The sequence below is a fragment of the Halovibrio salipaludis genome (assembly GCF_002286965.1).
Taxonomy (GTDB): Bacteria; Pseudomonadota; Gammaproteobacteria; order Pseudomonadales; family Oleiphilaceae; genus Halospina; species Halospina salipaludis.
This window is the reverse complement of the sequence record NZ_NSKD01000010.1, coordinates 1-56,867: the sequence shown is the minus strand read 5'-3', so window position 1 is coordinate 56,867 and position 56,867 is coordinate 1. Positions and strand designations below refer to the sequence as shown.

Genomic DNA, 56,867 nt, shown 5'->3' with positions numbered 1-56,867 from the left:
CCGTTGCAGTTCGGCCCCAACGAGGATCTCGACAGTTACCCGCGCACTCTCACCGAGGACCAGGAAAAGCTGGAATCCAGGGGCAATGATCTGGTGTTCGCCCCCAGTGTGCGCGAGGTCTACCCCAACGGCATCGAATACCATACCCACCTTACCGTGCCGGTGATCACCGAGCTGCACTGCGGTGCCAGCCGCCCCGGGCACTTCACCGGCGTCGCGACGGTGGTCACGCTGCTGTTCAACATGGTCCAGCCGGATCTGGCGGTGTTCGGTGAGAAGGACTTCCAGCAACTGGCGGTCATCCGCAAGCTCGCGCGCGATCTGTTCCTGCCCATCGGGATTATGGGCGTGCCCACCTACCGTGAATCGGACGGGCTGGCCATGAGTTCGCGCAACACCTATCTGAGCGAACGCGACCGTGAACGGGCAGTGCGCCTTTACCAGATGCTGTGCTGGGCGCGGGACGCCATCCAGGAGGGCCGCCGCGATTACAGCACCCTCTCGGATGAGGCCATCCGACAGCTCGACAGCGAAGGCTTTCATCCGGACTACTTCAACATCGTCAACACCGACACCCTGGAGCCGGCCAACCACGACGACACCCGGATCACCATTCTCGCTGCCGCCTGGCTGGGGCAGACTCGGCTGATCGACAACCTCAGCCTGACCCTCGATAACAACTGAATCGCTCAGGGAGACGAGCCAGTGACCGAGCAGCAATCCCTGCCACCACTCATGGAAACGCCCGAGTGGTCCGCGCTGATGAATCACCGGGCACAGCTGGAAGGCCTGCCGCTGCGGGAACTCTTCCAGCAGGACGCTCAGCGCTACCCACGCATGACGCTCGAGGCCGCCGGCCTCACCCTGGATTACTCCCGCAACCGCGTAACCGACCAGACCCTCGGTCTGCTGGCCGACCTGGCCCGGGGTCGTGGTCTGCCGGAACGGGTCGACGCGCTGTTCCGTGGCGAACAGCTCAACACCACGGAGAACCGGCCCGCCCTTCACACCGCACTGCGTCAACCACAGGACCAGCCGGTCAAGGTGGACGGAGAGAACATCATGCCCGCCATCCAGGCGACCTTGGAGCGCATGGAGATCTTCACCAACACCGTCCGCGGAGGCGAGTGGCGAGGCATGAACGGCGACACCATCACGGACGTGGTCAGCATCGGCATCGGCGGCTCCTATCTGGGTCCGCTGACGGCAACAGAAGCCCTGACGCCCTTCCAGTCCGAACATCCACGCTGCCACTACGTGGCCAATGTGGACGGCAGCGACATCCGGGAGGCCCTGGCCGGACTCAATCCCGCGACCACCCTGTTCCTGGTCCAGTCCAAATCCTTCACCACCCAGGAAACCCTGGCCAACGCCCGCGTGGCACGCCAATGGTTCCTGCACGGCGGCGGCACCGAAACCACCGTCCAGCATCATTTCGCCGCCGTTACCGCCAATGCGGACCGTGCCCGGGATTTCGGCATCGCCGGGGACAGCATCTTTCCCATGTGGGACTGGGTCGGCGGACGCTATTCCCTGTGGTCGGCGATTGGCCTGCCGGTGGCCCTGGCCGTGGGCATGCCGCGGTTCCGGGAGCTGCTGGCCGGCGCCCATGCCATGGACCAGCACTTCCAGCAGGCGCCCCCGGAACAGAACATGCCCATGCTCATGGGACTGATGGGGCTGTGGTATATGCACGGCTTCGGCGCGGAATCCCAGGCCGTTATCCCCTACGACCACTACCTGCGCCACCTTCCGGAGCACCTCCAGCAGCTGGACATGGAGAGCAACGGCAAGAGCGTATGCCTGGACGGCAGCCCGGTCAGCCACCACACCGGCCCCGTCATCTGGGGTGGCCCCGGGGTCAACGGCCAGCACGCCTACCACCAGCTGCTCCACCAGGGCACGCGGCTGGTACCGGTGGATTTCATCCTGCCACTGACCAGCCACAACCCCGCGGATGGCCATCACGCCATGCTGGCGGCCAACTGCCTGGCCCAGGCCCGGGCCCTCATGCTCGGGCGCACGGAACAGGAAGTGCGCGCGGCGATGATCGCGGAAGGCATGGCGGAAGACGAGGCCCAGCGCCTGGCACCCCACCGGGCCATCCCCGGCAACCGCCCCAGTAACCTGCTCACCATGGAGCGGCTGGAACCGGCCACGCTGGGCGCACTGATTGCGCTGTACGAACACCGGACCTTTGTCCAGGCAGCCATCTGGCGCATCAATCCGTTTGATCAGTGGGGGGTTGAACTGGGGAAGGAAATCGGTGGGCAGATCCTGCCCGCCCTGAACGGTGAGCCGGATACCGACATGGCCTTCGACAGCGCCACTGCCGGCCAGATTGCCCGTTTCCGGGCGGCACAGGGCAGCGGTTCAGGTTCGCGGTGAGATCCGCCGGCCCTGCCAGTGGAACTCGATGGGCCAGAGGCGCTGGTCACGCTCGTACGACTGCCACAGGTCCGCGTAGCGCTCCCCGCTGACCGGATGCCGCTCATCCGGCGCAATCTCGGCCAGGGGCTGGAGCACAAAGGCGTTACTCAGGATTTCGGAGCGGGGCAGTTCCACACCATCAATGGTCCCCACCAGATCCCCATAGGTAAGCACGTCCAGATCCAGGGTCCGGGAGCTGAAGCGGGGCCGGTTGCGCTCCCGGCCATTGTCATCCTCGACCTGCTTGAGCCATTCCGCCAGCGGCCCCACGGGTTCGTCGGTGTTCAGGGCAACCACGAGGTTCAGGAAGTTCTCACCCTCAAAGCCCACCGCCTCGCTCTCATAGACAGAAGAGATGGCCAGCTCGCCGAAGCGGGCTGAAAGGGCATCCAGCGCGGCGCGGACGTTCACCACGGTGTTCTGGTTGGAGCCGATACTGATGTAGACCCGATTCATTCACCTTCTCCCCGTTCCACCACCACGCCCACGGCCTCAGCCCCGGGAACGGCACCGGGCTTGCGCAGCACAATACGCCGATAGCCGACGCCGAAATCATCCGCCAGCATGGCCGCGAGCCGCTCCGCCGCCGTTTCAAGCAGGCGGAACCGCCCTTCCCTGAGGCACTGCGCCACGGCCTCGGACACCGCCGCGTAGTCCAGTGCCAGTGTCAGGTCGTCCCCGGCAGCCGGCGCGCGATTATCCCAGCGGAGGTCCAGATCCACAAGCAGACGCTGGGTCACCGCCCGCTCCCAGTCCAGGACGCCGATAACAGCCTCAACGGCCAGCCGTTCAATGAAAACGCTATCCATTCCAACTCCCGGGTTGATCCATTATCCTGAAGGCCCGATTACGGTTCAGGGCCTTCGATGGAACTGCTGTTCGCACTCTTGCTCTGTGCACTGGGCTACCTCAGTGGCTCGATCCTGTTCGCGCCCCTGGTCTGCCAGCTGCTCAATGCACCGCCGCCCCACCTCTATGGCTCCCGAAACCCCGGTGCCACCAATGTGTACCGGATTGCCGGCCCCGGGCCGGCCGGGCTCACGCTGCTGGGCGACGCCCTCAAGGGCTGGGCGCCGGTTACCCTGGCCCAGTATCTGGATGTCAGCCCCGCCACCCAGGCGGCGGTTGCCCTGGCCGCTATAGCCGGGCACATGCTGCCGGCGTTTTCGCGCTTCCGGGGCGGCAAGGGCGTTGCCACCACCCTCGGCACAGGGCTGGCGCTGGCCGCCGGCACCATTCTCACCATGGCGCTCATCTGGCTGCTTGTTTTCCGGCAGTGGCGCATCGCCTCCCTGGCGTCCATCGTCGCCGCCGGCAGCGGTCCGGTTTTCGCGTTCCTGCTCAACCCACCCCATACCGGGGTCTTCTTGGTCATTGCCCTGGTGCTGTTCGTCCGCCACCGCGACAACCTTGTCCGGCTGGCACAGGGCAGTGAAAGCCACCTCTGAGCATCACACGGTCTGGCGCAGGCCCTCGAGGCGGACTTCCTCCAGCCCGGGCAATTCGGTCAGGGGCCAACGCGGCACGGCCAGCATCTCGGTGCCATCCCGCTGCCCAGCAACCAATCGCTCATGGCCGGCATAGGCGATCATCGCGCCGTTGTCCGTGCAGAAATCCAGGCGCGGGAAGAACAGTTCCGCCTGATGGCTTCCCTCAAGCGCCGTCAGCCGCTCCCGCAGCGCCCGGTTGGCACCGACACCGCCTGCCACCACCAGACGCCGCACTCCGGTCTGCTCCATGGCCCGACGACACTTGATCGCGAGCGTATCCACCACGGCCTGCTCAAAAGCCAGGGCCACGTCCGCGCGCAGGGTCTCGTCCGCACCCTCAGGGCCCGCTTCGTCACGCAGCGTATTGCGGGTGTAGGTCTTGAGGCCACTGAAGCTGAAATCCAGCCCCGGCTTGCTGGTCATCGGCCGCGGAAAACGGAAACGCCCCGGGGTTCCGGAAAGCGCCATCTTCGCCACCGCCGGCCCACCGGGATAGCCCAGGCCCAGCATGCGTGCCGCCTTGTCGAAGGCCTCCCCGGCCGCGTCATCCACGGACTCACCCAGCAGCTCATAGCGCCCGAGTGCTTCAACCTTCACCAGCTGGGTATGCCCGCCGGACACCAGCAGGGCTATAAAGGGGAACGCCGGCGCCCGCTCCTCCAGCATGGGGGCCAGCAGGTGCCCCTCCATGTGATGGACGCCGAGCACCGGCACATCCAGCCCGCGCGCCAGTCCGTGGGCAAAGGTACTGCCCACCAGCAGCGCGCCGATCAACCCGGGGCCGGCGGTGTAGGCAATGGCGTCGATGTCCTCCCGGCCACAGCCGGCCTCATCGAGGACGCGCTCACACAGAGGCAGCAGCCGGCGGATGTGATCGCGGGACGCCAGTTCCGGCACCACGCCACCGTAGGCGGCATGCGCCGCCACCTGGCTGTGCAGGGCATGGGCCAACAGACCGTCATTGCTGTCGTAGAGGGCAATGCCGGTTTCGTCGCAGGAGGTTTCTATACCGAGTACGCGCATGATCACCGCTTCCTGAAGAACGCGCACAGTGTACCAGAGCGGAAAGCCACGCCCTCTCTTTACAGCACCGGATCGAATGCGTAGACTTGCGGATCCTGAAAAGGCAGTGCCTTTAGAGCATCAATCTGACAACGGATTTTAAGGTAGGTGATTTCGCATGCCCGCTGTGAAAGTGAGAGATAACGAACCGTTTGACGTGGCCCTTCGCCGCTTCAAGCGCTCCTGTGAAAAAGCGGGGGTTCTTTCGGAAGTGCGTCGTCGTGAGCACTATGAGAAGCCCACCGAGGTGCGCAAGCGCAAGCGAGCCGCGGCGGTGAAGCGTCATCTCAAGAAACTGCAGCGTGAACAGAAGCGCTTCGAGCGCTATTACTGATCACCCGGACGCCCGCCTCGAGCGGGCGTTCCTGCTTTGGGGACCGGAACCATGGCCGGCATGATCCCCCAGACCTTCATTGAGACCCTGCGCGACCGGGTCGATCTGGCCGAGATCATTGGCCAGCGCATCCCCCTGAAGAAATCCGGCGGCAACTACAAAGCCTGCTGCCCTTTCCACGACGAACGTACGCCATCCTTCAATGTCCGCCCGGACAGGGGTTTCTACCACTGTTTCGGCTGTGGCGCCCACGGCGATGCCATTGCGTTCCTGCAGGAATACGAGAACCAGAGCTTCACCGAAGCCGTCGAGGCGCTGGCCGCCCACCTGGGTCTCGAAGTGCCCTACGACCAGGCGACCCGCGAAACCATGAAGCGCAGCCAGAGTCTGACCGGCGCCCTTGAGGAAGCCACCCGCTTCTACCGCGACTCCCTACGGAATCACCCCTGGAGCAGCCTGGCACGGGATTACCTGGCCAACCGCGGCGTCAGCGAGGACATGATCGAGCGCTTCGCCCTCGGGTTCGCACCGCCGGAAGGGGACGCCCTGGCCAAACGGGTGAATGGTGAAACCCGCAGCGCCCTGCTCACGGTCAAGGCCCTGAACGAGCGCAACGGCCAGGTCCGGGATCTCTTCCGCAACCGGCTGATGTTCCCCATCCGCAACACCCGGGGCCGCACCATCGCCTTTGGCGGGCGCACCCTGGGCGATGACAAGGCCAAGTACATCAACTCCCCGGAATCCGAGGTCTACCACAAGAGCCGTGAGATCTACGGGCTCTACGAGGCCCGCCAGGCCTCGCGCCAGCTGGATTCACTGCTGGTGGTGGAAGGCTACATGGACGTCATCGCTCTGGCGCAGATGGGCATCGGCAATGCGGTGGCGGCCTCAGGCACAGCCACCAACGAAGAGAGCCTCCAGACCCTGTTGCGCGCCTCGCACCACCTGATCTTCTGCTTTGACGGGGACACTGCCGGCTATCGCGCCGCGGACAGGGCCATGGAGAACCTCTTGGCCATGCTCGAAGATGGCATGCACATCCAGTTCCTGATGCTGCCGGAAGGCGAGGATCCGGATTCACTGGTGCGCACCGAGGGCGGTGAGGCATTCAGCCGGCGCATGGAGGCGGCCACGCCGCTGTCCCGCATGCTGTTCGAGCGCCAGGGTGAAGGCCTGGACCTCAGTCTGGCCGAGCACCGGGGGGAGCTGCGCAGCCGCGTGGAACCCATGCTTCGTCGCATGCCCCGTTCCGCCATCCGGGATGCACTCTGGGAAGAACTCCAGCGCCTGACCCGCCGCTCACCCGGTGGCCGGGGCGACAGGCGCGGCAACAGTGCCGACCAGCCCCACCATGTACAGCAACAACACGCCGGCCAGCCGGCCATGGCGCTGGACCGGGATACCCTGCTGGCCCTGGCGCTCTATTACGAGCCACCGCTGGCCTCCGAGGTGACAGCCGTACCGCAGGCGGCCAGCCATTACCCTTCCGCCCATGCATTCGCGCAATGGATCCTCGAGAGCGGGATTGAGTCGCGCAGTACCCTGCTGGCGGAAATGGCTTTCTCCGCGCCGGCCCGGGAGCGCTTCGCGGGGCTGTTCAACCGTATCGAGCACTTCCCGGAACACGAACCACTGCTTGCGGATGCGCGGCATATGCTCGGCCGTGCACGTTCCCGACAGCAGGCCCGGCAGGCGAGCGAGATCCTGGCCGGGCGCAAGCCCAGCGAGCTTACCGAAGAAGAACGCCAGGAGCTCCAGCGCCTGCGTGAGAACCGCCTGCGGGATACACACTGAAACGAAGCATTGAAATCCGGCGGTGTCGTCCCCAGATTAAGCGGGCAGCTGGTGGCCGAAGTGACAGCCGATAGCGGAATCCACTGACTGGCAGAACGGATGAGTCGTGGCTATAATGCTCGATTCATCTTGCCCCAGACAATACCGAGCCCAAAGGGTGACTATGTCAGCCAACTCCCAGAAATCGCGACTCAAGGATCTCATTGCTCGTGGCAAGGAGCAGGGATACCTGACCTACGCCGAAGTCAATGACCACCTGCCGGAGGATATCGCTGATCCGGATCAGGTGGAAGACATCATCCAGATGATCAATGACATGGGCATCCAGGTGACCGAAGAAGCCCCGGACGCCGATGACCTTCTGATCACGGATGGTGATTCCTCCGCGGACGAAGCCGCGGCCGCCGAAGCCGCCGCCGCCCTGGCCGCCGTGGAGAGCGATGCCGGGCGTACCACCGACCCGGTTCGCATGTACATGCGCGAGATGGGCTCCGTTGAACTGCTCACCCGCGAGGGCGAGATCGTCATCGCCAAGCGCATCGAGGAAGGCATCCGCGATGTGATGGCCGCGGTCGCCCACTTCCCGGGCACCGTTGCCGCAGTGATCAACAACTACGACAACATCGTCGAGAACGAAGGCCGCATCAGCGACCTGGTCTCCGGCTACCTCGATCCCGAAGGCGAGGAACCCGAATTCCCGGCAGCCGCCAGCGCGCCTTCCACGTCCGAAACGGCGGAAGGCGCGGACGGTGATTCCGAGGAAGACGAAGAGGACGAGGCCGAGGAAAGCTCCGACGGCGGCCCGGATCCGGAGGAAACCCGCCAGCGTTTCGACATGCTGCGGGACCGTCTGAACACCGCCATGGACGCCGTGACCAAACACGGCCGATCCAGCCAGGAAGCCCAGAAGGCACTGGAAGAGCTCGGCAAGGTTTTCGCGCCCTTCAAGCTGAGCAATCGCCATTTTGACGAGATGGTCAACGTCGTACGCTCCACCAACGACATGGTGCGCCAGCACGAACGCAGCGTTATGGCCATCTGCGTGCAGGAATGCGGCATGCCGCGCCGTGAGTTCATCAAACAGTTCCCAGGCAATGAGACCAACCTCAACTGGGCCGAGGAACTGGGCAGCAGCGATCGCAAGTACGCCAAGGCCATTGGTGAGCGCGCCAACGACATCGTGCGCCTGCAGAAGAAGATCGCCAACGTCGAGGAAGGCGTGGGCCTGGATGTCAGCGACATCAAGGAGATCAACCGCCGCGTTTCCATCGGCGAGGCCAAGGCCCGCCGTGCCAAGAAGGAAATGGTGGAGGCCAACCTGCGCCTGGTGATCTCGATTGCGAAGAAGTACACCAACCGCGGCCTGCAGTTCCTGGACCTGATTCAGGAAGGCAACATCGGCCTGATGAAGGCGGTGGACAAGTTCGAGTACCGGCGTGGCTACAAGTTCTCGACCTACGCCACCTGGTGGATCCGCCAGGCGATCACCCGCTCCATCGCGGACCAGGCGCGGACCATCCGCATCCCGGTCCACATGATCGAGACCATCAACAAGCTCAACCGGGTTTCCCGCCAGATGCTGCAGGAAATGGGCCGCGAGCCGACCCCGGAAGAGCTTGGCGAGCGCATGGACATGCCCGAGGACAAGATCCGCAAGGTGCTCAAGATCGCCAAGGAACCGATCTCCATGGAGACGCCCATCGGCGACGACGAGGACTCGCACCTGGGCGACTTCATCGAGGACATCCTGGCACTCTCTCCGGTGGACTCGGCCACGGCCGAAGGCCTGAGCGAAGCCACGAAGGGCGTACTCTCCGGGCTGACCGCGCGCGAGGCCAAGGTGCTGCGCATGCGCTTCGGTATCGAGATGAACACCGACCACACTCTCGAGGAAGTCGGCAAGCAGTTCGATGTGACCCGCGAGCGCATCCGCCAGATCGAAGCCAAGGCGCTGCGCAAGCTTCGCCACCCCTCCCGCTCCGATCACCTGCGCAGCTTCATAGACGAAGGCTGACCCGGGTGGCGGGCGCCAGCCGCTCCGGCTAGAATGGCGCCCGCACCTTCCCTTTCCGGGCCTGTAGCTCAGTTGGTCAGAGCAGAGAACTCATAATTCTTTGGTCGCTGGTTCGAGTCCAGCCAGGCCCACCACCCTCCCTTCCACTAAAATCTACCCAGATCCATAAACCGTAAAAAATACAGACATTTACACCACTTCCGAGACGCCCATAGACATCGATAGACCCCAGTGGACACGCAATAACTTGGGGGTATAATTGGGGGTATAACGCCAAAGACCCGAACCCCTTATACCCCCAACTGGTAAAAACTGTGACAACACGGGCACTTAACAAGCTAAACGACACAGCCATCAAGAAAGCGACGTTTGAGCGCCTCGGCGGAACCAAAAAACTGTCCGACGGTGGTGGCATGTATTTGCATGTCCAACGTCATGGGCGCTACTGGCGGCTAAAGTACCGTTTTGACCAAAAGGAACGCACGCTAGCTCTGGGCGTATATCCCGATGTGTCACTCAAGCAGGCTCGAGCTAGACGGGATGAGGCCCGCCAACTACTGGCAGAAGGCATAGACCCCCAAGTTCATCGCGCGAAATTGAAACAGGAACGGGAGGCACGCAATGCCAACACCTTCGAGGCGGTTGCGCGGGACTGGTTTGAAACCATCCATAAGCCCAGAAAAGAAGCCACATACACCAAGAAGAACTGGAACAGGCTTCGTAATCACGTATTCCCATTGCTCGCGAAACGCCCTATCGCCGAGATCCAACCCCCCGAAGTCCTGGAAGTTCTCCGGCGCATTGAGAGAAAAGGGTACACAGACAACGCCCACCGCGTTAAAGGACTGATCAGTAACGTCTTTCGCTACGCTGTGAGCGAAGGACGGGCCAACTCCGATGTCACCAGGGACCTCAGAGGGGTTCTCGCCTCAGCTAAGCCCGAACACTTTGCAGCTTTAGCAACCCCTGATGAGGTAATACCGTTGCTCAAGGCAATGGAGGGCTACCGGGGCCAACCAACTACTTGGGCGGCACTTCAACTTTCAGCCCTACTTTTCACGCGACCAGGCGAGTTAAGGACAATGCGCTGGTCGGATGTGGATCTCACACGAGCCCAATGGATAGCCCCCAAAACAAAAAACAACACATCACTCATGGTTCCCCTTGCGAATCAGGCTATATCGCTCCTCGAGGAGCTACTACCACTGACAGGGCGCTTTGAGTTCGTGTTCACAGGGAGTGGTAGACCGAATCGACCGATGTCCGAGAACACGGTCAACCTGGCCCTAAAAACGCTGGGATTCGAGGGACAGATGACGGCCCATGGATTTCGCGCAATGGCGCGGACGATGCTGGTAGAGCGCCTCGGGTACCCCGAAAATATTGTTGAAATGCAGCTCGACCACAAAGTCCCCGATGTGCACGGTCGAGCGTACAACCGTGCTCAATGGATCGAAGAGCGGCAGGAAATGATGCAGCGGTGGGCGGATTACCTGGACGAACTTAAGCAAACCTGAAAACGACCAACCGGCGCTTGGTCCCCGGACTTGCCGGCGTTTCTCAGGATTCGATAAAGCCACTATCGGAATCCTCATGCACCCTCTTGGTGCCGCTCACCCAGTGAATTATGTGTTGAGCCTGCCTCCGATGTAATCCGATGACGTGCCACCGTGGAATCTCACGTACCGGCAATATCGAGAGGGCTAGGCTTGTGGCCACCACTGTATCCATGAAAGCTTTCAAAAAGATATGTTATACCGTACTTTATAAAGCAGATCCAATAACTGGGCCATGCTCGGTAATGACGCACTATCCGGAGAAATAAAAGCAATGAAAGCCACGAAAGACCAACTGTGCGCTTCCTGCTCAGGGCTTTGTGTTTGCTACTGCCTGCGGACGCCCCTGCTGGTGAGCTCGGCTCGCTTTAGCGTCGGGATAGCTGTATAGCATCGAAAAGGCCCAAACTAGCGGTTGGCAAGCCCCCGATACAGTAGACACCTGAGAGCGTTACACTAACGCAAAGCCAGCAGGTGTTGAGAATGAGCGGGCAGCGCTATTCCGAAGAGTTCAAGATTGAAGCGGTCAAACAGGTGACCGAACGGGGCCACAAGGTCTCCGATGTGTGCCGGCGGTTGGGAGTGACCTCCGGCAGCCTCTACAAGTGGATCAAGCACTACGGTGATACCGACAGCCAACACCAACAGATCAGTGATCAGCAGGCCGAGCTGCGGCGCATGAAAGCGGAACTGCGCCGGGTTACTGAAGAGCGGGACATCCTAAAAAAGGCCGCAGCGTTCTTTGCCAAGGAGTCCGAGTAAAGTATCGCTTCATCAGGGCTCACCAGCAGCAGTTCCCTGTCCGGGCCATGTGCCGGGTTCTCAACGTCCATTTCAGCGGTTTCTATGCGTGGCTGCATAACCCGGAAAGCCCCCGCACCAAAGCGAATCAGCGGTTGCTGGGACTCATCAAGCAGTCCTGGCTGGAGAGCGGCTGTGTCTACGGTTATCGCAACATCACCCTGGATTTGAAAGACCTGGGGGAGCAATGCAGCAAGAACCGGGTGTACCGCTTGATGCGCCGCGAAGGAATCCGGGCGCAACGGGGCTACAAGCGCCACAGGGGGTATTACGGCGGCAAGCCGGCCCACGTGGCGCCCAACCACCTCAACCGGGATTTTCAGGCCAGCAGCCCGAATGAGCGGTGGGTCAGCGACATCACCTACATCCGCACCCATGAGGGCTATCTGTACCTGGCCACGGTGGTGGATCTGTTTTCCCGCCAGGTTGTGGGGTGGTCCATGAAACAGCGAATGTCCACGGATCTGATCATGGACGCGCTGCTGATGGCCTCATGGCGGCGGCGCCCTAAACAGACCGTTCTGATCCATTCCGATCAGGGGGCCCAATACACCAGTCGGGAATGGCAGCACTTTTTGAAAGAGCACAATCTGGCGCCGAGCATGAGCAGGCGCGGCAACTGTCACGACAATGCAGTGGCCGAAAGCTTCTTCTCACTACTGAAGAGTGAGCGGATCAAGCGCCGGATCTACAAAGACCGGGAAACGGCCCGGCGCGACATCTTCGATTACATCGAGATGTTCTATAACCCCATCAGGCGACACGGCACCAACGGCGGTCTGTCTCCGATGGAGTTTGAAAAGCAGTACTTTGAGGGGTATCCGGATTAAGTGGTAGATGGAGCCCCTTGCGGACCTTCTCCAAGGCCTCGTTGGCCATTCGCGCGATGTGGAACTTATCGACCACAATGCGAGCCTGCGGCAGTACCGCCTGGACAGCACGGCGGTAGGGTTTCCACATATCCGTGCTGACGATCTCGACCTGGTGGCGCTCGGTCATGCTCATGAGGCGCCTAGTCACCGCGTCCTGCTGGCGATCGGGCAGCAGGTCCAGTAGGGTGCGCTCCTCCAGGTTGGTCAAGATGCAGCGGTAGCGGCCGTTCAGGTACAGCTCGTCGATCTCCAGGCAGTGGGGGGGCTCGAAGCGATGCAAGGCTGCTAGGAATTTAGCCTTCTTCTTGAAGATCTCGCGGGCAGCCCTCTCGTCGAGGTCCGTGGTATCAGCCACGTAGGCGTAGGGGTGATCGAAGGCTTCCTTCTCGACATGGTTGTAAAGCCTCCGCGTCATGCGGTGATCGTCTAAAATTTGTGGAAGAACTGGCCGGAATCTCCCTCCACACGCCCGACACATGTAGCGGCGACGGACCACCCAGAGGGTGACCCGCTTTCCGTAGATGGGTAGGGCGCGATAGGCCACATCGCGTTTGCCGAACCTGACAAACTCACTCTCAACGGGGCATTCCTCGCAAGCTAGAGGCTCAGGAGCTCTTCGACCTGGTAGTGGAGATCATGCTCTTCCATTTTGGTGCCCAGGACTTGGTACTCAGCAAGCTGAAGGATGTTGTCGGGCAAGCTGGTCATGCAAACTTTCCTTGTCGACGTCGTCCATAGATGATCACGACTCTTTGACCGCGTTGTTTTCTATGAACTGGCTGAGTTACTCCCTTGGGTCTTCTGCTCCTCTGAGCCCTCCATGCAATGAGGCAATCAACGGGCAGGTGACATTGCCCTGCTGGGCGTGGCACCGACTGACCATTTCACTCAGCACCTTCTCAATCCGCTGAAGCCTGTCAATCTTCCCACGAACGTCCTGCAGCTTGTGTTCGGCCAGCGCACTGGCTTCCCGGCAATGGGCGCCGTCTTCCAGCTGCAGCAGGTCGCTGACCTCGTCAAGGCTGAAGCCCAGATGTTGCGCTGTTTTCACGAACGTCAGCCGTTCTATGTCAGCGGATCCATAACGCCGAATGCCACCGGGAGGACGTTCCGGTTCCCGTACCAGACCCCGTCGCTGGTAATAGCGGATGGTCTCGACATGGATATTGGTCGCTTTCGCCAGCTCGCCGATGGTCAATACGTTCGCCTTATCCGGCATGGGTCTTGACTCCGTAGTTGACTACGGGAGTAACGTTAGCTCAACAGAACTCGATAATGAAAGAGGCAAGCACTATGTCATCGAAGAAATCGGGGAGTGGTCCCCTGGCCGCCGGGGGAATAGCGGCAATTCTGGCATCGGCCTGCTGTCTCGGGCCCCTCGTTCTGATCATGTTGGGCGTTTCCGGCGCTTGGATCGGGAATTTGACTGCCCTGGAACCCTACCGCCCCATTTTCATCGGTATTGCGCTGGTGGCCATGTTTTTCGCCTGGCGCCGGATTTTCCGGGCCCGGGAAGCATGCGAGCCGGATGAGGTGTGTGCCGTACCCAGAGTCCGAATGGCCTATAAGGCGATATTCTGGGTAGTGGCAGTGTTGGTGCTCCTCGCTCTTGTATTCCCTTATTTTCTTCCCCTGTTCTATTGAAAGGAGCTTTCCCATGACGATACGTCTTATCCTGGCACTGTTTATTGGCCTGCTCAGTTTACCTGCCCCGGCCGCCATGAAGACCGTGACGCTCTCGGTACCGGGCATGACCTGCGCCGCCTGTCCGATAACAGTCGAGACCGCTCTCAATAATATCGAAGGCGTCTCGCAGGCTGACGCCAGCTATCCGGATCGGGAGGCGAAGGTCACCTTCGATGACGCCGAAACCTCGGTTGAAGCGTTGACCCAGGCGACGGCCAATGCCGGCTATCCCTCCACCGTAAAAACAGAAAAAACGGATAAGGAGTAATTATGGAACACCAACACATCGCCGTGATCGGCAGCGGCGGCTCCGCCATGGCGGCAGCCCTCAAGGCGGTGGAACGCGGCGCCCGGGTCACACTGGTCGAACGCCACACCATCGGTGGGACCTGCGTGAACATCGGCTGCGTGCCCTCGAAGATCATGATCCGGGCGGCGCAGATTGCCCACCTGCGCCGGGAGAGCCCGTTTGACAACGGCATCACGGCGAGGCCGCCGGCCATCGACCGTGCCCGTCTTCTGGAGCAGCAACAGGCCCGCGTTGACGAGCTGCGCCACGCCAAATACGAAGGCATTCTGGCCGATAACCCGAATATCCAGGTTCTGGAAGGCGAGGCCCGGTTCGTGGATGGCCGGACCCTGAGCATCCGCAACCGCCACGGCAAGGACCAGCACCTGACCTTCGACCAGGCCTTTATCGGCACCGGCGCCCGACCCGCGATTCCCGACATTGAGGGCCTGGCGGAAACGCCCTACTGGACCTCGACCACCGCCCTGGAAAGCGAATGGATTCCGCCGCGCCTGGCGGTGATCGGCGCCTCGGTGGTGGCCGTGGAGCTGGCCCAGGCCTTCGCGCGGCTTGGCAGCGAGGTGACGGTGCTGGCGCGCAGCTGCCTGCTGTCCCGTGAGGACCCGGCGGTGAGCGAGGCGCTTGAGGCGGCTTTCCGCGCCGAAGGCATCAGGGTCCTCAACAACACACAGGCCAGCCAGGTCCGCTACGGGAATTCCGAATTCACACTGGAGACCACGGCCGGCCCGCTTCACGCCGAGCAGTTGCTGATCGCGGCGGGACGCACGCCCAATACCCAAGCCCTGAACCTGGAGGCCGCTGGTGTGACGGCCCCGGACGGGATGGTTGAGGTGGACGACCATCTGCAGACCAGCGCACCCGGAATCCGGGCCGCCGGCGACTGCACCAATCAGCCCCAGTTCGTGTACGTGGCCGCGGCCGGCGGAAGCCGGGCCGCGATCAACATGACCGGAGGTGACGCCCGACTGGATCTCAGCGCCATGCCGGCGGTGGTCTTCACGAACCCGCAGGTGGCCACCGTGGGGCTCACCGGGCATGCCGCCTGCCAACAGGGCATTGAGACGGACAGCCGCACCCTGGCCCTGGAAAACATACCCCGGGCTCTGGCCAATTTCGATGACCGTGGTGTCATCAAGATGGTGGCCGAACGCGACAGCGGCCGACTTCTGGGGGTTCAGGCGGTGGCGGAGAACGCGGGCGAGCTGATACAAACGGCAGTGATGGCGCTGCGCGCCCGGATGACCGTGGACGACGTCGCCGACGAACTCTTTCCGTACCTGACCATGGTGGAAGGGCTCAAGCTCTGCGCCCAGACCTTCACCAAGGATGTGGCGGAGTTGTCCTGCTGTGCTGGGTGAATGATATGAGCGTAACCATGGTGCCACCCCCATGGTCGTTGGGCATGGACACCACAGGAAGTCCTGTCACGATGAACACAATAGTACCCAATTGCGGGATGATGTGGGCGATGGGCTGGATGACGCCAATGATCGGAGTTGCCCTACTACTGCTGCTGGTCCTGGGCATCGCCTGTTTGATTACGTATTTACTCTCTAGCAGGTGAGCGTACTGAACGAACCATCAACCAGCTAATCTGTTGTGGGTAGACCTTGTCGGCAACCTTTCTATCTCGCACACCAACCAAATAATCCGGATACCCACTTTGAGCAGCTCTCAGGTGTCTAGAATATCGGGGGCTTGCCAGGTCAGGAATCCAGTCCACACCGGCAATGTCGTTACCGATGCAGCCAAAGACGGCCTTACGGTCATTATTGTCGAAGCTCTTGTCAAAATGATTCAAGTCGCTGACGGTAGACGTCTCGCTCTGAGACTTGGTAAGCCCCAGACCGAATGGTTTTACTTCAGCTGCACCGGTTATTGCCCATGAGCCAAGCGGATGGAACGGTAGGCCATGGTGCAAAGCGCGAAGGGGATAAGGCATACTGAATGCCGAATACATTTTTGCGATTGAAAAGCAGTTACTATGGCTCCTAGTCGTTTTCCAGACACCAAGCGACCGCAACTAGATAGAGATTCTGGATCGCCTAAGTGGAATGGTGGCAAGCCGCCGCAGTCTTTGTCGTCATCAGCTAGGTCAGAGCCCCCTAAAGTGAATCAATTGGCACCGCAGCAGCAACCGGCAGCGCTCCCTGAAGCCAGTAGCGGTAAAACGTCTCGAGACTATCGCCAGAACAAGGTTGACCGTGTCAGTAATCTGCTATTTAACCGATATTATCGGGTTGTTAATGAAACGAATAGTGTTCTACTTTTTGATACCCATACCGGAGAGGTGGTGCCTGAAGTTATCGACGCGATTGAGGCACCGATAGCGACATATTACCGAGATAATTACCCGGGGGAAGTGTCGAAAGGAGACATTAAACGTGCGCTTGACCATTTTGGTCAGAGAATCACACCTTTGCTAGTACCGATATACTTCGGTCGGGCTGGCTATAATCCAAAGACCCAGGAGCGTTTTATCGACGCTGGACCGGGAAACTGCTTCACTTTTAAACCCGGTGAGATGCATTTCTATGCAGGGACTGTTCAGCCAATGATTCGCCCCGCGCACAGCTACTGCTTCCCCGACCTGAGCCATATTGGCAACAATCACCCCGCGCTGGTTAATCAACTATTTGATTGCACGCTGTTATCAAGTGAATCCGATTTGCTGGTCGTTGCCTGGATGGTCTTGTGTTGGATGCCGGACAAAAAGCAGGTCATGCTAGAAATCTTAGGCACTCCTTCTGCTTCAATGGAACAGGCGCATCGGCAAGTCAAGACCGCAGTGGACCCAGCAACGACGACTTGGCAAGAAGACGTCCCGAGCAATGTCAAACAGTTTAATAACTTAGCGCTCAAGCACTACCTCCTGAGCTTTAATCAAGTCGAAGCTCTCACGCCAACTCAGCAAGATCATATCTTCAGCCTGATGCGGGGTAAGCAAATCCAGTGGCAATGGAAGGACAAAAAGGTAGCTGCGGAAATTACTGCCCAGTGCCCGGTGATGCTTAATAGCACGGAAAGCGTTGCGACAACGCCAAAGCTCGCCGATGCGACCTTGAGCGTTGAAGTGGAAGAAGACAATCTTCAACCCACCATGCCAGGACAAATGACATCCATGGACCCGGCAATCGTGGCCGGCTTGCTACTGATATTCGGATACGTCAATTCTCAGTGGACACAGATGGAATATCGCAAGGAGTTTGATCATCACGGTGGCTTGGCCGATCTCTGTCGCGTAGGGGTATTGGTAGCAGAATACTTGCGCCAAGATAAAGATGCGTTTTGGCAGCAATTCCGGCTCAATCAGCAAGGTCGGCGTGAGTTCGAGCTGGAAGAGTCGCCTGTCGCAACTGCCGTGGCTCAGGCGCTAGCTGCTGAACCATCGGGGGTGTTGGATCTGTCAGTCACGGACTGGAAGACACGCTTGGAGGAATATCGCCCCAAAAAAGAGGATTCTTCCGAAAAGAGACCCTCTGAAAAAGAACCTTCGACCGATATGTGGCCCACCACCCCAAGGGGGTTGGGATCAAAATTCAATCAGATAAAACCCCTGCTACGTGAATTTGGGATCTCCCTGACCTCGAGTGGGCAGCGAGGTCCCAGGCGGTACTGGCGGGCCGAACAGACGACGACGCCCGTTATGGATGAATGAGAATGAATCTGGTATGGGCATGACGTTGTGACATTAAACTTTAAGAAATTGCGAAAATAAGCATCATTACTAGCTATTTCAGCATATTCTTGCTTTTCAATGTCATTATGTCATGCCATGTCACACCTCCACTCACCGCCTTGATAGGGGCGTACCCGGTTCCAGCGCCATCCGCTGACACGCCAGCCCCCTGATCAATGCTCCGGCCTCAGCACCGCTTGTCGGCCGCTGCTCACCCACCGCCTTTGCTCACCCCCTGGATGATGACCAAACCATCGCCGACCGAGTCAGCCAGAGCAGGGCTGAACAGCAAAGCCGGAAAGCTCACAAACCAAGTCCTGACCACCCCTAGCGCAAGGGATTTAAACCAACACCCGCTGCCCGTGCCAGGACTAAGCACTACTTCCGCCAGGGGACATTTCTCGTTTTTGGGGTGACACCATATCTGCGAAGCCACCTCGAGCAAGAAGCAGGAGTCCGCGACAGGTCTCTATGTGAGTCGCATTGCCTGGCTCCTGCGTCGGATTTTCATCTGAGACAGCACCCTCCGATCCAATGAGCGGACTAACCATAGGAGACCCTCATGAGGATCATCAGATTACGCGAAGTCATGGAATTCACCGGCCTGGCACGCTCCACCATCTATAAGTACGTCGAAGCAGGCACCTTCCCACAGCCCGTGCCGCTCGGTGGACGTTCGGTTGGTTGGGTCGAACAGGAAGTTGAGGAGTGGGTACTCGCCCGCATTGAAGAGCGAGACGCCGCCGGCAGCACCCCAGCAACACCACTCCAATCAATCGGCTAGTTCACAGCCCCTTCTGACCCGCCTCCGTTCCGGAGCCCCGATCAACGCCGTGTGACGACACACTATCGCGGACCTCCCCGCACACCCTGCTGTGGCCCTACCACAAGCAGCTGCATCCGCATGTCAGTCACACCTGCGCCCAACGATTGTCATGGGAGTTGTCACAATGACCGTCATTCAAGAAACGAAGGATGTATTCACGCCCCAGAACGTTAAAGCCGCCGCGCTGCAACTCGCTGAACACCTCTCCCAAGATCCCTGGGCCCGAAAGGACGCTGCGCAGATCCACAACTGTGCGCTTCGGACCAGAGACACCAGCCAGCAAGGTTGCCATCACCCCCACTGCCCCATCTGTCAGCACCAGAAGGCCTATAACCACGGGAACCAGATAGACTGCATGTTCCGGGAGGAGCCTTGGCAAGGCGACAGCCGGTGGGTTGTCGTTACTTTCTCTGTGCGTCAGTGCCAAGTGACCGAGCTCAGCGAATGCCTGGAGGCCATGAAGGTCGCTTTCCGGCGCATGACCCGTAGGCGGTTCTGGAAACGTCGTGTCCAGGGTGCTCTACGTGTCTTGCGGGTGGACCAGGGCTTCAGCGATGCCAATATCGCTCACCCGCGTTTCGAGTGCGTTCTGCTACTCCGACCGGATGTTTCTAAAGATCCAGCCGGCTTCCGGGAGGATCTCTGGAACAACCTGTGGCGGGATTGCTTTAGGGAGGACTTCATTGCCGAAGTACATCCGGACAACGTGGAACCGATCGAACAGGAGGTTCGTACCCAGGTTAAACACGCCACGATTCGAGCTTTGAGGCCACGCACACCCCCTACGTCCCCTGGGTGGCTCCTGAACGCCATGCCTCAGATGGACTCGTTCAGGTGGATGGAAAATTTTGGGGTTCTGCGCCGTCTCACGACAGGCGCCTACGCTCCTAATGCGATGTAAGTCCCTGCTTTATATTTATTATTAGAAACCTTTTCACTACTCCATAACTCCTTCGACACCCTTCCATCAGGTCATTTTTTAACCGGTTTATTCGGGCAATTTCAGAGTCGCAACACCGAATCAGACCCTGTTTGCAGATAAATGGCCACCGATCAATCACGAGGAGCACGCAATGAATCAATTCAACGATCACCAAGAGAACAAAAGCCTGATCAGCCTTGAAAAATACAAACCAATTGCTGACGACACAGCGGGTGTCTTCTCAGCAGACCACCGCTACCGCAAAGAGGCCACCCGTCTTCAGGAGTGTGCCAGTAACGTCCGCATCCACCTCAATCCATCCCAAGAGCCAACAAACACCACGTGGTACTGCAAGCATCGCCATTGCCCGATTTGCCAGAACCGCTTTTCAGCCCGATGGAGAGTTCGTCTGCAGTGGATTCTGCGAACCATGCGCGCAGAAGGCTATAAACCGCATTGGCTGTTCCTGACACTGACAGTGCGTAATTGCCCAGTGACCGAACTGAGATCCCAAATCCAGGCGATGAACAAGGCCTTTAGTCGTTTGACCGATCGCCATGCCTTGCGACATGTGCACGGTTCCGTCCGGTTCCTGGAAGTGGATCAAGGCCAGGACGACCCGGAGACAGCGCACCCGCATTTCCACTGCCTGTTACTCGTGGCACCGACGATGCGCGGCGGTAAGGATTACCTCTCACGGGATCGTTGGGCGCAACTCTGGAAAGAGTCCCTCCAGGTCCATTACACGCCGGAGGTCGATGTCCAGCGACTGAACCCGGAAGGCCAATCTGTGGATGAGGAAGTGTTAAGACGGCTTTCCTATTCCACCAAACCTCGAGTGACCATTCCGGAACCTGCGTGGTTTCTGGAGATGGTCGAGCAACTGCACCACACACAACGCGCGATCGTCACAGGCCAGCTTAAGCACTGGACCGAGCGCTTCAAAGCGGCCAACCAGGATTGGCACATCAATGAGCTCAATGTTGACCCTGAAAGTGATCCCCATAAACGTTACCGCTGGGATCCAGATCAAGGCTCCTACGTGGAAATGTCGAGTTAATCCCGTCACAACTCAAGTGGATCATCGGAGTGAACCTCCTTTCGATCAAATCCAAGAGACAGTGCTTCGAAAGGCTCTCAACTCTCACGTATCGACACAATTGGAGGCTTACAAAGGAGACAGAGGGAGGACGGTCTTTATGTGCATTGTGTTGTCGGTGCGTCGGTCAGGCTCTGTCGTCGTGTAACTGGAATCCCAGCGATGCTAACGCATTCGGAAAGTCCGATTGCTGTGTGGCCCAGAAACCAAGATAACCATAGTCGGCGGGAACTGCTGGATTAGCCAGGAACCACTCAGCCATAATCACCGTCGGTACCGCCGTGGCTTCACAAAGGTTCTCATGGCAGAGCGCGATTGTCCGGGGTTTGCCGCCTTGCATGAACTCGGCTTCGAGGACGAGGCCGAACGGTGGGCGGCTGAACCGGCGCATGGCATTGATGAAAAACTCATGGCGTTTGGTTTTGGGCGTTAGCTTGAGAAGATTGTTCCTGACCCCGTTTCAGATCGGCCATTACCCAGCCCTGCCTGTAAGGCCTCAACGAACACAACTGTCTCATGCTGCGCAGCGGCACCGAGGACATGCGCCTGATGCACCTTCAACCCGCCGGTAACCGGCCGTGAAGTGCATGACAAGGACGGCGCCTACCTGCCCGACGAAAGCTGAGCCGGGCAGGCCTCGCCGGCGTCACCGGCGCTCTTCTCCGAACCGATGACGCCGCAGCAGAATCGAGTTGCCGATGACCGACAGGGAACTGGCGGTCATCGCAACCACCCCGATCATCGGGTGCAACAGCCCCGCCGCCGCAATGGGAATGGCCGCCAGGTTATAACCACTTGCCCACAGAAGGTTCTGGACGATCTTACGGAACGTCGCCTTCGACAGCTCCATGGCATCCACCACGGCCGACAACTGCCCCCGCACCAGCGTGATATCCGCCGCCTCAATCGCCACATCGGCGCCAGCCCCAATGGCTATGCCGACGTCCGCCTGGGTCAGTGCCGGCGCATCGTTGATGCCGTCCCCGACCATGGCCACATGGGAACCGAAGCGGGACTGGAACTCGCGCACGGCCTCCACCTTGCCATCCGGAAGGACACCGGCCTGGACTTCATCAATGCCCACTTCCCGGGCCACTGCCTGGGCGGCCCGTTCGTTGTCGCCGGTGATCATGACCACGTGCAGACCCATTGCATGCATACCTTCAATGGCACGGGCGGAGTCCTCCTTGATGCCGTCGGCGACCGCCACCAGGCCGAGCGCCTTCCCGCCAGCAGCCACGATCACGACTGTACGACCATTTGATTCCAGCCTTGCCAGGTCGTCATCAAGGGCTTCCAGCCCCGTGACGCCGTCCTCCTCCAGCAGGCGTCGATTGCCGATCAGCACTTTCTGATCACCCACCATACCGGTTACACCCCGGGCCCCGGTGGAGCTGAACGACTGCACGTCGCCCGGTTCCAGTCCACGCTCCCGGGCACCCGCTACGATAGCCTGTGCAATGGGGTGTTCCGAGGCATTCTCCACCGTCTGCGCCAGCTGCAGCACCTCGGTCTCATCACTGTCCGGTCCTGCCACCACATCGGTCAGTTCCGGTTCACCCCGAGTGATGGTCCCCGTCTTGTCCAGCACCACAACCTTCAGGTCCTTGATGGCCTGTATGGCTTCCCCGGAGCGGATCAGGATGCCCCGCTCGGCGCCCATGCCGGAACCAACCATCAGCGCCGTGGGTGTGGCCAGACCCAGGGCACAGGGACAGGCGATAACCAGAACGGCAATGGCGGCCAGCAGCGCCAGGATCAGCGGCGTTGCCCCCGCATCCACCCAGGGCAGGAATCCCGCGCCCCAGTCCAGGACCGGGCGAAGGGTCTCGGGCATAAGCAACCAGGCGCCGAACGCCAGCACCGCAATAGCGAGCACCGCCGGAACAAAGCGCGCGGTCATGCGATCGGCAAACTCCTGGATGGGCACACTGCTGCCCTGGGCTTCTTCGACCATGCGCACCACCTGGGCCAGGAAGGTCTCGTCGCCAAGCCGGTCCGCCTTGACCCGCAGCCGCCCTTCCTTGTTGATGGTGGCGCCGATCACCGAATCACCCGCTTCCTTGGGAACAGGCACCGATTCCCCCGTGGCAATGGACTCATCCACGTGGCTTTCACCATCCACCACTTCGCCGTCCGTGGGAATCTTCTCCCCCGGGCGCACGATCATGATGTCGCCGCGCTGCAGCTCCTTGATGCTGACCTCCTCCTCTCGGCCATCCCGCTCGATACGGGCGGTCTTGGCACCCATGAAAATCAGCCGTCGGATCGCGTCGGAAGCGCGCCCCTTCGCCCGGGCCTCCAGGTAACGCCCGACCAGGTGGAAGGTCATGATGGTCGCGGCCATCTCGATGAAGGAGGTCATCGGGTAGATGAATCCCACCAGCCCTAAGAAGTACGGCGGCAGGCTGCCCATGGAAATGAGCACGTCCATGTTGGCCTGGCGGTTCTTCAGCGCGCGCCAGGAGGCACTGTGCGTGGCCGCCCCGCCGAACAGGAACACCACTGGGAAAGCAAGCACCGCGATGATGGCCAGATAGCCGGGAATGGGTTCCATGAGCATGTGCGGCATCATCAGGATCATGATGAGGGTGGTAGGCACCGCCGCAATCCAGAGGTTCTTCTTCGCCTGGCTCAGATAGGCCTCTTCCAGGGCCGCATCGTCGCGCTCCCCGCGCTCGTCACCGCGCCGTACATCGGCCACATCATAACCGGCGTTTTCAACCGTCTGCTTGAGCGTTTCAGCATCCGGTCCGCCCTCGGCCACCGTCACCACAACCCGGTGATTGGCGATGTTGGTGGATACCGTCTCGATGCCCTCCAGTCGCTCAAGACTGGAAGACACAATGCCGGCGCAGTGGTTGCTCCCCATGCCGGGAACACTCAGTTCCACGCTGTTCGTTTGTGCCTGGGCCGTTGCCATCACTCAATCCTCCTTGTTATTGACTGGCGGGACCTCAGTCCCGCCTATCTACAGGCCACTCCGAAAAGGCCAGGAAATAGATGAACCCCAGGTTTACCAGCGGGATCAGGATAAGCAGCGCCAGCGGACCGGGATAACCGGTCCGGGTGGTCAGCTTCCAGAACGGGATCACCAGCAGGGCGCCAACAATCAGCATCCAGATGACCCCTCCAGTATGCATGCCATAATGCATCATCGGTTTTCTCCTTAATTCATTTCTTCTATCCAGTTAGACCGCCACTCAAGCAGCCAGAAAGCGCCGCTTCCAGACCCAGTAAAGCACGGGAATAATCAGCAGCGACACCAGCGGCGCGGTGATCATGCCGCCGACCATCGGCGCCGCGATGCGCTCCATGGCCTCGGATCCCGGCCCGCCACCAATGAGCAGCGGCGTCAGGCCCAACACCACGGTTGCGGAGGTCATGGCCTTGGGCCGCACCCTCAGCACAGCCCCCTCCATGATCGCCTCGCGCAGTTCCCGGCGGCTGTTGGGACTATGGTGATCCACCGCCTCGCCGATGTACATCATCATCACCACTGCAAACTCCGCCGCCAGGCCAATCAGCAGGATGAAGCCAGCACCCACCGCGACGGACAGGTCAAAGCCCAGCCAGTAGACCAGCCAGATGCCCCCCAGTGCTGCAAACGGCAGAGCGCCCATCAGCATCAGCGTCTCCGGGATGCGGCGGAAGCACAGGTACAGCAGCATGAAGATGACCACCAGAGTGAACGGCACCATGTAGCTGAGCTTTTCCTGGGCCCGCTGCATGTATTCGTACTGGCCGGACCAGGTGATGGAGTAGGCCGGCGGCAGGTCCACCTCCTCCGCCACGGCCTTCTGGGCGGCGGCCACATATTCACCCAGCGCCCGGTCCCGCACATCCACGATCACCCAGCCGTTGCGGCGGGCGTTCTCCGAGCGGATCATGGCAGGCCCATCCTCGATACTCACATCCGCCAGGGTTCCGATCGACACCTCATCGCCGGAGGGTGTGACCAGCGGCATATCCCGGATGGCTTCCAGGGAATCCCGTGACGCCTGGGGAAACCGCACGTTGATCGGGTAGCGCTCCAGGCCTTCCACGGTCTCGCCAATGGAAACACCCCCGATGGCCATGCGCACCGCGTCCTGGAGATCCGCCACCCGCACGCCGTAACGGGCGGCCTGACGACGGTCGATATCGATCTCCAGGTAGCGGCCGCTGGCCGTTCGGTCCGCCCTCGCCGAGGCCGTTCCCGGAACATCCTCCAGCGCGGCTTCGATGTCCTCACCGATGCGCTCAATGGTTTCCAGGTCCTCACCGGCGATTTTCACGCCAACGGGTGAGCGGATACCGGTCGATAGCATATCAATGCGGGTCTTGATGGGTTCGACCCAGACATTGGAGACACCGGGAAGGTCCACGGTCCGGTCCAGCTCATCGATGATGTCATCCCGGGTCATGCCATCGCGCCATTCGGATTCCGGGCGGAGCCGGATCAGCGTCTCGAACATCCCCAGCGGCGCCGGGTCCGTGGCGGTCTCTGCCCGCCCCGACTTGCCGAACACCTGCTCGACCTCCGGAACCTCCTGGATCAGACGGTTGGTCTGCTGCAGCACCTGCCGCGCCTTGCCCACGGACACACCGGGGTCAAGGGTCGGCATGTACATGATGTCCCCTTCCGAAATATCCGGCATGAACTCCGTGCCCACCTGGCTGCTCGGGTAGAAACCGGTCATGCCGATGGCCAGGGCAGCCACCAGCGTGATCCACGGGTGACGCAGCAGGCCGCTGAGCACCGGCCGGTAGATGCCGATAAGCAGCCGGCTCACCGGATGGACGGACTCCGGCCGGATTCGGCCACGCACGAGATACCCCATGAGCACCGGAATCAGCGTAATGCCAAGCCCCGCCGAGACGGCCATGGCATAGGTCCCGGTGAACGCGAGCGGATGGAACAGCCGGCCTTCCTGCCCTTCCAGGGCAAACAGCGGGATAAAGCTCACGGTGATGATCAGCAACGCGAAAAACAGCGGCCGGCCGGTTTCCTTGGCGGCCATATAGACCGCATGCCAGTGGTCTTCGCCCGCATGGCGTTTCTCCAGCCGCTTGTGCAAGTTCTCCACCATGACGATGGCCGCATCCACCATGGCGCCAATGGTCACGGCAATACCGCCCAGGGACATGATGTTGGCGGTGATGCCCTGCCAGCGCATGATGGTCAGCGCCACCAGGATGCCGATGGGCAACGCGATGATGGCCACCAGCGCCGAGCGGATGTGGAGCAGGAAAACCGCGCATACCAGCGCAATAATGATGAATTCCTCAACCAGCTTTTTGGACAGGTTATCCACCGAATCCTGGATCAGCCCGGAGCGGTCATAGGTCTCAACAATCTCCACCCCTTCGGGCAGTGACTTTCTGAGCTCCTCCAGCCGTTTCTTCACGTTGCTGATGGTGGCCATGGCGTTCTCCCCGTGGCGCATGACCACGAAGCCACCTACGACTTCCCCCTCACCATCAAGTTCCGCGATTCCCCGGCGCGGCGCCGGACCCAGCCGGATATCGGCCACGTCGTCCAGCATCAGGGGCGTGCCCTCGTCACTGGTGCCAACCGGGACCAGGCCCAGTGATTCCAGCCCGGTGAGGTAGCCCCGGGAACGGACCATGTATTCCGCCTCCGCCATCTCGATGACGGAACCGCCGGCTTCATCGTTGGCCGCCCGGATGGCGCTGCGCACCTTTGACAGTTCCAGCCCATGTGCTCTCATACGGTCCGGATCCAGAACCACCTGGTACTGGCGCACCATGCCGCCCAGGGTGGCCACCTCGGAGACGCCATCCACGGCCTGTAGTTCAAACCGCAGAAACCAGTCCTGGAGACTGCGCAGTTGCGAGAGGTCATGCTCACCGGTGCGATCCACCAACGCGTACTGGTAGACCCAGCCCACGCCCGTGGCATCCGGCCCCAGCTGGGGCTGCACCCCGTCCGGCATCCGCCCCCCGACCTGGCTCAACTGTTCCAGTACCCGGGTGCGGGCCCAGTAGGGGTCGGTGCCGTCCTCGAACAGTACATAGACAAAGGAGTTGCCGAACATGGAAACGCCGCGCACATCCCGTGCCTGGGGCACGGACATCAGGGCGGTGGAAAGCGGGAAGGTCACCTGATCCTCCACCACCTGGGGCGCCTGCCCCTCGTACGGAGTCTGCACAATGACCTGCACGTCGGAGAGGTCCGGAATCGCATCCAGCGGCATATCGCGCATGGACCAGACTCCGTAGACCACCATCACGACGGTCAGCAGCAGTACCAGAAGCCGGTTTTCGAGGGACCACTGAATGATGCGTTCAATCATCACTCGCCTCCTCTTCACGCACCGGCTTCATGCCCGTGATCTCATAGCCATCCCCATCGCGCTCGCGGATGCGGAAACGCATTTCCATGCCGGGCTGCAAATGGCCCTCGTCAACGCCGTCACCAATCCCGAAATTCATGGTCATTGCGGGCCAGTCCCATTCCGGGACGGGGTCATGGGCCAGCTTGACCGTCCCCCGCTCGATATCCAGATCCTTGACCTGGCCCCGCGTCCAGACGTCGGTTTCCGCATCCGGCTCATCAGCATCCGACGCCCCACCAGCGTCCATGCGATCAAGCTCCGCCACCGTCGAGGACTCGGAATCAATCAGGAACTGGCTGGATACCACCACGGATTCATGGGGTTTCACGCCCTCACGGATCACCATCCGATCCCCGATGCGGCGCCCTATGCGGACTTCCCGCACCTGGAAGCTTCCCTCTTCCTGCATGACCACAATGCGATTCTGTTCACCGGTGCGGATCACACTTTCCGCAGGCACATGCACCGCGTCACTGACGGTTTCGCCGTCCAGGGCAACCTGCGTGTACATACCGGGGCGCAGCTCGCCGTCAGCGTTATCCAGTGTCAGGCGGGCCCTCTGGACGCGGCTGTCCGTATCCAGGTTCGGGTAGACGAAATCCAGCTCCGCCTGCCTTTCCCAGCCCGGCCGGAAGGGCAGTGACACACGGGTCGATTGCCCGGTGCGAAGCGCGCCCATCTGCGGTTCAAACACCTCGAGCATCACCCAGACCGAGGACAGGTCCGCAATCTCCATCAGGGTCTGGGAGGGGTTCACATGCATGCCCTCGGAGAAATTCAGTTCCCGGACCACCCCACTCTGGCGGGCCCGCACCGGAACCAGCCGCAGGATGTCACCACGCTGTTCAACCGTGCGGATGTCCTCATCCGCCATGCCCAGTGACCGCAACCGCTGGCGGGCCGAGTCAACGCCCGAGTTGCGGCGGTGGGCCTGCAGCAGCTCCTCCTGGGCGTTCTGCAGGCGTGGCGAATCAGTCCGGAACAGGATCTGCCCCTTGTCGACGGACTCGCCGGTGGTCCGTACCTTCAGGTCTTCCACCCAGCCTTCGGCGCGAACGTGAACGTGCTCCAGCTCGGACTCGTTGTACTCAACAAAGCCCAGGGCATCGACGCCGGGGGTCAGATCGCCCTGTTTCGCCATGGCCGTTCTCACGCCCAGGTTCTGGGTCACCTGCGGCTTGATGCTGACGGTGCCAGGGCTGTCATCCCCCTCGCCTTCTTCCTCATCGCCGGCGTAGACCGGAATGTAGTCCATCCCCATGCTGTCCTTGTCGGGGGTATCCGAGGTAATGGAGGAATCCATGGGGTGGCGGTAGTAGAGAATTTCCCGCTCACCATCACCGCCGCCATTGGCAGCGGTGCCGTGCATCCAGACATAGAGCCCGCCGCTGCCGGCTGCGGCGCCGATCAGAAGGGCCAGAATAAAGAGCCATACTTTCATGGGGTGTCCTCCCCGAGCAGATACAACAGTTGCGCCCTGGCCTGCTTGCGTTCCGTGGTGAGACGCAGCGAGTCCAGACGGGTTTCCAGAGCCAGAAGGCGGGATTCCATCAGGGCGGTGAAGTCGGTAGTGCCAGCGCTGTAAGCCCTTTCCGCCGCTTCGGCGTTCGCGTTGGCCACTTCCAGAAGGCGGTTACGGTAGCGGGCATCGCGCTCGCGGAGCTGCTCCAGGTCCGCCATGGCGGCATTGACCTCGCGTTCCAGTGCCAGCTGGGTTTCATCCCTATGCCGGACGGCGGCTTCACGCTCGGACTGGCGCGCGGACAGGCGACGATCCTGACGATCACCGGTAAACAGGGGCAGATCCACCGAGACCATGGCGCCCAGGCGATGGCGATTGGCCACGGCCGTGTTCGTGCGCACCCCATAGCCAACCTGGACGCTCCATTCGGGCTTGTACGCTTCCTCGGCCAGAGCCACCCCCTGGTCACTGGCACGGATCCGGGCTCGGCTCGCCGCCAGGCGTGGGTGATCCGTCAGGTCCTGGTCCTTCCAGTCAGGAAGTTCGGGAAATCCACCGTCGGGGAGGGGCCGGTAGGCAGCGTCGCCAATCCAGCGCGCCAGCGATGCCTGTGCGCGATCCCGCCTCTGCCTTGCCTGCAGGATCCGGTCTTCCAGACGCTCCAGTTCCAGCTCCGCCCGCATGACGTCCTGGCGCGACACCATGCCGGAGGCGGAGCTGCGCTCCGTCATCGCCACCAGGTTCTCAAACAGGTCGCGGCTGTCCTCGAGCACTTCCTGGCGCCGATGCTCCAGGATCAGCTGCAGGTAGGCATTGCGCGCCTCACGGATGATTTCCTTTTCGCGATTGCCGGCAAGGGCCTTCTTTACGCCAGCCTGCGCCCTCTGTTGCTGACTGCGGTACTGGCGGCTGTCGCCCCGGGGGAAAGTCTGGCGCAGACCCAACTGGATCTGGGTCATTTCGTCCTGCTGGAATCCCGGCCGGTCCAGGGGAAACTGCAAAAGCTCGGTGGTCAGCTGGGGATCCGGAAGTTCTCCCGCCGCAACGGCATCTTCCTCCATGGCCCGCGCTTCGTGTCGGAACCGTTCAATGCCCGGATCCCCGGCTGCACGCTCTTCCACTTCCGCAAGGGTGAGCGGCTCGGCCAACACGTGACTGCCCATGCCGACCAGCCCGAAAAGAAGCCAGGCAGGGCCGATGAATAACATTCTCATGGTGTGATTCTCCTCCAGCCGTCGGGTCCTGAGACTGCGTCAGGCCTGACGGGCAAACGATACTTGCCATGCGCACGGGAACTCCGTGCCTATGGCGCTACCGGTTAAGAGGAGTGTGCTCTGGGAGGTTGGAGTTCGGACTCAAGGTCGGTCCGGGGTGGACTGAAAGTATGGCCTGCAATGGGGCGCGAAACCGCTTCAAGGTCGAGCGGGAATGCCAGCGAGAGAGCGCAGGCCACACAGCTCACGCAGCACCCTCTCGCCCCATCCCCGTCAGCGCAGGCGCGTTGCTCGGGCGAGAGGTTCCGGAGTTCGGCGTCGGCGCCTTCGCAGTCCATCTTCTGGTCGGAGTGCATGGTCCCCATCATCAGACCGCCCATCGTCCCCGCTCCGGCGACGACCGGCGACAGGACAAGAGCGATTATCAGAAAGATGCTGAACCATGACTTGTTTGAATGCATGAGCGAAGGTTACCACCCTTTCAACAGGAGCAATATACCCCCTTCAGGGGTAGGGTCAGTGTGCATGATCGTGGCCCTCATGGCCTTCAGGTACTGACTCTTCAGTCTCAGTGCCACCCTGCCCTGAACCCTGCTGCGCATCCTGCGGTTCAGGATCGCTGGATTCTTCAGCCTCTCCCGCTTCAGGGATCGCTGGTGAGCGCTCTGCCCCTGTGTCCTGAACGCCTTTGGGCAGACGCTCAACGCCAAGACCATGACGGTACACGTTCTCCGCCCCGAGATAACCGGTGACCCCAACCGCAGCGGTCCCCACGAGCATTACCGCGGCAAGCAGCACACTGGCACCCCGCGTACGACGACGATCAAGCCACGCGAGCACGGCGGCCAGAGCAAATACCGCGACCGTCACCCAGGCTGCGGTCATATGCCGTTCCATGGCTTGGTGGCCCGGGCCATCATGGGCGACCGAATTGTAGGCCAGATAGCCGGTTACCAGCGTTGGCAAGAGAAGGAAGCACCCAAGGACCAGGTTCCAGCGAGCCGCAGACGTCACATTCTCTCCGGCTCTGCCTGAAAGGATGAGGCCGAGCAAGAAAAAGACTGTGGCCATGCTAAGCAGGGCAATAGGGAAATGGACCCAAACCGGATGCCAATTGGGGATAATCTCAATCAACTTCCTGCCGCTCCATCATCTGTTCCATTGCGCCCTGCATCATATGCATCTGACGCTCCATTCGCTCCATCCGGGTTCCGGTGTCAGCGGGTTTGCCTTCATGTGCACCATGGTCATCCATCGTCTTCATGCTTTTCATATGGGCCTGCATGGCTTCATGGTGCTTCTGCATCAGTTCCCGCCGCCTCTCCGGATCCTCGGTATTACGAATCGCCTCCATGTGCATCTCCATGGCCTGCATGTGCTCACCCTGCGTCATTCCGTTGGAATCGTGGCCATGATCCTGCCGCCTTTCGGCTGCGAAAGTCCCCATTGCTATAAGCGCCCCAAAGACCAACACCAATAGTTGCTTATTCATCAGAACCTCTCCTTTGTCACTGTTTATTTCAAACCCATACAATCACACCAACCTGAATTGAAGCTGACGGAATGTTACCTTCAGTGGGTTACAGAGCCATCACGCTTGGCAGCCGGACCTGAACACAGAGGCCGCCCTGCATCCGAGAGCTGAATACGACATCACCTCCATACCGGGAGACCGTATCCCGAACTATGGCCAACCCCAGACCATGCCCCGGCGCCTGTTCATCCAGGCGCAGCCCACGAGTCCCGAGTCGCTGTAACTGATCCTCCGGAACCCCCTGACCATCATCCGCCACCTGAATCTCAAGCCAGTCCGGCGTCTCGACCAGGCTCAGCAGGACGCGACGTTCCGCCCACTTACCGGCGTTGTCCAACAGGTTGCCGAGCAACTCATTCAGGTCCTGCTCCTCCATCGGCCAGCGCCGGTCTTCACTCAGGTCGGTATCCAGCTCGAAGTCACGCTCCGGGTAGAGACGCCCCAGCATCCAGAGCAGGTCCCTGGCCTGAGTGACCGGGCAGGCACCCCGTCCGGCCTGGGCACCGGCAAAACGACTGCGGCGCATTTCCGCCTCGAGCTGACGATCAATCTCGGAAAGCCGGCGTGCCAGCTGGGCTCTCAGGTCGGCATCAAGCTCTCTCCCGGGGTCTTCCAGAACCTGGCGTACCGCGGCAATCGGTGTCTTAACGCTGTGGGAGAGGTTGGCGAGCGCGTCCCGCGACCGGTCGAGGCGATGCTCCAGGCTTTCCAGTAACCGGTTGAGTTCATCCACCAGCGACTGGAATTCCTCTGGCGCGTCTACGTCCAGCCGCTCACGTTCGCCCTGCTGCAGCGCGCGCAGAGCTGCCTTGAGGCGGTGAACGGAACGCAGCGCAATCCGGATGGCAAACCAGATAGCCGCTGCCAGCAGCGCCAGCAGCAGCACAGACACACCGGCGGTCCACCAGTGCAGCTCCCGCTGCCCCGCATTGAGACTGGCGACGTTATCGGAAGTCATTGTCTCGGGGTGATCGCCCTGGAGATGCGTCTCCACAAAGTTGCTGACCATCCGGTCAAGCAGCATGCCGTGAATCACCCAGGCCGCCCCCATCAGCCCAATCGCGGCAGGGAGAAGCAGGACCAGGAGCATGCCTCTTATCGAGCGGCAGGGATCAATGCGGCGCATGGAACGCATACCCCTGCCCGCGACGGGTCACGATGGTATCATGCCCCACCCGTTTCCGGAGGCGGCGGATATAGGCCTCGATGGCGTTGAGGCTGGGGCTATGATCCAGGCTGTAGACCTGCTCCAGCAATTGCTCCTTCGAAAACAGCTGTCCGGGACGGCTCATGAGACAGCGCAGAAGACGGAATTCGGTCCCGGTCAGGGTTTCTGTTGCCCCGTCCGGTGTTGTGAGCGCCTGACGGTATTCGTCCAGCACGAACCCCCCTACCTGGAGGCGGGTGTCCACACGCCCCTCACTGCGCCGGATCAGCGCCTGGAGCCGCGCAACAAGCTCCTCCACCTGAAACGGTTTCGCCAGGTAGTCATCGGCGCCTGCCTTGAGGCCGCTCACCTTGTCCTGCCAATCCCCTCTGGCGGTCAGGATCATGACCGGAAGGCCGAGTCCGGCGCTCCGCCACCGGCTCAGGAGGTCCAGCCCACTGCCATCCGGCAGGCCGAGGTCCAGCACAACCGCCCGGTAATCCTCCTGAGGGGCAAGGTGCGCCGCGCCCGAAGCAGTGCCGATTGTGTCCACAGTAAATCCTGCTGCCTCAAGCTGTCGGCTCAGGCTGTCACACAGGAGTTGGTCATCCTCTACCAGGAGCAGTCGCATCGGTCTCCATCAGAACCACCAGCGCACACCGGCCACCAGTGATGTCTTCTCCGTGTCCTCACCTTCCGCACGGGTCAGGTCAGCCGTGTCCCCGTACTGGTCCTGCCAGCGCACGCCGATGTAGGGCGCGAATTCCCGGGCCACCTCGTAACGCAGGCGCAGGCCCAGTGTCAGCCCGTTCAGGCCCTCACCCACACCAAACTCACGCACCTCGCTGAACGCGTAGCTGGTTTCCGCCCGGCCCTGCAGGATCAGGCGCTGGGTCAAGAGCCAGTCGTACTCACCCTCGAATTCGGCCACCGCATCGCCATCCTCACTGACGCGAAGGCCTGTGTCCACCTCGAACCAGTAGGGGGCCAGCCCCTGAACGCCGATGACGGCAGAGCCCCGGTTACGATCAGGCCCCGGGCCAAAGGTGGTCTGGTATCCCAGCCCGGCCTTGGCCTGCCAGTAGGAACTGAAACCGTAGCCGTACTGGACGTCAAAGCTCTCCACTTCGCCGCCATCGCCACCCGAGACGAGCGCCTCACCCTCGGAGTCGACCACCAGACGATGGGTATCACCGCCCCACCAGGCCTGCCCCTCCCAGGCAAAGACATCCTCGTCGTCACCAGCCTGGTATTCAAAGCGGTCCATCAGAAGCTGGCCATAGGCCACATCATCATGCACCGGGAGCGACCAGTCCGGCTCTGCCTCTGGGCCCACACCCTGTGCGACAGCGCCGGTTGCCGGCACCATCAGGCCCAGGACGACCAGGGCCGTGGAACGAACGTGTTTAACAGCCATGTTGTTCCTCCTGTACTGCGCACTCATTGAACGGACACCACGCGGAACATCCCCGCCTTCATGTGATAGAGAAGATGGCAGTGGAAAGCCCAGTCACCCTCATGCTCCGGCGTAATCTGTGCCGAGATCATTTCCCCGGGCTTGACCAGCAGGGTGTGCTTGCGGGGCCGGTAGCCATCATTGCCCGTCTCCAGTTCCATCCACATGCCGTGAAGGTGGATGGGGTGATCCATCATGGTGTCGTTGACCAGGATCAGGCGCAGACGCTCGCCGTGGCGGAAAGGAACGGGCCCGTCCACTTCCGAGAACTTCTGCCCGTCGAAGGACCACATGTAACGCTCCATGTTGCCGGTCAGGTGCAGTTCCACCTCGCGCTGGGGTTCGCGCTCATCCGGCCAGGCGTGCAGGCCCCGGAGCTGGTCATAGGTCAGTACCCGGTGCTCCACGTGCTCAAAGCCCACGCCGGGATCATCGAGTCTCGGCCTCGGGTTGCTTGCCACCATGGCGGCACCGGCGCCGTGGTTGTCCGGGCCATGCGAGATCTGGCGATCTGCTATCGGCGGCTGTTTCTCGTCGCCATGCTTCATCCCGTTCATGCCGGCGCTGCCCTCGTGCATACCATCCATTCCTTCCATGGAACCATGGTCCATTCCGCCGTCACCGTGACCGGCCATACCCATGGCCGCCATACCGCGCTCGGTGCGCGGGTAGAGGTCCGGCACCGGCGCCTCCATGCCCTCGCGCACGGCCAGGGTGCCACGGGTGAAGCCGGAGCGGTCCTGGGACTGGGCGAACAGGGTATGGGCCTCGTCCTGCGGCTCAACGATGACGTCGTAAGTCTCGGCCACACCGATGCGGAACTCATCGGTTTCCACCGGTTCGACCTTCTGGCCGTCGGCTTCGACAACCGTCATGGGGAGCCCGGGAATGCGCACATCGAAGATGGACATGGCCGAGGCATTGATCACGCGCAGGCGCACTTTCTCGCCCGGCTCAAAGAGGCCGGTCCAGTTGCCATCCGGCGACAGGCCATTCATCAGGTAGGTGTACTCGGCACCGGTGACATCCAGGATGTCCCTGGGCGTCATGCGCATACGGCCCCACATGCCGGCCTTCTCCCAGGCGGCACTCCATCCCAGGTTGGCCACATCCTCGAAGAAGTCGGCCACCGTGCGCCGGTTGTAGTTGTAGTAGCCTTCGGCCACTTTGAGATTGCGCATGACCTCGGCCGGATCATTGAAGGTCCAGTCGGAAAGCACGATCACGTATTCGCGATCGTACTCGAAGGGCTCCGGCTCCGCCGGATCCACGATCAGGGGTCCGTAATGGCCCAGCTGCTCCTGAAGCCCGGAATGGCTGTGGTACCAGTAGGTCCCGCTCTGGCGTACGGGATAGCGGTACTCAAAGGTCTCCCCGGGGGCGATGCCTGCAAAGCTGACCCCCGGCACACCATCCATTTCAAACGGCAGAAGGATGCCGTGCCAGTGGATGGAGGTAGGCTCATCAAGCTTATTGGTCACCCGGAGCACAGCCTCACGGCCCTCGCGCAGGCGGATCAGCGGAGCCGGCAGAGAGCCGTTGACCGTGATCGGCTGGACGCTTCTGCGCCCGTCGATGGTCAGGGGCGTACGGTCAATGGTCAGCTCATAGATGTCCGTGTTGCCCTCGGTACGGCGTGTAAGCTCCTGGTTACCGGTCAGACCCAGGGCATAGCCGGGCAGCAGGCTGCCCAGGCCGAGCATCAGCCCCATGGATGTCCCGGTTCGGATGATATCCCGACGCGAGAGTGAACGGCGGCCGGGATGCTGATCGTTGTGCATAGTCAAAACTCCCTCATTCCCCCTGACTTTGCTACGGACTGTTGATGTTGAGGTGGGGAGCATTGCACAGGAAGCTGACGTGAAACTGACGAAGTGACGCTGACTGAGCCCTTCGTTCAGTGTCAGCCTCAGTTCAGCTTCAACCGTTAAGTTCAGGAGCCGGATAACAGGCTTGCTACTACCGGAAGCCCCTGATGGCAAGTAAGCGCGTTCTTCAGCTCTATTCATGGTGGAAAGTTAGAAGAGGACAATGGGTATGGATTCAAATCATGGCGGCCACTCAGGGCACGCCGGACACGCAGGCCACATGCCCTCCAGTGGCCGGGGCATGGCTATTTCAGCCTGGCTCACCGGGATCTATTTCATCGTCGAAATGGGCATCGGGCTCTGGACCGGATCCATTGCCGTCATTTCCGATGCCTTCCATACATTCTCCGCTGTGGGTGGCGTTCTGGTAGCCATTCTGGCAGCGCGCCTGGCGCGCCGCCCGGCGGACGAAGACCGCAGTTTCGGTTGGTATCGCGCAGAGATTATCGGGGCACTGGTCAACGGTGGGTTTCTATTGGGCATGGCCCTGATCGTCATCGTCATGGGTGCCTTCCGCCTGGCCGAGCCTATCGAACTGCCGCCAGCCCCCATGCTCTGGGCGGCGGCAGGCGGCCTGGTCACGGAGATCATTTCCCTCAGCCTGATCTGGAAACAGAGCCGCAGCGACCTGAACGTTAAAGGTGCGCTCTGGCACATCATCCAGACCTTTGTCGGCAGCCTGATCATTATCGTCGCCGCCCTGGTCATTCATTTCACTGGCTTCCTGCTGATTGATCCAATTCTGGGCATGGGCTTCGGCTTCGTCCTGCTCTGGGCAAGCTGGGGCGTCCTTCGGGATGCCATGCACCTGCTCATGGAAGGCACCCCGGCGGACCTCAGTCTTGCCGAAGTGGTTCAAGCGCTTGAAGAGCTGGACGGTGTGGCCAATGCCCATCATGTGCATGCCTGGGCGCTCACCAGTGGCCGTTATGTGTTTTCCGGCCACTTGCGCACGAGCAACGGCGCGGATCCGCAGGCAGTGCTTAAATCGGCCCACGACATGCTGAGGTCAAAGTTTGGCTTCTTTTTTGTCACCCTTCAGGTGGAAACCGCCTGCCTGGATGAATCAGGCGCGAAAGACATTGATGTGACCCGCACCAAGGGACACCAGAAATCGTGATGAGAACCGCGCTTCTGCTTCTGTTGATCACGCTGTCCGAAGCAACCATCGGTGTCTTCGTAAAACTCACCGATGGTCGGATCCCGATCCAGACGCTGAATTTCTATGCGCTGACGTTCGCCGCCGTCTTTCTGACGGTGGCCATGCCCCTGACGACAGGTGCCCGCCTGCGTTTTCCAAGGGACAACATGAAGGACACCGCCATCATCGGCCTGCTGATCGCGCTTCAGATCAGCGTCTTCAACTTCGCCATGACGGTTGCTCCCATAGCGAACGTGGTGATTTTCTGGAGCATTGCGCCCTTTTTCACCTTTATCTTTTCCTGGCTGTTTCTGGGCGAGAAGGCCAAAAGGAACTATATCCTGATCTTTGCCCTGGCTATTACTGGCATTGTGCTGGCCAAACCGCTCGAAGGCAGCCACATGCTGGGGAACCTGGTGGCACTGGCGGACGGTGCCGTCTATGCGGCCATGGTGACCTACATGCGTTACGAGGGGAAAACCGAAACAGGCAATGACATTGCCTGGTCCATGTTGGCCGGCGCCATCATTCTGTCGCCCTTTCTCGTCCTGTTCGGCCCCGGCGATATCAATGGGTCCATCCATTACGAACCGCTGGGCATGGACCTGCCGATCATGCTCTGGGCCCTGTGCCTGGGGGTAGTATCCACGGGATTTGCCTACTTCGGTATCTCGATCGTTCTGAAAACCCTGAACGCCAACACCTATGCCCTGGTGGACATCATCGTCTCGCCCGTAGTGGCAGCGACCCTCGGATATCTGATCTTCAGCGAAGTCCCGGCGCAGGGTATGGTCTATGGTGGCGCGTTACTATTGGGAGCGGGCTTCTGGCTAACCCGGGAAATGTCGCGGGGTACAGGCAAACGAGCCGTGCATCCATGTCAGTGCGCGTAAATCACTTCCTTTGGATACCCCACAGGCGTCGACTCTGCACGCCTGTGCTGATGCCGGGAGATGAGCCATTCCAGCTCTTCACTGAAGGCGACCTGTTATACGACGCCATGATCCAGGCTATCGCCGAGGCCCAGGATGAAGTCGCCATGGAAAGCTATATCTTTGCCGAGGACGAAATCGGCTGGCGATTTGCCGAGGTATTGGCTGCGCGGGCACAAGCCGGTGTGCGTGTTCGCCTTCACCTGGACGCCGCCGGCTCGCTGTTCTGGGTGTCACGCCGGCTCGATCATTTTCTGCGCACCAGTGGCATTGAGCTGCGTTGGTTCCACCGTTGGCACTGGTCGCGCCCGTTACACTACAACCAGCGCAATCACCGCAAACTGCTGGTCGTGGACGAACGAAAAGCGTTTCTCGGTGGCTTCAACATTCATCGGGAAAACTCGCAGGAACTATACGGCGAACGCCGCTGGCGCGACACTCACGTCGCAATGACGGGCCCGCTGGTCCGACAGGCCCGAAATGCCTACCAGGCGCTTTGGGAAGACCAGCTTTTCCGCAGCGAACTCGACGCGGAACCGCCCAGCGCAGTTGTACTGCCCAACAAGTCAGCTGACTGCCAGCACCGACTGCACTGTGTCTTCGCCTCCATGTTTGGCTCGGCCAGGCGCCGTATCGAGATGACCACGCCCTATCTCGTTCCCGACGAATGGACCCTCAGGGCCCTGGAGCACGCTGCACGGCGTGGCGTGGCGGTGCGCGTACTGGTACCTCTGAGAAACGACATTGCCCCCATACGCTGGATCGCGCAACGCATCCAGGGGCGCCTGCAGCGTAAGGGCATACGCGTGTTTGGCTATCGACCGCGACTGCTGCACGCCAAGACTCTGACCGTCGACAGTGAATGGGCCAGTGTGGGTACTGCCAACATGGACTATCGCAGCCTGTTCCTGAACCACGAGCTCAATCTTTGCGCAAGGTCACCTTCACTGGCAGCAGCCCTTGAAGGACAATTCGAGACAGATCTCGCAGAAGCAGAGGAACTAGGTGCCAGCTCAGGCCTGCGACTCCCCCTGACTGACCGACTGCTTGCGCTCCTGGCCTGGGCAGCTCGCCGTTGGCTCTAATCCTGAAAGGAGGACATAGGAAATGGAACACTCTGTCTTTTCCTGAGTCGTGCCTGAACAAGCCCTGCTTCAATGAATCAGGAAGACGGCCCCGATTATCCCCTCGGTTCAGGGGCCTTTACAACGATAAACAACCCGACAATCGTGACCGCTATCCCGACCATCTCGACCAGGCTGAATGTCTCATCAAAAGCAAGTATGCCAACAAGGAGGCCAAACGCAGGGGTCAGAAAGGTAAATGAATTAAGCCGGTTCAGGGGAGCACTGGCCAGCAGAATATTCCAGAGCACGACCATTAACGCCGTAGCTGGAACGGCCAGTACGAACAGCGCTGTCGCGAAGGACCAGGTCCAGTCAATATCGACGCTCTCGCCAAAACTCACAGACGCAATAGCCAGAAAGACTGACCCGATAAGAAGCTGAATACCCATCGCCCAATACACGTCATCAGCACTTGCCTGATATTTCAGCAAGACGTTCCCTACTGCTGTTCCTATCGCACCGCCAAGAACATAGAGCGCTCCTATGAATCGGGAGCCACCAAAGTCCATTTCAGGCGTAGCGAGCACCACGACCCCGACAAAGCCGATAAGCAACCCAGCAAATACACGCCCCGTAATGACCTCGTTAATGATAAAGACCGCCAACACTGCCGCAAATAAGGGTTGTGCATTAGCCAGAACTGTCGCAACACCAGGCCCCAATTTGCCGGCCCCAAGAAACATACCGCCAAGTCCCATGCCGGTATAACTGAACCCTATAACCGCCAATACCAGTAACTGCCGAGGTGAATAGTTGACGCGAGCGCCCATATATATTGCGATCAGAACCAGACAAGTGCCCGCCAGGAAGGCGCGCAAAGCAGCAAAAAGCAGCGGCGGTGCGTCTGGCAAGCCCACGACGATAAAGGGGAAACAGATCGCCCAGAGGAATGCGACGAGCACCATCCCGACCACTGTGCGCATTGATAGTGACTGATTCACCAACTGCTCACACCCACGCTTTCTGCCCTGGAACGGTGACCCGGTACCTCATCAGTCATTTCGCTGATCTCCCTCGTTGTTGCCATGGCCACCGTGTCGACCATGCATGAATAGATGTATTAGAGGGCAGGCCAAAAGTATGAGCCAGGGTAAGGCACCAGGAAGATGAACCTTGTACTCACCCCAAAGGAAAAACAGCGCAATAACCGGAAATATCGCCAGTGCAACCTTCAAACGCCCATCCATAACCGTTCCTTTAGTGGGGTATTTTTCGTCAGGCGTAACCTCTTTGTGAGTTGAACACACAAAGCTGAGACAGGGCTGAAACCCACCGGATTTGCGACAATGGACTGGGGGGTGTTACAGCAGTTCCTTCGGGGCGCCTACACCATTGGCTGCCCAAGAAGGGACTGGGCGAACAGGCCAATGATCAGCGTGGCGGAAAGTGTGATCACCACTACGATGACGGGCCATGTGCCTGGTGCAGAGGGCGCTGTCTCGGCCGGCCTGTACATCGGCACAATGATGCGCAGATACACAGAGAGCGACAGCACGCTGTTGATGATCGCCACCACTGCCAGCCAGGTAAGCTGGACATCGATGGCGGCAGCAAAGAGCAGGAACTTGCCGACGAAGCCGGCAAGTGGCGGAATGCCGACCAGCGACAGCAGGAAGATCACCATTGCGATTCCCATCAAAGGCCGCGCGCGCCCCAACCCGCCAAAATCGCTCAGAGTGCGCCCGGTTGCGGCGGTAACGGCGAAAGCGCCGAGGTTCATAGCCGCATAGGCGGCGGCGAACAGAATGATCGATGGCAACGCAAGCTCACTGGCGCCCACCGCCACGATGCCCAGAAGAAAATAGCCGGACTGGGCGATGGAGGAATAGGCCAATAGCCGGACAACATTATCCTGCACCAGCGCAGCGAGATAGCCATAGGTCATGCTCAGCACCGCCAGGCCCGCGAGGACCGCAGTCCAGCCAGATTCCGGGGGCATGGCCCGAACCACCTGCGCCAACGCAAACAGCGCACCAACCTTTGGGACCACGGACAGGTAGGCCGCGATCGACAGGGGCGCACCCTCGTAGGCGTCGGGTGCCCAGAAATGAAATGGAACCAGCGATGCCTTGTAGCCCAGCCCCACGACGACGGCCACGAACCCGAGAATGACCGCCAGCGGCATGGTATCCATGCCCGGAAGATCGGCGAGCAGCGTGGAGCCGGAGGCGCCGAACCAGTACGTCAGGCCGAAAATCATGATCGCAGTGGTGACCGAAGCGAACACGAAGAATTTCATCGCCGCTTCGGTAGCCGGGTCGGTGTCCGGATAGGCAACCAGGGCAAACGTGGCCAGACCGGTCAGCAGCGTACCCAGCACCAGAAACATGGTATCCCCTGCCCCCGCCAGCGCCAGGGCGCCCAGGGTGGCAAAGCACAGCAGGCTGTAGACCGTGCCCTCTCGCGCGGTGTCCGCTACATCCACACGTGCCAGCAGTAGGGAGAACACTGTAGCGGGCAGCAGAACAAGCTTGGCCCAGACACTGAGCCCATCGATCCGGAAGCTGCCTCCGAACACGGTTGTGTCCGTGCCGCCTACCAGGCGCAATGTCAGCCCCGTGGCAACGAGCAGACCGATGACAGCGACGGCCAGCGCCGCCCGGGGCCGACGAAGCATTTCCGCGATCAGCGCGCCGACGGCCGTCAACAGGACGGCGATCTCCGGAATCAGTAATGCGAGGTCACGGGCCATTACAGCACCAACGCCGATGTCGTCCGGTGAATGACGGCCAGCACCCAGGACGGCACCACACCAGTGGCGACGGCGAGCACCAGCAGAGGCACCACGGCAAGCAGTTCCCGCCCACTCAGATCCGGCATGGCATGCCAGCGCTCCCGGGGCTCACCCAGAAAGGTTTCCCGGAGTGCCTTGAGAAAGGTCCCGGCGATAACCGCAATGCCCAGAATCACGACCACCGCGGCGGGAACCGTACCCAGGGTAGCGAGAAATATCTGGAATTCAGCCGGGAAGTGCGCCAGCCCCGGCAGGCCCAGGGAGGCAAAGGCGGCCAGGACAAAGGACCAGCCAAGCAGCGGGACCGTCTTGAGCAGCCCCCCGAACTCGCCCATTTCGCGAGTATGGGCACGATCCTGGATCATGCCCACCAGCAGGAACAGGGCGCCGGTGACCAGGCCGTGACTGAACATCTGCAGCACCGCACCGTCCAGAGCAACAGCACGCACCGAGGGGTCCAGTGTCAGCGCGGCCGCGGCGACAGCGACGATCACGTAGCCCATGTGGTTGACGGAGGTATAGGCAACCAGGCGCTTGAGATCCGTCTGCGCCAGGGCGGCAAAGGCGCCGTAAAGCGCGCTGACGACACCGATGACCAGGACAACGAGGCCGGCCTCGTGGAAAGCCTCGGGGGTCATCTGCAGGGCGAACCGAACGAGGCCGTAAGTGCCAAACTTCAGCATGATCCCCGCCAGGATGACACTGCCAATAGTCGGTGCCTGAACATGGGCGGCGGGCAGCCAGGTGTGCAACGGCACAGCAGGAATCTTGACCGCGAAGGTGACCAGCATGGCGACCAGCGCCCACATGGCTGCCGCCCCTTCCAGTGGTGGGTTGGCGATCCAGGCTCGCATGTCGAAGCTGGGCTCGGGGGTACCCAGGTAAAGCCCCAGGATGGCAAGTAACAGCGGCAGGCTGCCCAGCAGCGTGTAGATGAAGAACATCAGGGCTGCACGCTGGCGATCCTCATGCCCCCACCCGGCGATCATGAAATACATTGATACCAGTGAGACTTCGAAGAAGACATAGAACAGAATCCCGTCGAGGGCGGTAAAGGTTCCGATTGCCGTGGTCTCCAGCAGCAGGGCCAGGGCCACGTACGCGCGCGGGCGATCGCGAAGGGACGACGCGTAGATGAACGAAACCAGGAACAGCACGGCACTCAGCAGCACCAGCGGCAGGCTGATGCCATCAACCCCGACCCGGTAGGCGGCGCCGATGGCCGGCATCCACTCCAGCTCTTCGACCTGGGAGAAGCCCGCCCCACTCACCCCCTGAAACCACATGGCCAGAGCGCCGACCAGCGTCAGGGCGGCACTGGCGATCGCTATGCCGTGCACCGTCCGCGCCGCCGGTTTCGGCAAACACAGAATCAGCAGCGCGCCGGCGAGTGGCAGGAACAGGGTAAGAGAGACAAGTGGCAGCATGGGTACGGGTTTCCTCTAGAAACTCAATGAAGCTAGAAACAGAATGACAAGTGTCACAGCGGTGGCCACGGCGCTGATGGCCAGGCTGTGGTGGATCAGGCCGCTCTGCAGGGTTCGTGCCCGCGCGCCCAGGGCGCGCACCCCGGACACCAGCGCGAAGATCAGGCCGTCAATACGGCGCTCATCCCCGACCCGCACCAGGTGAGCCACAGCCAGGTTTATATGGCCGAACCCAAGCACGGCCGAATACAGGCCCTGCTCCAGGCGCTCGCCCCCACGGGCAATCATGAGACCGCCACGGCCGACACCAAGCACGGCCGCATACAGGTGGCCTTCCAAATGTTCACACCCCCTGGCAACGGCCATTGCAGGCCTGCCGACCCCGGCCGTAAGCCCACCGCCAACGGCAAGCCCCCGTTGAGCCCAGGGATAGACCGGCCCGAGCAGTCGGGGCGCCGAGACAAGCCAGCCCAGCGCCAGGCCGACCACTGCGGCAAGCAGTCCGAGCAGCACGGCGCCAGTGCCTTCAGCTTCCCGGGTGGGCAGATCAAGAATTCCCTCGATGGGCCCAAAAGCCAGCCCCAGGGCAGCGGCCGGGATCACCAACCCCCAGATGCCCGCCCGCATCCAGGTACTGCCGGCGACCGCCCCGGTTTCCCCGGAGCCTTGCCACAGCAGGCGCAGGGCCCGGGCCATATAGGTGCTGGTCAGCAGTGCGCCGGCCAGCGCCAGAGGGCCGAGCCAGGCCGCGCCCTGCGCGGACAGGGCAGCGGCGATGACCGCGTCCTTGGAGAAAAACCCACTCAGCGGCGGGATGCCCGCCAATGCCAGCGCTGCCAGCGCAAAGCCTGCAAAGGCCCAGGGTCTCGCGCGGCCAACGCCCTCCAGCCGGTCGAAGCCGGTCCCCTCACGGGCGTGCTGGAAGTCGCCGGCAGCAAGAAACAGGGTGCTTTTGATGGCGGCATGGGCAAGCAGATGCAACAGGGCGGCCAGCGGAACCCCGGCGCCAACCGCGATCAGCATCAGGCCGTATTGACTGGCGGTGGACGCCGCGAGCAGGCGTTTAAGATCACTTTCAGCGAGGGCAATCACCCCGGCTGCCACCGTGGTAACCCCACCGACAACTCCAACGGCGAGCAGAGCCTCGGGTGTCAGCAGCGGGAAGGAACGAATCAGCAGGATGGCGCCAGCCGCCACCAGTGTGGCGGAATGCAGCAGCGCCGAGACCGGAGTCGGACCCGCCATGGCGCGCATGAGCCAGTCCTGTAACGGAACCTGGGCCGACTTGCCCATGGCGGCCAGCAGCAGCAAAAGTCCAGCAGCAGTCGATGCGCTGCCGCCAGCCTCCAGGGACGTGGCGATCTCGCTGGTACCTGTCCACCCGATGAGCATGAATACCGCAACATACAACCCAAGATCGGCGCTGCGGGTATAGAGGAAGGCGCGGCCGGCGGCATTCGCGGCTTCAGGGCGCTGGAACCAGAAACCTATCAGGAGGTAGCTGCACAGCCCGATCAACTCCCAGGTCGCCAGCAGCAGGACCCAGTCGCCGGCCAGTACCAGCGCCTGCATCGCGGCGAGGAACAGGGACATCACGGCGTAGAAGCGGGCCTGACTAAACTCCCGCTTCATGTACCCGACCGCGTAAATCAGCACGAAGGTACCCACCGTGGCCACCGCTACGGTCAACAGCGCGGTCAGCGGCCCGGCAACCAGGCGCAGCGGCATGTCCGGCAGACCGGGCAGAAGCAGCGTTTCAGCCTGCCCGTCGGCGACGCGGGCCAGAAGCCAGAGACTTCCCGCCAGGCTGGCTATTACTCCGGCCAGGGCCAGCACAGCGCCGCCCCGGCGCAGTAACAATACGGCCAGTGCGGCGAGCAGCGGCGGCAATACCGGCAGCACCACGGCACTCATCCTTTCAGGTCCTCCGCTTCTTCCATTTCTACCGAGCCCCTGGCCCGGAAGCGGGCAATCGCGACCCCGAATCCGACGGCCATCTCCACGGCCATCACCGTCATCACCACCAGCACAAACATCTGGCCGGAATAGCTCTCGGGATGCAGGAAACGCCAGAAAGCAACCAGATTCACCAGCGCGCCGGCCAGGACGAGTTCCACACCCATCATGATCATGACCAGATTGGTTTGAGAGAGCGCGCCATAGACACCGATTCCGAACAGGATGGCGCCCGTGACAAGCGCTACGATCAGGACAGCCGTCATTGCGAAACCTCCTTGTCGTCTTTACTCGCCAGGTTCTGCACCGGGATCGCCACCGCCGTGGCCGCGATCATCGCGGTCAGGATCGTGACGCCGGCGGTTTCGAAAATCAGCATCGAGCGCCCAAGCAGCTCATGCCCGAGCTCCCGTGTCTGCATGGCCGCGTCCGGCGCCTGGGCCGTCACGGCCCCCCAGTCGGCCAGCAGCGCAACGGCAATTGCGGCGCCAGCAGCAACCACTCCGGCACCAATTGAAAAGCGCTTCTGGTGGGTCATGTCCATGCCGCCAAGTCCGCCGGGATCCATCATGAACATCACCATGAAGATGGCCATGATGCTCATCTCCGTGGCCATCATCATGATCTGCAGCACACCCAGGAACTCGGTCTGCATAACCAGGAACATGCAGCCTACGGCAGTCTGCGAAAACAACAGTGCCAGCGCGGAGCGGACCATGGACGAGGTGCGGAACACCGCTACGCCGAACCCGATTGCAGCCAGCCCGAAAACGGCAAGGAAAAAAGCCTGAGCACCCATTACGGCACCACCAGAATCAGCAACCCGACAATGACAATATTGAGCAGTGCCAGGGGAATCCCCAGCGTCCAGCACCATCTCATCAGATCCGCCTCGCGAATGCGCGGGAGATAGCCACCGGCCAGCAGCATCGACACGGCCACGGCCAGTGTCTTGATCAGGCTCCAGGCCCAGGGCGGCAGTAGCGGCCCGTGCCAGCCGCCGAGGTAGAAGACCGTGGTCGCGGAAGCCAGCGTGACCACCAGCGTCAGGCGCGCCAGCCGCAGTACCGCCAGGCGCACCCCGGTGTATTCGGCATCCACGCCCCCCGCCAGTTCCCCCTCGGCGGTGGGCAGGTCAAACGGCGAGCGGAACGCCAGCGCCATGGCCGCAATGTAAAACAGCACGAAACCTAGCGGCTGGTAGACGATGTTCCACAAGGCGGCCTGGGAGCCAACGATCGCGGTGTTCACCAGGGACTCCGCGCGCATGGCCACGGCCGTGATTGGCATGACAATCAGCATGGAATAGGCAATAAGCTGACCGAGAAAACGCCAGCCGCCGATCATCGCATAGGCGCCGTTTGGCCCCCAGCCCGCCATGATCAGCGCGACTAGGACATAGGCCAGAGCCGCATTGATGAACAGTGCGCCGGTACCCAGATCCGCGATGACCAGGTCCGGCGCCAGCGGCAGGACCGCCGCGCCAAGCACCGCCACAACCAGCAGCAGCACCGGCGCCGCCTCGAAAAAGACCCGGTCCGGGGAGCGCGGCACAATGGATTCGCGACCGAGGTGCGCCAGGCCGCTGATTAGAGGCGCAGCCGGTCGCAGGCGTCCTGTTACCGTCCAGCCCTCGATCACGGCGAGCAGCCAGGCGCTGCCAAACAGCGTGAGCAAAACAATGGCGACAGTCACGGGGCCACCTCCCAGGGGGAAAGATCCAGTGAGCCGACCGCCACCAGTGCGTCGCCCAGTTCCCTGCCCTCGACGAGCTTCTCGACCAGGCCGATATGATGACTACAGGCGGTGTCCAGCTTGTATGATTTCACGTGGCCATGTTCCAGTTTCAGACTTAGCCTGGCCTCACCGCGCGGAGTATCAACCGTTGTTTCACCGGTTCCCGACACATCGCCGATGTCGCACAGGGATGGTAGTTCGGGCTCCCCGGCCCCCTTGATAAGGTCGAGGCTGGCCGATATCTCGGCCAGGCGTTGCCACAGGCGCGCCCAGGCATCTCCGCCTTCGTTGGCAGCCCGCGCCATGGGGCCACGCAGATCAGAAGATTCCGTGGGCAGTACGCCGATACCCTTCAGCCGTGCCTTTAGCAAAGGTGTTCGCCCGAGACGGGTGCCCAGTGCCCGCAGTGCCGGCTCCAGCGCAACAAGCCTTTTCCGGTTGGCGTCTCTGACTTGCAGTTGCAAAGTCGAAGCACGGTGCGTCAGCCAGGTGAAGCCGAGCTGACGCCCCACCTGGGCCAGCCAGCCCAGATGACTGGCGATGCGTTCGCGTTCAAGGGCACTGTTCCGGGCCTGCGTGGTCGCCGGATCGTCATTCACCCGGGCAGCTTGCTCAATTGCCTGACAGGCCAGGAGGCGATAGCTCACCGGCGCCAGCGGCATTGCCGATGCCAGATGCTCGATGAAGGTACCAGCCTCCACCTCTTCAAAGTCGTCACCTTCGGTAGCCATGCCCACCAGGGAAGTCGCCTGCCCTGCCGTCACACCGTCACCATCAAGCGTGAACGTCAACTTCAGTCCACCGGGCAGACCGGGGAAAACAGGACCGAACGGCACCTCAAGCCAGTCCATCTGCAGCCCATCGGCGCTGCGGGGCAGGTCCTTGGTCACTTCGATCATGGACATAAACCCGCCGGCACCATGGTCGTGGCCGGAATGATCGTGACCGGAATGGTCATGTTCTGACTGCCCCTCGGCCTCATCATGGTGGTGTTCATGATCGCCGCCATGATGATGCTCATGGTCCTGATGATGTTTATGGTGGTCCTGGTCCTGGGGCTCAGGATCATGGCAGTGTTCGTGCCCATGGTCCTGATGCTGTTCGTCATCATGCCCATGGTTCTCATGGTGCTCATGGTGCTCGTGGTGCTCGTGGTGCTCGTGGTGCTCGTGGTGCTCGTGGTGCTCGTGGTGCTCGTGGTGCTCGTGGTGCTCGTGGTGCTCGTGGTGCTCGTGGTGCTCGTGATCATGGTGGTGGCCGTGCCCTGCGCCGGCTTCCGCAGTCCCCGTGTCATCCCCGGCCTCATGAGCCACCAGGTCCATGCCGCATTTCGGGCAGCTGCCCGGCTCGTCCTGGACAACTTCCGGGTGCATGGGGCAGACATACTCAATCCTGACATTCAGGACAGAAGCGTCGAAGTCCTCGGGTGAGGCTGCAAAGGCGCCTTCAGCCATCGCCCGCCGCAGCCGACCGACGGCTTCGGCCAGTTCCTCCTGTGAGAGGCCCGCGGAAACATCAGCGTGAGGTAAGGATGACGGTGCTGGTCCGCCCAGCACGAGCACGGCGCGCGGCCGGGGCATCTGCGCGTAGAGCACCGCCGCCGCTTCATCCATTTTCTGTGACAGTTCCCCGATAATCAGGAGTACACCCGCATCACGAGGCGTAGCAGCGGTGCGCATGCCTGCCGCCGTCACGTCCAGTCCGTGCGCCAGGGCCACTTCCGGTCCCGGGACGACCAGACAGCTCAGGTTGCGTGCCATGGCCCGAGAGACCAGCTTCTGCAGTGCCGAGGGCCGTTTTTGTTGGCGGACGCCCACGAGGGGCATTGTTGGATCAGATGTCATTGCCGTCTCAGAGCCCCCTGGCTCCATCCGTAGAGCAGGCCGAGAAAGAGAATGGCAAGAAACACGCCCATATCAAGCAAAGCAACCAGCCCTACTTCCTTGTACACGACGGCCCACGGATACATAAAAGCCATTTCCATATCAAAGGCCAGGAACAGCAACGCGTAACCGTAGTACCGCGCGTGATAGCGCCCCCATACCGGATCCCGTGACAGCACTCCGGAACTCGCGGGCACATCCTTGCCCTGCTCCCGGCGCGTCAGGCCCATTGCGCGGGCAAGCCCATACAGCCCGATCACGGTACCTGCAATGCCGGCCACCAGGGCCAGCAGCAGGCTGTATTGCTCCAGAGCGCTCATCAACTATCCTCCAGCTCGCGCAATCATAAGCCTCCCTTGCTATCACACCAGAAACAATCATAACTTTCAGCCGATCGTTATTCTGACCAGCGAGTCGTACTTTCGTGCCAATATGGTTAATGCATAGACTTCAGCACACGCGTGCCAATATGGTTAATGCATAGACTTCAGCACACGAGACTGAAACAGAGCTGACAAATGTCACCAGACATGGATTTTTTCCACGTCGACCATCCCCGGAATCAGGGCCCCTGACTGTATGACCAATGCCGACGCAGCCCATCTCAATCGGGAGTGCTACTGCATCACCCTTGATCAAAAAGCCCTTGAGAAAAACCTACGGGATCAATTTCCGGACTCTGACCATGATTCGTCAGGAATCCCCGATCTTCATCACCTCTTCTCAAACATAGCGGTTTTCGTCCCGGAAGCTGACATGTCGACGATGGAACGAATCGTCCAGGCCATCGAGTCAGCCACCGGACTTCCGTCGTACCGGGAACAGGTCCTGTCCTGGGCACCGGACATCGCGGGGTTCGATCCAGGCCCGATAGGAGCCTTCATGGGCTATGATTTTCACCTTGGACCCGACGGCCCTAAGCTGATCGAGATCAATACCAATGCCGGTGGCGCTTTTCTGAACGCGGAACTTGCCCGGGCCCAGCATCGCTGCTGCACCCCATCCCAGCAGAACACCTCCAGCAATCCAGCACTCGATGGATTCAAGGAGGCCGTGTTTGCCATGTTCAAGCACGAATGGCAGAAGCAGTTTGGCGACTCAACACCCAGCCGCCTGGCCATCGTGGATAACGACCCGAAAAGCCAGTTCATGTTTCCCGAGTTCCAGCTCGCTCAAAGGCTGCTCCTGGATCGGGGACTGGATACATTGATCCTCGATCCCTCCGAGCTCGAGTATACCAATGGCAGGCTGACAGCGGATGGGAAGCCCATCGACATGGTATACAACCGGTTGGTGGATTTTGCCCTGAAATCCCCTACCCACGCACCGTTGAGGCAGGCGTATCTCGACGGCGCGGCAGTAGTGACACCCAATCCCCGGGTGCACGCCCTGCTCGCCGACAAGCGGAACCTCACCCTCCTGTCAGCCCCCCAATGCCTGCGGGACGGGGGGCTGAATGAGGCCGATGCGGCGTATCTGGAGAAAGCAGTTCCAGAAACCCGACTGGTTTCCAGAGAAGACGCGACAGCGTTGTGGGAGGCTCGTCGTAAACTGTTCTTCAAGCCGGTGGCAAGCCACGGCAGCAAAGGTGTCTACCGGGGTGACAAAATGACCCGGCGCGTATTTGAAAACATTCTGGAGGACGATTACATCGCTCAGGAGCTGGTTCCCGCCGGGGAACGAAACGTCCGGATTGATGACACCATAACGAGCAGAAAAGTCGACATCCGCCTCTACACGTACGCCGGAAAACGGCTGCTTGCAGCCGCACGCGTCTACAAGGGGCAGACAACCAACTTCCGCACCCCCGGAGGTGGATTCGCACCCGTCTTTCAGGTGTAAGGTGGAGGGGTACTGGTCAACGAATCTGTCGGTGCACAAGCCAGACAATCAGGGGCGGAAGGACGATCCACTGCAGGAGCGGCAGCAGCCCGGTTCCTATAACCGGAATCACCGGCATCTGTTCTGCATAGGCCCAGCGCTCGGCAACCACCGTCGCGTGCCACTCAAGCCCGATGGTAATCATCACCGCAAACGCCGAGAATTTAATGACCTGCCAGGGAGTGGCCTGCACAATCCAGCGCCGGTTCCGCGATACAAGAGCAACTCCCCAGAAGCTGACCAGAGCGATCAGCGCATCCCCGGCGGTAGCTCGGGAGCAGAAAAGAATGGCATCCCAGTGCGCGGCCTGGGGCATGTCCCGGTAAAAAGGAACCTGCAGGAACTCCCATGGGTAGTTGAGCAGGAAGCCGAACAGGACAACGTTGAACTCGGGAGAATAGAGCCACCTGCACCAGTTCCTCATGTGTCGGGACTCCAAGTTCCTGTTTTCGCGAGCTCAAACCCTGACACGGCCCACTTTCAGTGGCAACTCCACGGAGTGCGTTCCTTGTTTTCCCGGACGTTGCTATCGCTGAACCGGTACCAGCTCTCCTTGAACCGCGTCCACCAGCCCTGCGCGATGTCGGCCCCATGCTCGCGCACGACCGCCTCGATGTCCTCGATATTTACCTTACCGGCATCGTAGGCAACATTGAGGATGGACCTGTCGTCGTTCAGCGAGACCATATCGATTCCTGTGATCTGGTCGATTGCCTGCCCGATGGCTTCCGCTTTTTCATGATCCAGATTGTCCAGCTTCAGGTGCCGGATCACGAGGCAGCATTCGTTGACAATAGCCCGATGAGGTTTAGCCATACTCGAGTCTCCTGGCCATTTGTGAACTTTTTCCGCTTCAACAATAATGGCACGCGAAGCTGAATCAGGGCTGATAGTTGTGACGGCGGGGAATCAGCTCTGATTCAGTTTCCGGGGTTACGCTTGACCGATTGCAACCGCGGCTCACCTGAAAAAGACGGACAGACGATGACTGAACAGGATGATCGAACCCCGCGCTACGCAGAGAACAGCCTGACGCTGCCCGGCGCGGTAATGCTGGGAACCGGCGTCATGATCGGCGCCGGCATATTCGCACTTACCGGCCAGATGGCGGAGATGACAGGCACGCTTTTCCCTCTGGCCTTCCTGTCAGCCGCGGTGATCGTGGCCTTCAGCGCCTATTCCTATGTGAAGATGTCCAACACCTACCCCTCGGCGGGCGGCATCGGCATGTACCTTCACAAGGCCTACGGGAACACGCTGCCGACCGCCTTCCACGCGCTTCTGATGTACTTCTCAATGGTCATTGCCCAGAGTTTTCTGGCCCGGACCTTCGGCTCCTACACGCTCCAGCTGTTTGATGTCAGTGACCAGAGCCGACTGGTTCCGGTGCTCGGTGTGGGCCTGCTGCTGGTGGCCTTCCTGATCAACCTCTCGGGCAACCGCCTGATCGAAGGCACGGCCTCACTCATTGGCATCGTGAAAATCGGCGGGATCATCATCTTCGGACTGGTCGGTGTGGCGATCGCCGACAGCATTGCGGTTGATTTCACCCGCTCCGAGCCCGAGCCGACGATCACCGGCTTTCTCGGTGCCACCGCACTGGGCATACTCGCCTTCAAGGGCTTCACCACCATTACCAACAGTGGCTCTGAGGTGAATGACCCGCACCGTAATGTCGGCCGCGCCATCATCATCTCCATTGCCCTCTGCGTGGTGATCTACACACTGGTGGGCTTTGCGGTAGCCAGCAACCTGTCCCTGGGCGAGATCATTGAAACCCGCAACTATTCACTGGCAGCCGCGTCCCGGCCCGCGCTCGGCAATTACGGCCTCTGGTTCACCGTCATCCTGGCCATGACCGCCACCGCCGGCGGAATCATCGCCAGTATTTTTGCCGTCTCGCGGATGCTGGCCATGCTGACCCAGATGAAACTGGTTCCCCACAGCCATTTCGGCATGCCCGGCGATATCCAGAAGCACACCCTGGTCTACACCGTGGTCCTTGGCCTGATCCTGACTGCGTTTTTCGACCTCACGCGGATCGCCGCCCTGGGCATCATCTTTTACCTGATCATGGACATCGCCATTCACTGGGGTGTGCTGAGGTACCTGAAGCAGGAGGTCGGCGCCAATGGCGCCATCCTGGTGACGGCAATCCTGCTTGATCTCCTGGTGCTGGGTGGGTTTATCTGGGTGAAGCTTGTCACCGATCCTGTTGTCATTGGCGTGGCAGCGCTGGCCATGGCGGTCATCCTGTTCGTGGAAAGCGTCTTCCTCGCCAACAACCCCGCTACCCCGGATGACGACCACCACCATCACGGGGCATGATCAAGGAGCAACCTTCATGGAACTCAAGACCTTCAAGGACCTTATCGACTGGACCCGCACACTCCACCACCACATGGCCACCTGTCTGGCCCACTGCGCGAGCGAGCACCAGGAAGAACGCGCTCGAATACTGCTCGACTACCTGGCAACCCACGAGGCGGAGCTGGAGAAGCTGGTCACGGCCTTTGAGCGCGAAAGCGACGTCAAAGCCCTGAAGACCTGGATCTATGACTTCCTGTCCCACAAGCCGATTGAAACCCACCGGACCTGTGATCTCCCCTACACCCACATGGGGTTCGATGACATCTGCCGCGAGATCTTTGACTTCCACGACCAGATCATCGATCTCTACCAGAACCTTCAGGATCGCGCCGAAATTCCGGAAGCCCGGGAAATGGTGGAGAACCTGCTGAACCTGGAGCGTCACGAGGCCATGCGAATCGCCAGGGAAGTCGGCCGCATGCAGGACGTCTGAATCCACGGCCGGCATTCGTAAACACCCCGACGGCGAGCCGCCCCGGTAAAGACCGCGGAAGCATGCCTATCTTCGAGGCTGACTTCCGCCAACGCAGGTTCAGGCCCCTGTCTCGCTTTTCCCTATCACGGAAGTCTTGCCGTTGAATGAGAGAGGTGCTAGCGTCAGATTACGCCTAGCCCTCTTGACCATTGGGTACATGGAATCAGGATGACCACCACCAACCGCCGACTCACTTCCGTGCTGCTGTCACTGCTTCTTGTGATCGGTGGACCGACTCTGGCCGCGACCGAAATGGCGGGCGGTCAGCCGGAATCCGCAATGACTGATTGTGGCTCCACGGGAATGGATCGGGTTGACTGCATCACTGCCTCCGAAATGGCGTGCCTGGGCGCCGGCGGACTGAGCCAGTGCGGTACCAGCCCCGCTATCCTGCTGGCAGGTCCCGAAGCTTTCACCGATACCGGCTCCCAACCGGTATTCAATGCCCGGGTAACCATTTACCAGGCTCCTTTCCTGGAGTTCATCACCCCGCCTCCGCGCCACCGCTCCTGAGCTTTAACCCAGACACTATTTCCTGAACCAAACCAAAGTCCCGGGCTTTTATTGCTCACGGGCCTTGAACTGGAGCGAACAGAATGCGCGATTCAAAAGTCAAGCTTACGATCACAGCGGTTTTCCTGGCCGGTACTATCGGCACCTTCTCAGTGTTTGCCCATGAGGGCGAAGGGAAAGGCATGATGTCCCCGGAAGGCATGCACGGAATGGGTGGCATGATGGGGATGATGGGGATGATGAACATGATGTCTGACATGGCTCCGGAAGATCGAAAAGCCATGACCGAGGCCTGCATGAAAATGATGCAGAACCACCGCAGCGACAACATGGATGGCGCCAGGCATAAGAAAGACGCGGACGCCAACTAGGGGTTTGGGCAGCAGCCCGAACTGACCTCCATTGCCCGGGGAAGCCAAGGCGCCCCGGGCCCTCATTGCCCCATTACCGATTCAAATCGAGGATTACCATGAAGACGAAAAAACCGGCCCTGTTTACAGGTATGGCCGCCATCCTTCTCTCCACCGGCTCGGCCATTGGCGCGGGCGGCCCGGCCATCACCATTTACAAGAGCCCTGATTGCGGCTGCTGCCAATCCTGGGTTGAACACCTCGATGCCAATGGCTTTGAGACCACCATTGTCGAAACCAGCAACCTCGGCGAGGTCAAGCAGCAGTATGACGTACCGCGTGATATGACGTCCTGTCATACCGCATTGATCGGTGATCTCGTGATCGAGGGGCATGTGCCAGCAAGTGATATTGTTGCTTATCTTGAGAATCCTCAAGCGGGAACGATCGGTCTCTCGGTTCCCGGCATGCCCCATGGCGCCCCTGGCATGGAAACCGGTCGGAAAGATGATTTTCAGGTCATCATCTTCAGCGACGACGGTGAACAAGACATTTTCCATGCCTATCAAGGTAACTGAGAGCAGAAGTTCTTTTTTATCAAGCAGAAACCCAGTCTACTGGGCTCCTGCATCGTAGATGCTCCCCTGACTGCGGGTTAGGTCAGGCGCACAGGTGCAAACAGACTGACGCGCCCTATCACTGTATCCCCCAATACTGCTGCCAGGGCAAGATGATGCCGGCGCATATATTTCCTCAAATAACGGGTATATGGATCAACTGGTTGTATCTAACGTCAACGACTCTGGCTGGGCGGCGACAATTATTTTGACCGGTTGAGGGTAATTGTTGTCAGGCGGTTGTATCAGACTAGGAGTCTGCGCGGTAGAAGGTTTTGAGCCCCGTTTTTGTCGGAACGGGGCAGCGTCCAGCCGGAATTGCTTCGAGCAACGTCGGTTGGGTTAAGACACCGATTTTTAGCCGGGTGCGCTGAGCTTGTCAGCTAATAGGCCCCTGAGCTGGGGCCACACCAGCGTTCCCTCATCCGGCCTACGCCAGGCTCATCCGGGAACTCATACGCCGGAGATTCAGCGCCAGACAGACCAGGTCCCACTCCCCTTGCACGGCGTTCAAGCCCCGCATACTGAATTGGCGAAAGCCCAGCACGTGTTTGATCCAGCCATTGACCGCCTCGACCAGGTGTTTTCGCTGGGCGTAGACTTCTCGCCCCTGTTCGGTGGTCAGTTTCTGTGCCATCCGGGCCGTAGCTGGATACTGATCGGCGTCTATCTGTCCGGTCTTTTTCCCTTCTCTGCGTAACGAGATATAACCATCAATGGCTTTGCTCTCCAGAAGTTGAAAGTCCTGTTCCTTTCGATAGCCGGCATCGGCCAAACACCGCTGCGGCTGGCTCCCCAATGTCGCTGTCACATCGTCCAGCAGTGGAATCAGGCAGCCGTGGTCACTGGCATTGTTACCCTGGTGGTTCGCCACAATCATCTGGGACTCAGCATCGACGGCCAGTTGCCCGTTATAGCATTGCTGGAAGCCGTCGCTCGTTTTCATGATCCGGCTCTGGGGATCGGTGAAGTTGCTCTGATCCTTATCGTCCGGGACCCCGTAATCGCGCTTGAAATTGCGCCCGCCACGCGGTGAGCGCCGCTCATCGTCAGGGTGGCGCCCGCGGGCGTCATCGCTGGCCTGCTGATCGGCTTCGAGCTTTTGCTTTGCGGCCCGGATCCTGTCCAGACGTTTCTCGCGATACTGGAGTTCGTCGGGTAATTCATCACCGCGTTGGTCGGTGCCAAACTGCTGGTCTTCGGACTCATCCGTGCGACCGGCCTGATTACACAGCTGTTCGATCTCGCTTGCCAACCGCTTTTCTTCGTCACGCATTCGGCCATAGCTCATGGCCTTATGCTTGCTGGCATTGGCTCGGACCTTGGTGCCATCAACGGCCACCGTGCCAAGCTTGATCAGGTCCGCTTCCCGTGCAATATGCAGTACCTGAACGAATACCGCCTTGAACTCACTGAGATGCTGTTTACGGAAATCGCACAGCGTGCGGTGCTTGGGGAAATTGCCGGCTGCCAGCACCCGAAACGCCACGTCCTCTTCCAGCTTGCGGGCAATCTTGCGTGATGAGAATACGCCCGTCGCATAGGCGTAAATCAGCACCTTCAGCATCATGCGCGGATCGAACGGCGATTTGCGTCGCCCGTCGCCTTCATAGCGCGCATAAAAATCACTGAGGTGCAGCTCTTCGACAACATCACTGATGAAATACGCCAGATGCCCCTCAGGCAGCCACTCTTTCAGGCTGGGCGGAAGGAGCAAGTCCTGGTCGGGCGAATACGGGCGGAACGTCGTTCCCATCGGGCTTCCTGCAAGAGAAGAATTTCGGGTTATTATGCCAGAAGGCGGTTTCTACCGCGCAGACTCCTAGG

At 60.7% G+C, this 56,867-nt stretch carries 54 protein-coding genes, 1 tRNA gene and 2 pseudogenes (1 of these 57 running past the window's edge); 27 read left to right on the top strand and 30 right to left on the bottom strand.

Going from position 1 to position 56,867, the window contains the following annotated elements:
* Nucleotides 1-684 carry the 3' portion of a pantoate--beta-alanine ligase gene (panC, locus tag CK501_RS15255; RefSeq protein WP_095618604.1) on the top strand. It extends 174 nt beyond the left edge of the window, so only the last 684 of its 858 coding nucleotides appear in the window; its start codon lies beyond the left edge, outside the window; the stop codon is at nt 682-684.
* Nucleotides 685-705: 21 nt separating this feature from the next.
* The gene (pgi, locus tag CK501_RS15250) at nt 706-2,388 is read left to right on the top strand and encodes a glucose-6-phosphate isomerase (protein ID WP_233128925.1); all 1,683 of its coding nucleotides are present in this window, start codon (nt 706-708) and stop codon (nt 2,386-2,388) included.
* Here pgi and folK read toward each other — a convergent pair.
* Together folK and folB are read right to left on the bottom strand one after the other, a co-directional pair.
* Nucleotides 2,374-2,886 carry a 2-amino-4-hydroxy-6-hydroxymethyldihydropteridine diphosphokinase gene (gene folK, locus CK501_RS15245; protein WP_095618603.1) on the bottom strand — a complete coding sequence of 171 codons (513 nt, stop codon included), beginning with the start codon at nt 2,884-2,886 and terminating at the stop codon, nt 2,374-2,376. The two genes, pgi and folK, sit on opposite strands and share 15 nt — an antisense overlap.
* Nucleotides 2,883-3,239 carry a dihydroneopterin aldolase gene (gene folB, locus CK501_RS15240; protein WP_095618602.1) on the bottom strand — a complete coding sequence of 119 codons (357 nt, stop codon included), beginning with the start codon at nt 3,237-3,239 and terminating at the stop codon, nt 2,883-2,885. The genes folK and folB overlap by 4 nt, the downstream gene beginning before the upstream one ends.
* A gap of 57 nt (nt 3,240-3,296) precedes the next feature.
* On the opposite strand from folB, the gene plsY reads away from it, so the two are divergent.
* Nucleotides 3,297-3,878 (top strand): glycerol-3-phosphate 1-O-acyltransferase PlsY, encoded by a 582-nt coding sequence (plsY, locus tag CK501_RS15235; RefSeq protein ID WP_095618601.1) that lies wholly within the window; start codon nt 3,297-3,299, stop codon nt 3,876-3,878.
* A gap of 3 nt (nt 3,879-3,881) precedes the next feature.
* On the opposite strand, the gene tsaD is transcribed toward plsY, so the two are convergent.
* Nucleotides 3,882-4,943: a tRNA (adenosine(37)-N6)-threonylcarbamoyltransferase complex transferase subunit TsaD gene (gene tsaD, locus CK501_RS15230; RefSeq protein WP_095618600.1), complete on the bottom strand. Its 1,062-nt coding sequence runs from the start codon at nt 4,941-4,943 to the stop codon at nt 3,882-3,884.
* Between the two features lie 157 nt (nt 4,944-5,100).
* Here tsaD and rpsU point away from each other — a divergent pair, with 157 nt between their 5' ends.
* The 6 genes from rpsU (at nt 5,101) to CK501_RS15200 (ending at nt 12,311) form a co-directional block, all read left to right on the top strand.
* Nucleotides 5,101-5,316, top strand: a complete 216-nt coding sequence (gene rpsU / locus CK501_RS15225) for a 30S ribosomal protein S21 (RefSeq protein WP_077529332.1) — start codon at nt 5,101-5,103, stop codon at nt 5,314-5,316.
* 51 nt (nt 5,317-5,367) lie between these two features.
* Nucleotides 5,368-7,110, top strand: a complete 1,743-nt coding sequence (gene dnaG, locus CK501_RS15220) for a DNA primase (RefSeq protein WP_095618599.1) — start codon at nt 5,368-5,370, stop codon at nt 7,108-7,110.
* Nucleotides 7,111-7,273: 163 nt separating this feature from the next.
* Nucleotides 7,274-9,124, top strand: a complete 1,851-nt coding sequence (gene rpoD / locus CK501_RS15215) for an RNA polymerase sigma factor RpoD (RefSeq protein WP_095618598.1) — start codon at nt 7,274-7,276, stop codon at nt 9,122-9,124.
* A gap of 57 nt (nt 9,125-9,181) precedes the next feature.
* Nucleotides 9,182-9,258 (top strand) — tRNA-Ile (locus CK501_RS15210).
* A gap of 180 nt (nt 9,259-9,438) precedes the next feature.
* Complete coding sequence (locus CK501_RS15205) at nt 9,439-10,641, top strand: tyrosine-type recombinase/integrase (RefSeq protein WP_095618597.1); 1,203 nt, start codon at nt 9,439-9,441, stop codon at nt 10,639-10,641.
* A 522-nt stretch (nt 10,642-11,163) separates the two neighbouring features.
* Nucleotides 11,164-12,311 (top strand): IS3 family transposase gene (locus CK501_RS15200; protein WP_408607579.1). Its coding sequence is split into 2 segments (ribosomal slippage): nt 11,164-11,401 and nt 11,401-12,311, totalling 1,149 coding nucleotides; the frame shifts between segments, so codons are not numbered across the junction.
* Here CK501_RS15200 and CK501_RS15195 read toward each other — a convergent pair.
* Nucleotides 12,304-13,061: pseudogene (locus CK501_RS15195) on the bottom strand (transposase); the annotation flags it as partial. The gene CK501_RS15200 and the pseudogene CK501_RS15195 sit on opposite strands and share 8 nt — an antisense overlap.
* A gap of 76 nt (nt 13,062-13,137) precedes the next feature.
* Nucleotides 13,138-13,572, bottom strand: a complete 435-nt coding sequence (gene merR, locus CK501_RS15190) for an Hg(II)-responsive transcriptional regulator (protein ID WP_095618595.1) — start codon at nt 13,570-13,572, stop codon at nt 13,138-13,140.
* A gap of 74 nt (nt 13,573-13,646) precedes the next feature.
* Between merR and merT the strand changes: the two genes are divergently transcribed.
* The 9 genes and pseudogenes from merT to CK501_RS17290 all read left to right on the top strand — a co-directional run.
* Nucleotides 13,647-13,997 carry a mercuric ion transporter MerT gene (merT, locus tag CK501_RS15185; RefSeq protein ID WP_095618635.1) on the top strand — a complete coding sequence of 117 codons (351 nt, stop codon included), beginning with the start codon at nt 13,647-13,649 and terminating at the stop codon, nt 13,995-13,997.
* Nucleotides 13,998-14,010: 13 nt separating this feature from the next.
* Nucleotides 14,011-14,307, top strand: a complete 297-nt coding sequence (gene merP / locus CK501_RS15180) for a mercury resistance system periplasmic binding protein MerP (protein WP_095618594.1) — start codon at nt 14,011-14,013, stop codon at nt 14,305-14,307.
* A 2-nt stretch (nt 14,308-14,309) separates the two neighbouring features.
* A complete protein-coding gene (gene merA, locus CK501_RS15175; protein ID WP_095618593.1) occupies nt 14,310-15,707 on the top strand; it encodes a mercury(II) reductase in 1,398 nt (465 codons plus the stop codon).
* 761 nt (nt 15,708-16,468) lie between these two features.
* Complete coding sequence (locus CK501_RS15170; protein WP_143421453.1) at nt 16,469-18,007, top strand: hypothetical protein; 1,539 nt, start codon at nt 16,469-16,471, stop codon at nt 18,005-18,007.
* 583 nt (nt 18,008-18,590) lie between these two features.
* Complete coding sequence (locus tag CK501_RS15165; protein ID WP_095618591.1) at nt 18,591-18,812, top strand: helix-turn-helix transcriptional regulator; 222 nt, start codon at nt 18,591-18,593, stop codon at nt 18,810-18,812.
* Between the two features lie 166 nt (nt 18,813-18,978).
* Nucleotides 18,979-19,755 (top strand): protein rep, encoded by a 777-nt coding sequence (locus CK501_RS15160; protein ID WP_095618590.1) that lies wholly within the window; start codon nt 18,979-18,981, stop codon nt 19,753-19,755.
* A 172-nt stretch (nt 19,756-19,927) separates the two neighbouring features.
* The gene (locus CK501_RS15155) at nt 19,928-20,836 is read left to right on the top strand and encodes a protein rep (protein WP_095618589.1); all 909 of its coding nucleotides are present in this window, start codon (nt 19,928-19,930) and stop codon (nt 20,834-20,836) included.
* A gap of 340 nt (nt 20,837-21,176) precedes the next feature.
* Nucleotides 21,177-21,308 (top strand): hypothetical protein, encoded by a 132-nt coding sequence (locus CK501_RS17125; protein WP_269844209.1) that lies wholly within the window; start codon nt 21,177-21,179, stop codon nt 21,306-21,308.
* Between the two features lie 120 nt (nt 21,309-21,428).
* Nucleotides 21,429-21,500 (top strand): annotated as a pseudogene (locus CK501_RS17290) (ectoine synthase); the annotation flags it as partial.
* Nucleotides 21,501-21,521: 21 nt separating this feature from the next.
* On the opposite strand, the gene CK501_RS15140 reads toward CK501_RS17290, so the two are convergent.
* The 12 genes from CK501_RS15140 to CK501_RS15085 all read right to left on the bottom strand — a co-directional run bounded on the left by CK501_RS15140 (nt 21,522) and on the right by CK501_RS15085 (nt 35,810).
* Nucleotides 21,522-23,798: a heavy metal translocating P-type ATPase gene (locus tag CK501_RS15140; RefSeq protein WP_095618587.1), complete on the bottom strand. Its 2,277-nt coding sequence runs from the start codon at nt 23,796-23,798 to the stop codon at nt 21,522-21,524.
* Between the two features lie 34 nt (nt 23,799-23,832).
* Nucleotides 23,833-24,033 carry a hypothetical protein gene (locus CK501_RS15135; RefSeq protein ID WP_095618586.1) on the bottom strand — a complete coding sequence of 67 codons (201 nt, stop codon included), beginning with the start codon at nt 24,031-24,033 and terminating at the stop codon, nt 23,833-23,835.
* 45 nt (nt 24,034-24,078) lie between these two features.
* Nucleotides 24,079-27,174, bottom strand: coding sequence for an efflux RND transporter permease subunit (locus tag CK501_RS15130; RefSeq protein ID WP_095618585.1), 3,096 nt, complete (start codon nt 27,172-27,174; stop codon nt 24,079-24,081).
* Nucleotides 27,167-28,657, bottom strand: a complete 1,491-nt coding sequence (locus tag CK501_RS15125; protein WP_095618584.1) for an efflux RND transporter periplasmic adaptor subunit — start codon at nt 28,655-28,657, stop codon at nt 27,167-27,169. The genes CK501_RS15130 and CK501_RS15125 overlap by 8 nt, the downstream gene beginning before the upstream one ends.
* Nucleotides 28,654-29,892 (bottom strand): TolC family protein, encoded by a 1,239-nt coding sequence (locus tag CK501_RS15120; RefSeq protein ID WP_095618583.1) that lies wholly within the window; start codon nt 29,890-29,892, stop codon nt 28,654-28,656. The genes CK501_RS15125 and CK501_RS15120 overlap by 4 nt, the downstream gene beginning before the upstream one ends.
* 104 nt (nt 29,893-29,996) lie before the next feature.
* Nucleotides 29,997-30,272, bottom strand: a complete 276-nt coding sequence (locus CK501_RS15115; RefSeq protein ID WP_143421452.1) for a hypothetical protein — start codon at nt 30,270-30,272, stop codon at nt 29,997-29,999.
* 136 nt (nt 30,273-30,408) lie between these two features.
* Nucleotides 30,409-31,026 carry a DUF2231 domain-containing protein gene (locus tag CK501_RS15110; protein ID WP_095618581.1) on the bottom strand — a complete coding sequence of 206 codons (618 nt, stop codon included), beginning with the start codon at nt 31,024-31,026 and terminating at the stop codon, nt 30,409-30,411.
* Nucleotides 31,019-31,384, bottom strand: coding sequence for a hypothetical protein (locus CK501_RS15105; protein WP_095618580.1), 366 nt, complete (start codon nt 31,382-31,384; stop codon nt 31,019-31,021). The genes CK501_RS15110 and CK501_RS15105 overlap by 8 nt, the downstream gene beginning before the upstream one ends.
* 88 nt (nt 31,385-31,472) lie before the next feature.
* Nucleotides 31,473-32,552, bottom strand: a complete 1,080-nt coding sequence (locus tag CK501_RS15100; RefSeq protein WP_233128924.1) for an ATP-binding protein — start codon at nt 32,550-32,552, stop codon at nt 31,473-31,475.
* A complete protein-coding gene (locus tag CK501_RS15095) occupies nt 32,539-33,204 on the bottom strand; it encodes a response regulator transcription factor (RefSeq protein WP_095618578.1) in 666 nt (221 codons plus the stop codon). Before CK501_RS15095 ends, CK501_RS15100 begins: the two co-directional genes overlap by 14 nt.
* Before the next feature lie 9 nt (nt 33,205-33,213).
* A complete protein-coding gene (locus tag CK501_RS15090; RefSeq protein WP_158223133.1) occupies nt 33,214-33,990 on the bottom strand; it encodes a copper resistance protein B in 777 nt (258 codons plus the stop codon).
* Between the two features lie 23 nt (nt 33,991-34,013).
* On the bottom strand, nt 34,014-35,810 hold the full coding sequence (locus CK501_RS15085; protein ID WP_095618576.1) for a copper resistance system multicopper oxidase: 1,797 nt from the start codon (nt 35,808-35,810) through the stop codon (nt 34,014-34,016).
* Nucleotides 35,811-36,066: 256 nt separating this feature from the next.
* Here CK501_RS15085 and CK501_RS15080 point away from each other — a divergent pair, with 256 nt between their 5' ends.
* Genes CK501_RS15080 through CK501_RS15070 form a run of 3 tightly spaced genes read left to right on the top strand, consistent with a single transcriptional unit; the run spans nt 36,067 to nt 39,055 of the window.
* Nucleotides 36,067-37,017: a cation diffusion facilitator family transporter gene (locus tag CK501_RS15080; protein ID WP_095618575.1), complete on the top strand. Its 951-nt coding sequence runs from the start codon at nt 36,067-36,069 to the stop codon at nt 37,015-37,017.
* On the top strand, nt 37,017-37,931 hold the full coding sequence (locus tag CK501_RS15075; protein WP_095618574.1) for a DMT family transporter: 915 nt from the start codon (nt 37,017-37,019) through the stop codon (nt 37,929-37,931). Before CK501_RS15080 ends, CK501_RS15075 begins: the two co-directional genes overlap by 1 nt.
* On the top strand, nt 37,916-39,055 hold the full coding sequence (locus CK501_RS15070; protein ID WP_095618573.1) for a phospholipase D-like domain-containing protein: 1,140 nt from the start codon (nt 37,916-37,918) through the stop codon (nt 39,053-39,055). Before CK501_RS15075 ends, CK501_RS15070 begins: the two co-directional genes overlap by 16 nt.
* 95 nt (nt 39,056-39,150) lie before the next feature.
* Here the strand turns inward: CK501_RS15070 and CK501_RS15065 are convergent, their stop codons facing one another.
* The 10 genes from CK501_RS15065 to CK501_RS15015 form a co-directional block, all read right to left on the bottom strand.
* Nucleotides 39,151-40,038 (bottom strand): DMT family transporter, encoded by an 888-nt coding sequence (locus CK501_RS15065; protein ID WP_233128923.1) that lies wholly within the window; start codon nt 40,036-40,038, stop codon nt 39,151-39,153.
* A gap of 51 nt (nt 40,039-40,089) precedes the next feature.
* Complete coding sequence (locus tag CK501_RS15060; protein ID WP_095618571.1) at nt 40,090-40,284, bottom strand: DUF2933 domain-containing protein; 195 nt, start codon at nt 40,282-40,284, stop codon at nt 40,090-40,092.
* A 137-nt stretch (nt 40,285-40,421) separates the two neighbouring features.
* Nucleotides 40,422-41,789: an NADH-quinone oxidoreductase subunit N gene (locus CK501_RS15055; protein ID WP_095618570.1), complete on the bottom strand. Its 1,368-nt coding sequence runs from the start codon at nt 41,787-41,789 to the stop codon at nt 40,422-40,424.
* On the bottom strand, nt 41,789-43,258 hold the full coding sequence (locus CK501_RS15050; protein ID WP_095618569.1) for a complex I subunit 4 family protein: 1,470 nt from the start codon (nt 43,256-43,258) through the stop codon (nt 41,789-41,791). The genes CK501_RS15055 and CK501_RS15050 overlap by 1 nt, the downstream gene beginning before the upstream one ends.
* Before the next feature lie 15 nt (nt 43,259-43,273).
* Entirely contained in the window at nt 43,274-45,172 is a 1,899-nt protein-coding gene (locus tag CK501_RS15045) for an NADH-quinone oxidoreductase subunit 5 family protein (RefSeq protein WP_095618568.1), read from the bottom strand.
* Nucleotides 45,169-45,480, bottom strand: a complete 312-nt coding sequence (gene nuoK, locus CK501_RS15040; protein WP_095618567.1) for an NADH-quinone oxidoreductase subunit NuoK — start codon at nt 45,478-45,480, stop codon at nt 45,169-45,171. Before nuoK ends, CK501_RS15045 begins: the two co-directional genes overlap by 4 nt.
* Nucleotides 45,477-46,013: an NADH-quinone oxidoreductase subunit J family protein gene (locus CK501_RS15035; protein WP_095618566.1), complete on the bottom strand. Its 537-nt coding sequence runs from the start codon at nt 46,011-46,013 to the stop codon at nt 45,477-45,479. The genes nuoK and CK501_RS15035 overlap by 4 nt, the downstream gene beginning before the upstream one ends.
* A complete protein-coding gene (locus tag CK501_RS15030; RefSeq protein ID WP_095618565.1) occupies nt 46,013-46,909 on the bottom strand; it encodes a complex I subunit 1/NuoH family protein in 897 nt (298 codons plus the stop codon). Before CK501_RS15030 ends, CK501_RS15035 begins: the two co-directional genes overlap by 1 nt.
* A complete protein-coding gene (locus CK501_RS17120; RefSeq protein ID WP_269844208.1) occupies nt 46,906-48,795 on the bottom strand; it encodes a heavy metal-binding domain-containing protein in 1,890 nt (629 codons plus the stop codon). Before CK501_RS17120 ends, CK501_RS15030 begins: the two co-directional genes overlap by 4 nt.
* Nucleotides 48,792-49,154, bottom strand: coding sequence for an NADH-quinone oxidoreductase subunit A (locus CK501_RS15015; protein WP_095618563.1), 363 nt, complete (start codon nt 49,152-49,154; stop codon nt 48,792-48,794). Before CK501_RS15015 ends, CK501_RS17120 begins: the two co-directional genes overlap by 4 nt.
* A gap of 259 nt (nt 49,155-49,413) precedes the next feature.
* Here CK501_RS15015 and CK501_RS15010 point away from each other — a divergent pair, with 259 nt between their 5' ends.
* Nucleotides 49,414-50,676: an ATP-grasp domain-containing protein gene (locus CK501_RS15010; RefSeq protein WP_095618562.1), complete on the top strand. Its 1,263-nt coding sequence runs from the start codon at nt 49,414-49,416 to the stop codon at nt 50,674-50,676.
* 16 nt (nt 50,677-50,692) lie between these two features.
* Here CK501_RS15010 and CK501_RS15005 read toward each other — a convergent pair whose 3' ends face one another.
* Together CK501_RS15005 and CK501_RS15000 are read right to left on the bottom strand one after the other, a co-directional pair.
* On the bottom strand, nt 50,693-51,139 hold the full coding sequence (locus CK501_RS15005) for a hypothetical protein (RefSeq protein ID WP_095618561.1): 447 nt from the start codon (nt 51,137-51,139) through the stop codon (nt 50,693-50,695).
* 56 nt (nt 51,140-51,195) lie between these two features.
* Nucleotides 51,196-51,531: a protein kinase family protein gene (locus tag CK501_RS15000; protein WP_095618560.1), complete on the bottom strand. Its 336-nt coding sequence runs from the start codon at nt 51,529-51,531 to the stop codon at nt 51,196-51,198.
* Between the two features lie 168 nt (nt 51,532-51,699).
* Between CK501_RS15000 and CK501_RS14995 the strand changes: the two genes are divergently transcribed.
* The 5 genes from CK501_RS14995 (at nt 51,700) to CK501_RS14975 (ending at nt 55,001) form a co-directional block, all read left to right on the top strand.
* Nucleotides 51,700-53,043: an APC family permease gene (locus tag CK501_RS14995; protein ID WP_095618559.1), complete on the top strand. Its 1,344-nt coding sequence runs from the start codon at nt 51,700-51,702 to the stop codon at nt 53,041-53,043.
* 16 nt (nt 53,044-53,059) lie between these two features.
* On the top strand, nt 53,060-53,518 hold the full coding sequence (locus CK501_RS14990) for an ATPase (protein WP_095618558.1): 459 nt from the start codon (nt 53,060-53,062) through the stop codon (nt 53,516-53,518).
* Nucleotides 53,519-53,728: 210 nt separating this feature from the next.
* Nucleotides 53,729-54,073 (top strand): hypothetical protein, encoded by a 345-nt coding sequence (locus tag CK501_RS14985; protein WP_095618557.1) that lies wholly within the window; start codon nt 53,729-53,731, stop codon nt 54,071-54,073.
* Between the two features lie 83 nt (nt 54,074-54,156).
* A complete protein-coding gene (locus tag CK501_RS14980; protein WP_095618556.1) occupies nt 54,157-54,444 on the top strand; it encodes a hypothetical protein in 288 nt (95 codons plus the stop codon).
* Between the two features lie 98 nt (nt 54,445-54,542).
* Complete coding sequence (locus CK501_RS14975) at nt 54,543-55,001, top strand: DUF411 domain-containing protein (RefSeq protein WP_095618555.1); 459 nt, start codon at nt 54,543-54,545, stop codon at nt 54,999-55,001.
* Between the two features lie 469 nt (nt 55,002-55,470).
* Here the strand turns inward: CK501_RS14975 and CK501_RS14970 are convergent, their stop codons facing one another.
* Complete coding sequence (locus CK501_RS14970) at nt 55,471-56,796, bottom strand: IS1182 family transposase (protein WP_095618554.1); 1,326 nt, start codon at nt 56,794-56,796, stop codon at nt 55,471-55,473.
* Between the last annotated feature and the right edge of the window lie 71 nt (nt 56,797-56,867).

What these genes read in the sequence shown, in the direction of transcription:
- folK (WP_095618603.1), bottom strand. Translation starts at nt 2,886, where the DNA reads ATGAATCGGGTCTACATCAGTATCGGCTCCAACCAGAACACCGTGGTG.
- folB (WP_095618602.1), bottom strand. Translation starts at nt 3,239, where the DNA reads ATGGATAGCGTTTTCATTGAACGGCTGGCCGTTGAGGCTGTTATCGGC.
- plsY (WP_095618601.1), top strand. Translation starts at nt 3,297, where the DNA reads ATGGAACTGCTGTTCGCACTCTTGCTCTGTGCACTGGGCTACCTCAGT.
- tsaD (WP_095618600.1), bottom strand. Translation starts at nt 4,943, where the DNA reads ATGCGCGTACTCGGTATAGAAACCTCCTGCGACGAAACCGGCATTGCC.
- rpsU (WP_077529332.1), top strand. Translation starts at nt 5,101, where the DNA reads ATGCCCGCTGTGAAAGTGAGAGATAACGAACCGTTTGACGTGGCCCTT.
- dnaG (WP_095618599.1), top strand. Translation starts at nt 5,368, where the DNA reads ATGGCCGGCATGATCCCCCAGACCTTCATTGAGACCCTGCGCGACCGG.
- rpoD (WP_095618598.1), top strand. Translation starts at nt 7,274, where the DNA reads ATGTCAGCCAACTCCCAGAAATCGCGACTCAAGGATCTCATTGCTCGT.
- merR (WP_095618595.1), bottom strand. Translation starts at nt 13,572, where the DNA reads ATGCCGGATAAGGCGAACGTATTGACCATCGGCGAGCTGGCGAAAGCG.
- merT (WP_095618635.1), top strand. Translation starts at nt 13,647, where the DNA reads ATGTCATCGAAGAAATCGGGGAGTGGTCCCCTGGCCGCCGGGGGAATA.
- merP (WP_095618594.1), top strand. Translation starts at nt 14,011, where the DNA reads ATGACGATACGTCTTATCCTGGCACTGTTTATTGGCCTGCTCAGTTTA.
- merA (WP_095618593.1), top strand. Translation starts at nt 14,310, where the DNA reads ATGGAACACCAACACATCGCCGTGATCGGCAGCGGCGGCTCCGCCATG.
- CK501_RS15165 (WP_095618591.1), top strand. Translation starts at nt 18,591, where the DNA reads ATGAGGATCATCAGATTACGCGAAGTCATGGAATTCACCGGCCTGGCA.
- CK501_RS15160 (WP_095618590.1), top strand. Translation starts at nt 18,979, where the DNA reads ATGACCGTCATTCAAGAAACGAAGGATGTATTCACGCCCCAGAACGTT.
- CK501_RS15155 (WP_095618589.1), top strand. Translation starts at nt 19,928, where the DNA reads ATGAATCAATTCAACGATCACCAAGAGAACAAAAGCCTGATCAGCCTT.
- CK501_RS17125 (WP_269844209.1), top strand. Translation starts at nt 21,177, where the DNA reads ATGGCAGAGCGCGATTGTCCGGGGTTTGCCGCCTTGCATGAACTCGGC.
- CK501_RS15140 (WP_095618587.1), bottom strand. Translation starts at nt 23,798, where the DNA reads ATGGCAACGGCCCAGGCACAAACGAACAGCGTGGAACTGAGTGTTCCC.
- CK501_RS15135 (WP_095618586.1), bottom strand. Translation starts at nt 24,033, where the DNA reads ATGATGCATTATGGCATGCATACTGGAGGGGTCATCTGGATGCTGATT.
- CK501_RS15130 (WP_095618585.1), bottom strand. Translation starts at nt 27,174, where the DNA reads ATGATTGAACGCATCATTCAGTGGTCCCTCGAAAACCGGCTTCTGGTA.
- CK501_RS15125 (WP_095618584.1), bottom strand. Translation starts at nt 28,657, where the DNA reads ATGAAAGTATGGCTCTTTATTCTGGCCCTTCTGATCGGCGCCGCAGCC.
- CK501_RS15120 (WP_095618583.1), bottom strand. Translation starts at nt 29,892, where the DNA reads ATGAGAATGTTATTCATCGGCCCTGCCTGGCTTCTTTTCGGGCTGGTC.
- CK501_RS15115 (WP_143421452.1), bottom strand. Translation starts at nt 30,272, where the DNA reads ATGGGCGGTCTGATGATGGGGACCATGCACTCCGACCAGAAGATGGAC.
- CK501_RS15105 (WP_095618580.1), bottom strand. Translation starts at nt 31,384, where the DNA reads ATGAATAAGCAACTATTGGTGTTGGTCTTTGGGGCGCTTATAGCAATG.
- CK501_RS15100 (WP_233128924.1), bottom strand. Translation starts at nt 32,552, where the DNA reads ATGCGCCGCATTGATCCCTGCCGCTCGATAAGAGGCATGCTCCTGGTC.
- CK501_RS15095 (WP_095618578.1), bottom strand. Translation starts at nt 33,204, where the DNA reads ATGCGACTGCTCCTGGTAGAGGATGACCAACTCCTGTGTGACAGCCTG.
- CK501_RS15090 (WP_158223133.1), bottom strand. Translation starts at nt 33,990, where the DNA reads ATGGCTGTTAAACACGTTCGTTCCACGGCCCTGGTCGTCCTGGGCCTG.
- CK501_RS15085 (WP_095618576.1), bottom strand. Translation starts at nt 35,810, where the DNA reads ATGCACAACGATCAGCATCCCGGCCGCCGTTCACTCTCGCGTCGGGAT.
- CK501_RS15080 (WP_095618575.1), top strand. Translation starts at nt 36,067, where the DNA reads ATGGATTCAAATCATGGCGGCCACTCAGGGCACGCCGGACACGCAGGC.
- CK501_RS15075 (WP_095618574.1), top strand. Translation starts at nt 37,017, where the DNA reads ATGAGAACCGCGCTTCTGCTTCTGTTGATCACGCTGTCCGAAGCAACC.
- CK501_RS15070 (WP_095618573.1), top strand. Translation starts at nt 37,916, where the DNA reads ATGTCAGTGCGCGTAAATCACTTCCTTTGGATACCCCACAGGCGTCGA.
- CK501_RS15060 (WP_095618571.1), bottom strand. Translation starts at nt 40,284, where the DNA reads ATGGATGGGCGTTTGAAGGTTGCACTGGCGATATTTCCGGTTATTGCG.
- CK501_RS15055 (WP_095618570.1), bottom strand. Translation starts at nt 41,789, where the DNA reads ATGGCCCGTGACCTCGCATTACTGATTCCGGAGATCGCCGTCCTGTTG.
- CK501_RS15050 (WP_095618569.1), bottom strand. Translation starts at nt 43,258, where the DNA reads ATGCTGCCACTTGTCTCTCTTACCCTGTTCCTGCCACTCGCCGGCGCG.
- CK501_RS15045 (WP_095618568.1), bottom strand. Translation starts at nt 45,172, where the DNA reads ATGAGTGCCGTGGTGCTGCCGGTATTGCCGCCGCTGCTCGCCGCACTG.
- nuoK (WP_095618567.1), bottom strand. Translation starts at nt 45,480, where the DNA reads ATGACGGCTGTCCTGATCGTAGCGCTTGTCACGGGCGCCATCCTGTTC.
- CK501_RS15035 (WP_095618566.1), bottom strand. Translation starts at nt 46,013, where the DNA reads ATGGGTGCTCAGGCTTTTTTCCTTGCCGTTTTCGGGCTGGCTGCAATC.
- CK501_RS17120 (WP_269844208.1), bottom strand. Translation starts at nt 48,795, where the DNA reads ATGACATCTGATCCAACAATGCCCCTCGTGGGCGTCCGCCAACAAAAA.
- CK501_RS15015 (WP_095618563.1), bottom strand. Translation starts at nt 49,154, where the DNA reads ATGAGCGCTCTGGAGCAATACAGCCTGCTGCTGGCCCTGGTGGCCGGC.
- CK501_RS15010 (WP_095618562.1), top strand. Translation starts at nt 49,414, where the DNA reads ATGACCAATGCCGACGCAGCCCATCTCAATCGGGAGTGCTACTGCATC.
- CK501_RS15005 (WP_095618561.1), bottom strand. Translation starts at nt 51,139, where the DNA reads ATGAGGAACTGGTGCAGGTGGCTCTATTCTCCCGAGTTCAACGTTGTC.
- CK501_RS15000 (WP_095618560.1), bottom strand. Translation starts at nt 51,531, where the DNA reads ATGGCTAAACCTCATCGGGCTATTGTCAACGAATGCTGCCTCGTGATC.
- CK501_RS14995 (WP_095618559.1), top strand. Translation starts at nt 51,700, where the DNA reads ATGACTGAACAGGATGATCGAACCCCGCGCTACGCAGAGAACAGCCTG.
- CK501_RS14990 (WP_095618558.1), top strand. Translation starts at nt 53,060, where the DNA reads ATGGAACTCAAGACCTTCAAGGACCTTATCGACTGGACCCGCACACTC.
- CK501_RS14985 (WP_095618557.1), top strand. Translation starts at nt 53,729, where the DNA reads ATGACCACCACCAACCGCCGACTCACTTCCGTGCTGCTGTCACTGCTT.
- CK501_RS14980 (WP_095618556.1), top strand. Translation starts at nt 54,157, where the DNA reads ATGCGCGATTCAAAAGTCAAGCTTACGATCACAGCGGTTTTCCTGGCC.
- CK501_RS14975 (WP_095618555.1), top strand. Translation starts at nt 54,543, where the DNA reads ATGAAGACGAAAAAACCGGCCCTGTTTACAGGTATGGCCGCCATCCTT.
- CK501_RS14970 (WP_095618554.1), bottom strand. Translation starts at nt 56,796, where the DNA reads ATGGGAACGACGTTCCGCCCGTATTCGCCCGACCAGGACTTGCTCCTT.